At 44.2% G+C, this 57671-nt stretch carries 33 protein-coding genes (1 of these 33 running past the window's edge); 17 read left to right on the top strand and 16 right to left on the bottom strand.

Features of this window, described 5'->3' with window-relative positions:
• From CXF62_RS14995 to CXF62_RS07190, 7 genes are all read left to right on the top strand, one after another.
• Nucleotides 1–531, top strand: the 3' end of a protein-coding gene (locus CXF62_RS14995) for a circularly permuted type 2 ATP-grasp protein (RefSeq protein ID WP_102093591.1). The gene continues 1740 nt to the left of window position 1, outside the view; 531 of the gene's 2271 nt are visible here — the last part of the coding sequence; its start codon lies beyond the left edge, outside the window; it ends in the stop codon at nt 529–531.
• A 73-nt stretch (nt 532–604) separates the two neighbouring features.
• Nucleotides 605–1390, top strand: coding sequence for a transglutaminase family protein (locus tag CXF62_RS07215; RefSeq protein WP_101205892.1), 786 nt, complete (start codon nt 605–607; stop codon nt 1388–1390).
• A 42-nt stretch (nt 1391–1432) separates the two neighbouring features.
• Nucleotides 1433–2173 (top strand): proteasome-type protease, encoded by a 741-nt coding sequence (locus CXF62_RS07210; protein ID WP_057760236.1) that lies wholly within the window; start codon nt 1433–1435, stop codon nt 2171–2173.
• Nucleotides 2174–2781: 608 nt separating this feature from the next.
• A complete protein-coding gene (locus tag CXF62_RS07205) occupies nt 2782–6183 on the top strand; it encodes a BRCT domain-containing protein (protein WP_102093589.1) in 3402 nt (1133 codons plus the stop codon).
• Nucleotides 6184–6285: 102 nt separating this feature from the next.
• A complete protein-coding gene (locus CXF62_RS07200; RefSeq protein ID WP_102093588.1) occupies nt 6286–13956 on the top strand; it encodes a HEAT repeat domain-containing protein in 7671 nt (2556 codons plus the stop codon).
• Complete coding sequence (locus CXF62_RS07195; RefSeq protein ID WP_102093587.1) at nt 13953–16229, top strand: hypothetical protein; 2277 nt, start codon at nt 13953–13955, stop codon at nt 16227–16229. The genes CXF62_RS07200 and CXF62_RS07195 overlap by 4 nt, the downstream gene beginning before the upstream one ends.
• 3 nt (nt 16230–16232) lie before the next feature.
• A complete protein-coding gene (locus CXF62_RS07190; RefSeq protein ID WP_102093585.1) occupies nt 16233–17672 on the top strand; it encodes a reverse transcriptase family protein in 1440 nt (479 codons plus the stop codon).
• Between the two features lie 93 nt (nt 17673–17765).
• On the opposite strand, the gene uvrA is transcribed toward CXF62_RS07190, so the two are convergent.
• From uvrA to yghU, 5 genes are all read right to left on the bottom strand, one after another.
• A complete protein-coding gene (gene uvrA, locus CXF62_RS07185) occupies nt 17766–20333 on the bottom strand; it encodes an excinuclease ABC subunit UvrA (protein ID WP_102093583.1) in 2568 nt (855 codons plus the stop codon).
• Between the two features lie 237 nt (nt 20334–20570).
• Nucleotides 20571–21815: a DUF819 family protein gene (locus CXF62_RS07180; RefSeq protein WP_102093581.1), complete on the bottom strand. Its 1245-nt coding sequence runs from the start codon at nt 21813–21815 to the stop codon at nt 20571–20573.
• Nucleotides 21816–22093: 278 nt separating this feature from the next.
• Nucleotides 22094–23761: a DEAD/DEAH box helicase CsdA gene (locus tag CXF62_RS07175; RefSeq protein WP_101205896.1), complete on the bottom strand. Its 1668-nt coding sequence runs from the start codon at nt 23759–23761 to the stop codon at nt 22094–22096.
• Nucleotides 23762–24346: 585 nt separating this feature from the next.
• Nucleotides 24347–25639 carry a DUF1176 domain-containing protein gene (locus CXF62_RS07170; RefSeq protein WP_228153188.1) on the bottom strand — a complete coding sequence of 431 codons (1293 nt, stop codon included), beginning with the start codon at nt 25637–25639 and terminating at the stop codon, nt 24347–24349.
• A gap of 264 nt (nt 25640–25903) precedes the next feature.
• Nucleotides 25904–26725 carry a glutathione-dependent disulfide-bond oxidoreductase gene (yghU, locus tag CXF62_RS07165; RefSeq protein WP_102093580.1) on the bottom strand — a complete coding sequence of 274 codons (822 nt, stop codon included), beginning with the start codon at nt 26723–26725 and terminating at the stop codon, nt 25904–25906.
• A 342-nt stretch (nt 26726–27067) separates the two neighbouring features.
• Here yghU and CXF62_RS07160 point away from each other — a divergent pair, with 342 nt between their 5' ends.
• Nucleotides 27068–28444: a DHA2 family efflux MFS transporter permease subunit gene (locus CXF62_RS07160; RefSeq protein WP_102093578.1), complete on the top strand. Its 1377-nt coding sequence runs from the start codon at nt 27068–27070 to the stop codon at nt 28442–28444.
• Between the two features lie 183 nt (nt 28445–28627).
• On the opposite strand, the gene bfr (CXF62_RS07155) is transcribed toward CXF62_RS07160, so the two are convergent.
• The 3 genes from bfr (CXF62_RS07155) to CXF62_RS07145 all read right to left on the bottom strand — a co-directional run bounded on the left by bfr (CXF62_RS07155) (nt 28628) and on the right by CXF62_RS07145 (nt 30238).
• A complete protein-coding gene (gene bfr / locus CXF62_RS07155; RefSeq protein ID WP_057760255.1) occupies nt 28628–29107 on the bottom strand; it encodes a bacterioferritin in 480 nt (159 codons plus the stop codon).
• Nucleotides 29108–29175: 68 nt separating this feature from the next.
• Complete coding sequence (gene bfr / locus CXF62_RS07150) at nt 29176–29664, bottom strand: bacterioferritin (protein ID WP_057760257.1); 489 nt, start codon at nt 29662–29664, stop codon at nt 29176–29178.
• Nucleotides 29665–30046: 382 nt separating this feature from the next.
• Nucleotides 30047–30238 carry a (2Fe-2S)-binding protein gene (locus CXF62_RS07145; protein WP_102093577.1) on the bottom strand — a complete coding sequence of 64 codons (192 nt, stop codon included), beginning with the start codon at nt 30236–30238 and terminating at the stop codon, nt 30047–30049.
• Nucleotides 30239–30627: 389 nt separating this feature from the next.
• On the opposite strand from CXF62_RS07145, the gene CXF62_RS07140 reads away from it, so the two are divergent.
• Complete coding sequence (locus CXF62_RS07140; RefSeq protein WP_102093575.1) at nt 30628–30957, top strand: ArsR/SmtB family transcription factor; 330 nt, start codon at nt 30628–30630, stop codon at nt 30955–30957.
• 165 nt (nt 30958–31122) lie between these two features.
• Here CXF62_RS07140 and CXF62_RS07135 read toward each other — a convergent pair whose 3' ends face one another.
• From CXF62_RS07135 to CXF62_RS07115, 5 genes are all read right to left on the bottom strand, one after another.
• Nucleotides 31123–31845, bottom strand: a complete 723-nt coding sequence (locus tag CXF62_RS07135) for a sulfate/molybdate ABC transporter ATP-binding protein (protein WP_082624600.1) — start codon at nt 31843–31845, stop codon at nt 31123–31125.
• 96 nt (nt 31846–31941) lie between these two features.
• Nucleotides 31942–32892 (bottom strand): sulfate ABC transporter permease subunit CysW, encoded by a 951-nt coding sequence (gene cysW, locus CXF62_RS07130; protein WP_102093573.1) that lies wholly within the window; start codon nt 32890–32892, stop codon nt 31942–31944.
• Between the two features lies 1 nt (nt 32893).
• The gene (gene cysT, locus CXF62_RS07125; RefSeq protein WP_102093572.1) at nt 32894–33778 is read right to left on the bottom strand and encodes a sulfate ABC transporter permease subunit CysT; all 885 of its coding nucleotides are present in this window, start codon (nt 33776–33778) and stop codon (nt 32894–32896) included.
• Between the two features lie 223 nt (nt 33779–34001).
• A complete protein-coding gene (locus CXF62_RS07120) occupies nt 34002–35093 on the bottom strand; it encodes a sulfate ABC transporter substrate-binding protein (protein WP_102093604.1) in 1092 nt (363 codons plus the stop codon).
• A gap of 268 nt (nt 35094–35361) precedes the next feature.
• Nucleotides 35362–36489 (bottom strand): sulfate ABC transporter substrate-binding protein, encoded by a 1128-nt coding sequence (locus CXF62_RS07115; protein WP_102093570.1) that lies wholly within the window; start codon nt 36487–36489, stop codon nt 35362–35364.
• 360 nt (nt 36490–36849) lie between these two features.
• Between CXF62_RS07115 and CXF62_RS07110 the strand changes: the two genes are divergently transcribed.
• Nucleotides 36850–37437, top strand: coding sequence for a hypothetical protein (locus CXF62_RS07110; RefSeq protein WP_102093568.1), 588 nt, complete (start codon nt 36850–36852; stop codon nt 37435–37437).
• 136 nt (nt 37438–37573) lie between these two features.
• Here the strand turns inward: CXF62_RS07110 and sat are convergent, their stop codons facing one another.
• Nucleotides 37574–38836, bottom strand: coding sequence for a sulfate adenylyltransferase (gene sat, locus CXF62_RS07105; RefSeq protein WP_102093566.1), 1263 nt, complete (start codon nt 38834–38836; stop codon nt 37574–37576).
• 343 nt (nt 38837–39179) lie between these two features.
• Here sat and CXF62_RS07100 point away from each other — a divergent pair, with 343 nt between their 5' ends.
• The 3 genes from CXF62_RS07100 to CXF62_RS07090 are packed head-to-tail and all read left to right on the top strand — an operon-like array spanning nt 39180 to nt 42145.
• Complete coding sequence (locus CXF62_RS07100; RefSeq protein WP_102093565.1) at nt 39180–40865, top strand: nitrite/sulfite reductase; 1686 nt, start codon at nt 39180–39182, stop codon at nt 40863–40865.
• Nucleotides 40858–41448: a DUF934 domain-containing protein gene (locus tag CXF62_RS07095; RefSeq protein WP_102093563.1), complete on the top strand. Its 591-nt coding sequence runs from the start codon at nt 40858–40860 to the stop codon at nt 41446–41448. The genes CXF62_RS07100 and CXF62_RS07095 overlap by 8 nt, the downstream gene beginning before the upstream one ends.
• 58 nt (nt 41449–41506) lie before the next feature.
• Nucleotides 41507–42145, top strand: coding sequence for a phosphoadenosine phosphosulfate reductase domain-containing protein (locus CXF62_RS07090; protein ID WP_058025150.1), 639 nt, complete (start codon nt 41507–41509; stop codon nt 42143–42145).
• Between the two features lie 73 nt (nt 42146–42218).
• On the opposite strand, the gene CXF62_RS07085 is transcribed toward CXF62_RS07090, so the two are convergent.
• A complete protein-coding gene (locus tag CXF62_RS07085; protein WP_102093561.1) occupies nt 42219–43187 on the bottom strand; it encodes a WG repeat-containing protein in 969 nt (322 codons plus the stop codon).
• Between the two features lie 246 nt (nt 43188–43433).
• On the opposite strand from CXF62_RS07085, the gene cysG reads away from it, so the two are divergent.
• The 3 genes from cysG (at nt 43434) to CXF62_RS07070 (ending at nt 50797) form a co-directional block, all read left to right on the top strand.
• On the top strand, nt 43434–45074 hold the full coding sequence (cysG, locus tag CXF62_RS07080) for a siroheme synthase CysG (RefSeq protein WP_102093560.1): 1641 nt from the start codon (nt 43434–43436) through the stop codon (nt 45072–45074).
• A gap of 153 nt (nt 45075–45227) precedes the next feature.
• Nucleotides 45228–46838: an exonuclease SbcCD subunit D C-terminal domain-containing protein gene (locus tag CXF62_RS07075; protein WP_102093558.1), complete on the top strand. Its 1611-nt coding sequence runs from the start codon at nt 45228–45230 to the stop codon at nt 46836–46838.
• 83 nt (nt 46839–46921) lie between these two features.
• On the top strand, nt 46922–50797 hold the full coding sequence (locus CXF62_RS07070) for an SbcC/MukB-like Walker B domain-containing protein (protein WP_102093557.1): 3876 nt from the start codon (nt 46922–46924) through the stop codon (nt 50795–50797).
• Nucleotides 50798–50921: 124 nt separating this feature from the next.
• On the opposite strand, the gene CXF62_RS07065 is transcribed toward CXF62_RS07070, so the two are convergent.
• Nucleotides 50922–55769 carry an NAD-glutamate dehydrogenase gene (locus tag CXF62_RS07065; RefSeq protein ID WP_102093555.1) on the bottom strand — a complete coding sequence of 1616 codons (4848 nt, stop codon included), beginning with the start codon at nt 55767–55769 and terminating at the stop codon, nt 50922–50924.
• Between the two features lie 458 nt (nt 55770–56227).
• Here CXF62_RS07065 and purD point away from each other — a divergent pair, with 458 nt between their 5' ends.
• A complete protein-coding gene (gene purD / locus CXF62_RS07060) occupies nt 56228–57544 on the top strand; it encodes a phosphoribosylamine--glycine ligase (protein WP_102093602.1) in 1317 nt (438 codons plus the stop codon).
• Nucleotides 57545–57671: the final 127 nt, after the last annotated feature.

The raw sequence follows: 57671 nt of genomic DNA, 5'->3' as shown, positions 1-57671 counted from the left end.
GATCTCAAAAAATCACAGATCAAGCATTTAATCAGTCATTTAGGGTTTGCCGTTGATGGTGAAGCGTCACTTACCACCATGAAAGCACAAATGATGTCTGACTTGGAACAAAACATCATACCCAATATTGTGCAATCGATTGAGGACAATGTCCAAGAGGCCAAAGGCGTCATTGGTAAAGATACTGCTGAGTTATACAACTTGATCAAGCGTTTATCGAGTGCTGGCACGTATCGAGCGGCGACCTTGCAGCTACACGCGTGTAACGCTGCGATGAAACAAGAAAATCCGACAGTGACTTGTTTTTGGCAATTAGGACGTCACTTTGAGCAGCTTGAGCGTGCCGTCTTGTTGGGAGAGGATTCAACAGAGGTCAGTTTTGAATTCAGACACTGGATTAATGAGTTACCGGAAAATACGCGCTGGCGTGAGCTTATCCGCTTGACCAACCAGATGATTAGGTCAAAGAAATTTAGTGATTTTGCGCTGATTAGCAAAGAGTTCAATCTCATATTGAGTCAAGGTGTATAGAAGGTGTCTAGCCAAAAACCAATAATAATGGCTCATGAGACATATGAAATAAACAGAAAAAGGAGAAGATATTATGAAACTTCAAATCAGTCACCAAACCAACTATTATTACGATGAGCTGGCGCAGCGCAGTGTACAGTACATACGCATGACCCCCATGCAAATGCCGCACCAAACCATTCATAAATGGGATGTCATGCTCCCTAAAGTGGCGACCAACCAAAAGGACGGCTTTGGTAATGCATGGCTCACGCTCAGTCGTAACGAGGCACATAACAACTTACAAATGCAGGCGTCGGGTATCGTTGAGATCAACACCGAAACCGAACGTTTAGAGGATATGGATCATGTCCCCTACCTGCTATTTACCGTACAAACCCCGTTGACCAAATGCTCACAAGAGATGCGAGAATTTGCAGCACCATATCTGAAAACCCCTACTCATGACAGCTTAAAGGCGATGGCGAATGCCCTTATTATGAAAATGCCTTTTGTTAAAGACGTCACACATGTGGGCACAACTGCTGCTGAGGCATTTGCGACAAGTGCCGGTGTGTGCCAAGACCATACACATGTATTTTTAGGTATCTTGCGCGATCAACAAATTCCAGCGCGTTATGTGTCCGGTTATCTGTATGACGATACCGAAAATCACATGGCCAGTCACGCATGGGCTGAGGTTTGGCTGGATGGTTACTGGTATACTTTTGATATCTCAAATCAGGCGTTTACCCCAAACTCACATGTGTATGTGGCTATTGGGCGAGATTATCTAGATACGGCGCCTGTTCGCGGCGTGCGTATGGGCGGCGGTTACGAAAATCTTTACAGTTTGGTATTAGTCAAAAAGCTATCATAGCGTTTGCTATTTTTTATTACGTTTATTCATCAAGGGTATTTTATGACTTATTGTGCTGCCATTCGTCTAAAAGACGGTATGGTCTTTGCCAGTGACACGCGCACCAATGCCGGTGTTGATCACATATCGACATTCAGAAAGTTGTATCAATACGGCGTTGAAGGCGAGCGCTTTATGGTGCTACAGACAGCTGGCAGCTTAGCGACATCGCAGGCAGTGTTCAATAAACTACAAAGCGACATTGACCAGCGTGCTGAGAGTAACCTCAACACAGTAGCGACGTTGTTTGATGCTGCGCAAATGGTTGGTGAATGTATGCGTGAAAAGATGAACCATGCAAAAGCAGTCGCTAACTCTAGTCGCGATGGCGCCTTTACCAGCTCGTTTATGCTTGGCGGTCAAATCAAAGGACAGCCACCTGAGCTATACCTGATTTATCCTGAAGGCAATTGCATCAAAGCCACAGAAGATACGCCCTTTTTTCAATTAGGTGAAAGCAAATATGGCAAACCTATTTTGGATCGTTCTGTCAGCTATAACACGGATGTAAGACACGCAGCCCGCGCATTAATGCTATCATTTGATTCCACGATTCACTCAAATCTATCAGTCGGTATGCCGATAGATTTTGTACTTTATGACAATGACAGCCTAGCTCTGCCCAACGGCCGACGTATTGATGAGCGTGACGAGTACTTTAACACCATCCGTCATCAATGGTCAGATGCGTTACGTCGCACGTTAGTTGAATTGCCTAAATGTCCTGATGGTTATTGGGGATAAATAGTTCCGTATAAAATCATATTTTCTGCACTAAAAAGCCCTTTGTCTATCACAAAGGGCTTTTTTATTATCAACTAATAATCAGGCAATAAAAAACCGGAATAGCGCTGAATAAACAGCCCTAATCCGGTTTTGCTTTAAAGGCCTTGAATGTCATCATAGCGATGTCACACTCAATTGTTGTGTAATCTACCTCATGACCTGGTACATGGAAGACTCACTGGACTGCACCTAGATAACGGCCCTAGTGCATTAGCTCAATCACGATTGCGTGATTGCGCCAGCGAGCTAATGACACTAGGGCCGTTATCTAGGTATTAGCAGGACTGAAACAGTCTTCCTTGGGTAAAATGTAATGGCTTGACTCGTGGACGACGCAACGTCGCCCCTCACCGTAAACGGTGAAACGCTAAATCTCACAACTCGTTAAGTTTGCCTCATCACAGTTATTATTGTCAATATATAATTGCAAATAAAATCATGCGCGACGCTATATGTCGCAGTCCATATATTTCCTTACAAAAGTCCTTGATATTTTCTGTGAAACGCGCTTTTATAATGCTACAAAATTACGCGCACCGACAAAATAAAAATTAAGGCAAATTTCTATGAGTCTGTCCTTCGCACAAATTCAGCAAGCTTGGCAAGCCCAAGATCCTAGCTTGGTTGATAAGTTATGTTTATTAGCAACACAAGTTGATGATATTCCTGAGTCGCCCATCCCTGAGCATGAGCTTACTTTTGATCGGTTTTTAGATAAGATATTTAGTCATCAATTTCGGGAGCAACATCCCGAAGTACAGTTTGCAGAGCGCGTGGCAATGATTGCCAAATTGGAAGCAGACGAAGGCGTTTACCCTCTCCCAGATCGCTATAAGATCCATATAACACTGACCGCACTGTGGGAAGATGGCAGCGCGTACTCTAGAGCCATCTTAAAACAAGCCATTACGGCTTTGCCAGTCAGCTATGGTGCGTGGAAGGGTTTAAAGCGTATTTATAAGCAAGCTGAATTTTCTCAAGATTATGAGATATTTGGACAAATAGCCGCCAAGATTGATTTACAGCGTTTCAATCAAACCGCCAACTCTGCGGTCAGTCTCGCCACCAAAACCTATATGAGCCTTAGAGCATGGCGTTATCTGCGGCAGTTGGGTCAGCAAATGCCGATTGGCTATATTGATGCTGCCGTCTGTGTACTCGCCAGCTATGACGAAACCATGACGGCAGGTAGCCTTGCACAAACGAACAGCTGGGTACTCAATCACATCTGTTTCCATAACAGCCTTGATTATGGCGTCAATCGATTCAGCAGTCGCTCACCTCGCAAGCTCTTTGATGCCAAAGGTCGCGCGTTCTCTGAGGCGTGGCAACGAGACCCTGAACCACTTATCCAGCTATTGGCTATTGCCAAAAATGAGGCTGTCAGACAGTTCGCAACCGATAGCCTAAAGCACGATTTCAAAACCCAACTACGTGATGTGAGTGGTGAGACGCTACAATATCTATCTGCTGGACAAGCGCACAGTAAAGCGCGTGATGAGATGATTGTTTGGCTATTAGAAAATTCACCGCATTTTGAAAAGTCTAAATTTAAAACATTGGGCTTGCATCAAGTGGTGCTACAACTACTCCATTCACACTATCCTGCCGCCTATCAATATGCGATTGGCTATGCCAAAAGCTACGCTCAGGACTTATCACTCACTGAGCTGATGTTGCTTGCCATGTCAGATTATGAACCTGTTAGAGCATTTGCCATCAATAGTATCCTGAGTCGTGACCCTGTTGCTGATATTGGTGTCAACGGTTGGGGTCAGCTGTTAGATACAGAGCATCACTATCAAACGGCGAGTAAACAACTTAGCAAACACTTTACAAGGCGTGATTTGACCCCTGAGTGGTTTTTTGAACGATTGACTAGCGGTAGAACACACAGCGTAAAATTTGCAATAAAAAAACTGCCTGAGCTTTATAGTGCCAAAGAGCTAGGGACTGAATACTTTATTCGTGTTGCCCAGCAGCTAGACATACCAGAGCAACAAGACTTCTCTGCTTATAACGATAGCGACTGCATGGACTTTGCGTTGGATCAGCTCAGACGTTTGGATTTGAGCCAAGTAAACGCGGCAGTATGGCAAATGCTGCTATTACATCCACTGTCGCAATCCACTATTACCGATTGGTTTGATGAAGATGTACTGTCAGCGGCGACGCTTGATATGAGTTATTGGCATGCACTTGCCTATGAGCCTGACTGGCAGGTAAGTGAATATATTGAACAATTAAAATCTGCTGACACTCTTATTAAAAACTGGCAAAAGCACTTGGCCTTTGATGAGTATTTAGCAGAAAACGTGCGAGATTGGCTGTCTGATGTGCGTCGGTTTGCGCCGATAGATTTAGGTTTCGACTGGCTTATGAATCTTGCGCATAGCGAACAAGCACTCTACCGTGAATTTGCTATTGAGCGCATTAACAAAGGGTTCTTGCCTGCCGACTTTGTCGCATATCTTGACAGTAATGAAGACGCCTCTACTGACAACGCTTCCAGTAATAGCATTGACAATAAAGGTTCTGATAGCAGTGCCGCTACTGAAGTAGATTTAACCGGCCAACGCTATTTATTCACAGGCAAGATGCAAAGTATGACTCGTGGCGAGGCCGAAAAAGTTGTGAAAGCGGCTAATGGTGCCATCAGTGGTGCTGTCAACGGTAAGTTAGATTACTTAGTCATCGGTGATGATGGTTCACCGTTATACGGTAATGGCCGTAAAGGTAGCAAGCAAGTTAAAGCCGAAAGCTTAATCGCTGATGGTGCGCCGCTAAAGATTATTTCCGAAACCGCTTTTTTACAGATGCTAAGCGGTCAATCACGAGAGGTGTCTGAAGACGATACTTTTGCAGGTGCCAATGCACTGTGGCATATGGCAACAGATGATGCTACTGCACCTATCAGTGAGCTTGCGATCAGCTACCTCAGTCATCATCATGAACAGATTTGCATGGCATTGACAGACAGACCAGTCGATCCTGATGCGATTATCCCTTCTTCATTCTTTAATGCGGAGCGCGTCATTCCTTTATTGCAACACCGTAACAGCCAGCTGCGAGACTTTGGCTTATTACTGAGTAAGTATGAGATGGCGACGTGGCAAACAACGCCAGCCCTATGGCTGATGATGGCAGAATCTCCCTATACGGATATCACTCAACTGCTAAAGCGTGCGCTATTGGATAAGCCATCCGTTGCCAATCGACGTTACCACGTTCAGTCAGCACAGTTGAATGCTGGCATGTTGAATGCGTTGATTGAAAGCAAAGCGCGAGTCGCTCGCCAAATCGGTATCACCTTGCTGCAGCGTCATGCTAATTTCCAAGATGTGCAGTCTTTATATCGATTGACCCAAAGTACAGACCATGAAGTACGTTATGCTGCCGTGACCATGCTATGGAAACACTACAAGACGCGTCACGTGTCTCCAAACTGGCAACCAGCCAGTAGCGATAGTAAAGATAAAGATGCTGCACGAGATAAAGACAACAGCGCACAACCAGTCATAACAGAGCAGTCAGATAAACGTTTGGCAAGCTTGCCTGCAGAAGCTGATCAGCTACTAATGCTGCTACGCCGTGGTCTCTTTGAGCTACCACCTGGTCGTCTAGGCGGTTCGCAAGAGCCAAGTACTAGTGACAGTAATAAGCACAAAAATCAACGTTACTCAGATAAAAACTCAGCATCACCACAGTCATCAGATACATCTGAGTCAGATAGCAATATCACACTAAAACCCATATCTGCGAGTCGTGCCAAACTGGCGTTGATTGAGACCTTTCGTGATGTGGCGTTGGCTGACAGCACCTTTGCGGCGCTCATTATGCCCACACTGTTCACCTTTACGCACTCGGCAGGCAAGATGGAGCGTCATGCGTGTTTGGTTGCCGTCACACGGCTATTGCATCGCTATCCTGAGCTATGTAAAAATCTGCAGCCAGTGGCATCGGCTTAACGGCTTTGGCAAACAGATATAGATAAATAGCTACTAGCAAGCTTTTATATTCGAAAAAAATACTCAAAAAAAATATGACGTCACCTCAACTGAGATAACACCATGAAAACAATAACACTCCCCTATTGGGGTCAAATTATTGGCTTAGTCAGTAAGGCCAACAGCACCCAAGCGGCAACTCAAAAGACAACCAAGCAAGATGGGCGCAGTCTTTTTATTACTCGCCAGCAGCGAGCATCTGCTACGGTCTTATACGTCCTTGATCAACAAGGTGAGCAATTCAGCTTATCGACAACAGCGCTGCCTTGTGCGATGCAAGCGATCACCAAAATAGATGACAGCACTATTGTGATGATTGGTGATGATGGTCATCTTTATCAAACGGATTGGCAAGCAAAGAAAGTTAAGAAGACCAGTGCTACATCCTTGTTCGATGCACCTAAAAATAATAACGATGATATAGGCCGTGCCGTAGCAATGGCACAACTACAAGATGCCTTGGCTATCTTATATCCAAAATACATTGTCGTATGGCCTTATCAGGACAGTCAAGCCAGCAGTACTGTCATCGTTGAGCCTTACTCGTCTTCTATAGCAGCATCAAGTAAGGAGTCTGCATTAACAGCGCTAGCAACCTCAAGTGATGGTTCGTGGTTAGTCGTGGCAGATAAAACGGGAGATGTTAGTAGCTATCAATGGACCTCAGATGGTGTCCAGCTCACTCTAAGTAGCCGCAAACAGCTCCACCAAGGTAAAGTGAACGCGCTTTGTTTTGAGCCAGTCGGGCAGCACTTCTTCTCAGCAGGCGCAGATAAGTGCTTATACCGTACTCATGTCCAAGGCGATCTGCACCCTGTTGATAGAGCCAAGTCTAGCCAACACAGCGAAATGATCACGGCGCTTTGTGTCTCAGACACACGGTTGTTCACTGCCGCTGATGACAAGAGTGTTAAATCATGGGCATTTGATAAAGGTCAGCCAAACAGCTGTAAAGAGGATCTAACCAAGGCTCGACAGATCGTCTTATCTTCTTATGCTGAACAACCAACGCTCATCGTCGTCAGTGCCGATCAGAGCTTACGTTTCATACCTATTGACCATACTAAAAGTACGTCACAGAATAGTACGGCACAAAACAGTAAGTTGCTCCCAGTCACTTATATCATCAAAGACGGCTATCAGAGAATCAGCCAGTTACTGACAGATACGTCAAATAATAATGATGTGTCGTTTAAAGAAGGTCTAGCGCTGCTACAGGCGCAAGCAGATAACCAAACGTTAGAGCTGGTTAAAAAATTACTTGCTGATAGCGACACGCTCACGGCTAACCAAGCATTGCAATTGGTACAGTGGGTTGCGACTACTAATCTTGATAAAACTGCACAGGTTTTAGAGCAGCAACTAAGCTCAGCGCACAGTGCAAAAGTACGCCTTGCTGCTTTTCATGCCTTGGCCGACCGCGCAAGTACGGCGAAGCGACCGCTGCATTATCTAGAAGAAGCCTTTAAAAACCGTTACTACGAAGAAGTGGTGGCTTCTGCGTTACAAGGTTACTTAAAGGTTGCGATGAAGGATGCCACTAGTCAGCGCCGCATCTTGCCTATTTTAAGAGAGGCGTTGTCACACAGTTTTGCAAATATTCGTAAGCAAGCATTGGCCTCGCTTGAGACACTATTGCCTGACAACAGCCCTCAAGCAGATTTGATGGCATTAGACTGCAATCAGTCAGACATTGTCCAATCAGGACTGATTCGTCTGTATCAGCGCGGTATGCTAAACCATCTTGAAGTCTCGCGTCAGTTGATGCTGCTACAGAATCATCGTAATACAGAGATTAGGCAAACGGCGTTTTACGTCTCATTGTTGTCTCAGCCTAAGTTGATAGAGGCATTGAAACAGCAAGGTGACACGCAAACATTACGTACCCTGACTGATTTTGATGACTTTCGCTTACTGCGCGGCACGCTACTAGATAATGCTAGCAACGCAGCGGCAAATGATAAGAGTGTTAAACAATCAGAATCCGATGAGGCGATCCGTTTAACCTTATCTACGCAAGATTTTATCTCGCAAGCAGATAGTACCCAAGCATCTAAAAGTAAGGCTAAAACGGCCAAATCCAAGAAGCCTGTTGCTGAATCTATAAAGCTAAGCAATGACACGTTAGAGCCATTATTACAAAGCTTAAGCAATAGTCACGAAGATATCAGTTTCCGAGCGGCTTATACGCTGGCTTGCCTACAAGACAAACGAGCGTTTGGCACCCTGATTAGTCTAATGAGCCATGATGACAGTGCCATCATCCGTGCTGGTGTCGCCACAGCGCTTGGTCATTTAAATATAGAAGACGCCAAAGCAGTCCTACCGACATTACTAGATGATAAGGACGCTGGCGTGCGCCAAGTCGCCATGCAAGCCTATGGCAAATTGGCAGACAATGCATTGTCTTGGGCAGCGACAGGTTTTGCTTCTAAACATCAAGATATTCACGAGCAGTCTTTAGCACTGTTTTTAAAGCATGTTGCAGCAGATAGCTCAAATAGTGGTGACAAAAGCACTCAGATGTCGTCAGAGATGACAGACATACTGCTACAGGCATTGAACAACCCTTTTACCAGTATTCGGTTAGAAGTGGTTAAAGTTCTATTAAACCGCCAATTTAAGCAGTCATCTGACAATATTTCTAAAAATGTTTCTGACAGTGCTATCGTTGACATTATTGAGCTATTGCAGCAAAGCCTTTTTGAAGATGTGCACCAAGTGGCGATAGAAGAATGGCAACGACTGTTGCTAGCGATGAACTCGAAGCATAAAACGAATAAAACTGAAGAAACTGATAGTCAAAAGACCAATCAAGCTGTCCTGACCCTATTCTTTTCAGATACGTTTGCCGCTATTCGCAAACAAGCCTTTGACATCGCACTTAAGCAAAGCAAGCATTTAGGGTTTGCTGACGTCATGTTGAGCGCGCTTGCCAGCCCTTATGCTGATACCAAGCAACTGGCCCTTACGACAGTGCAAGCCAGAGCGAATACGACTCAGCTGACACAGTTGATGCCAGCTATCGTGGCTATGTTCGCTGATGACAGTATTGAGCTACGTAAACAAGCTTTGACGGTCGCTTTGGCGCTGACAGACTTACAGCCTACTATTTTAGCGGATTACAGTAGCCTAGATGATAGTAGCACCGATGATCAACCGAATCATCACGAAGCATTGATTACCGCGGCCCTCAACAGTCCTTATCCTGATATTCAGCTAACAGTCGCTCAACTGCTGGCCAGCCAATCTCGTTTATATGCTGACGAAGAACAGGCAAAGCGAAGTGATGAGCAAGCGTACCAAGTCTTTAAGCATTACTTAGATCTACCAATACCCTCTCAGGACAAAAAAAGTGAAACATATACTCAGTGGTACAGTCATGTAGGCCAAGCATTATTTGGTTTATCAAAGCTAGCTTATCCCTCAACATACAACGCGCTTAACTGGTACGATAAATATTTAAACCACCCTGACGCCGATTTTAAATCACTTGCTCCAACACTCACGCTCATGGTGACTGTAAACGATATTGATCTGCTGCTCAAATGGCAAAAAGATGAGAGCCCCATTATTTGCCATTGTGCCAATTTTGGTTTGGCTATCCTAGGTGATACGCGTGGGCAGGCTTTGTTGACTCATGATATTTATGGCAATATCGACAATAGCAATCTGGTAGCATCAAAAATGCCTGTTTATTGGCTTCAAGCGCAGCACGGTTTAGGTATTACACATGCACGACAATTACAGCCTTTGTTTGAGTCAGAGTCCTATGCAGTAGCAGCCAGACTGTTATTGATATTTAATGATTTACAGAATGGCTTGCAAGGTGGCAGGCAAGCTCCTGAAAAGACCGCTACCAGCACTGTCAGGCCCAATCGACTGATAGAAACATTAAGCTTTGCTGATAATGACACGGCAGTAGTCTACGCCAACATACTCGCTCGTTACCCAAATAACGTACAACACCCTAATAACCAGCAAGCACTATCGTCAACGTGGCAGTACCTAAGTGATTACTTGTCACGTCAATTAGGCAGTGTTTTATCGTCTCACTCTGAAGTCATCACGATGATGATGGATGCTATACCAAACGCGGCAGATAAAGGTGGTGTTAAAGGACAGTCGAATAATACGGCCTCTATCCGAGCAAGTATTCTAACGACGGTGAGTACCGAAAACTTACAACAGCTCGCCAACCTCAGTCGACATCAGCAGCCATTGGTACGCGCCCAAACTATCGATATTATCTGTAACTTATCTGAATTACTCGCTCATGATTATTATGACGATGAGGACGATGTTTTTGAGACATTACAAAAATGGCAACGCAGTTTGCAGGCATTGTTAAGTGCTCACCCAGTTACGGCCACCGTTAATATGGCAGGCGATAGCTCTCCTACTGACAAACAAGACAGTTCTGAGGTGCATTATCCATACCAGTCCCTTGCTTTTGGCGCTTGGATTGGCGTCATACGCGCAGGCGATGATTATTATGCTAATAGCAGCACCACAGACCAAGCCATTCGAGGGCTAATGTGGCTTGCTACTCAATCATCGCAGCTTAACACCAATAACAACACTAATAACGATGAGGATTGGCGAGACAGTACCAGTCGCGTGTTGTTGCCACTACTCAACCACAGTAGTTTTGACACTCGTGAGCTGGCTTGGGCATGCTTGTATAAGCTGGACATGCCAGCCAAAAAACTGGCTGACTATGCCATGAGCACGCCCTACCGCGATATGGTCAAACGCGGCTTGGATCTATTGCTAGGTACCGCAAATAACAATGCCGTACAGCAGCAAAGCAAACCATCGGATACAGCGACTGTCAGTGGTAGCGCTGATCAACAACTCATTGATTTGTTAAAAACCAATAATCACACCTTAGCAGAAGAGACCTATCAGCTGTTAAAAGGCCGACTAGGCCATCTGCCAGCCAGCTTGCTTGGGCTACAGACTTATTGTCAGTCGTTACTGCCTCAGATCGTTGCTGAATGGAAACAAGTCATCGTCACGCCCTTTGCAAACAGTCAATCGCCGTCAGTGCAGTGCCAAGAAAAGCTGACGTTTTTGCTGCATGCTGTGAAGAGTGATGATTGGAATGCAAAATATCAAGCACTGAGTCAACTGATCGAGTTTCATGACGTACTCTTTGCGGACAGCACGCTATTTGATAGCTTGTTTGATTTTGCTGAAGACGCTCAGTCCAGTAATGAGAGATATCGTAGCTGGAAATTACTTACTGAGGCACTCACGTCGTACCAATTCATCAATAAGAACACTTTAGAAGGTCATTTAAAGAGTAGCTTTGATATTGCGACTGCTGAACAGGTCGCCAATGAAGCGCACTTACGATTATTAGCCTTACTTGATGACCCACATATCAACAAACCTAAACAGTTTATTTATAGTGATATCGCTGACCTGCGTAATACGCATCTGGTCGCACCATTACTACAGCGTTTAGAGAACCTGTTTGAGCACACGCCGCAAAAGCATAAAGAGGAGCGTAAATACTTATTTGACACTTTAGTGAAAATCAGCGGTTACGATCAAAACATCGATGACTACCTAGACGAGCGTGAAGACACGCGCTGGTTACAACGTCAGCACCCTAGAGACTCGCAAGTCTTGCTGTCACTGTTTACTACGCTTATGAATCATAGTGATTATGCGCTTGCCGCGCAGCTATTACCGTCACTTGCATGGGTGCAATCGGATGACAGTGATTTATCCTCGCGCATTGATAGCGCTTTAGCATTAACCTACGAGCAGATGCCAGCTAACCATACCTTTAAATTGGTCGAGGCACTGGCATATCGAGCCAAAAGACGACATAGCAGCATTGCCTCATTACAAAACGCCCTGCGTAATAAAGACGCTGATGTGCAATTTGCCGCGGCTGAAGGACTGGCTAAGTGCGGTCACGCTGATGGAGTCAACATCTTGATGGCCACGATAGATTACAACCCTGATGCTGAGTTCCGCAGCTGCAGTGTGTTAGCCATTGGCGAGCTACTAGGCAGCAGTGACCATCAAAACCAAAATCAAAATGCTGACTCGCCTAATGCTAGCTCACCTGCGGACAATGCCGATAAAAACTTACAGGTTCATACCTTATACAAAGCCTATGATAAGTTAATCAAACTGGCCGAGGACGACGAGCACTACTTACAAGACGTGGCCAGTGAAGCCTTAGGTCGCCTTGCACAAGGTGGTGACTTTGAGCATAGTTCGCATATTTTTGAGCTATTAAAATCGCACTTGTCAGACCCCGCAGTCCATTTCACCAATCCCGCCATTGTCCATTGGTTAAATGGACTGCGCTGGCTCAACACAACGCCTGCTTGGGAACAAATCCGCAGCTATATCCGCACTCATATCGATAAAGCCATATTCTTCCGTCCACAAAGGCATGCGGTATGGCTACTGCAGATGAATGGTAACGATGCCAATAAAGCATTAATTTTAGATATTTTAAAAACGAGCAACCTAGATCGTGCTGTGCTCATGGTAGCTTATACTGCGGCACAGAAAACCTGGGGTAGTCTCGCGTCGCAGATTTATCCTTATGATTGGGCAGCCATCCAAAGCCATAATGATGACTTTGTAGAAGAGACGGAGCGCTTGAGCCTAAAGCGTATTATTGATAATAGCAGCATCGATGAGCTGGCAACATTCATCACGCAGCATGGTGAGCACTTGCCAGCCGATACCCTGATGGCACTGCAAAATGCCATTATGGCCAAGCAAGATATGCCAACATCACAGCTTACCGCGTTAATTACCAGTAGTAATCCCCTGACACAGCATATTGGACTGTGTTATCTGACCCAATATCCAACTAACTATTTAGACAAAGAAATGGTTGCGACGTTGCAGCAGCGTTTTGACACTGCAAGCGAGCAATGGCACACGCTTATCGACACCATCAACCGCAGCCCAACGACCATCAATAATAGTCAGTGGATTGGCATGGTTGAGCAAGTGGGTACCACCATCAGACAACTGGTGTGGCTAATCATGCGTCATATATCCATTACAACTGCCAAAGGTGCTGTCGATAAAGCGGCTACTAAGCAAATCGAGGCAATGCTTGATTGGCTCAATGATTCTCGTCAACCATTGACCATCACTTCTATTCCACTGCTTTCTACGACTGTTAGTGGTTGGTGGCAGCAAGCGCTATTGGCACTACTGGCCAGACCAGTCGCTGAAGATAAGGTGTTATCAAATATAGTGCCAACATTGAGCAGCGTATCAACTACGGTTCAACCGCCGCTCACTTATGATAACCAAACCTTACTATCAACGCTACTAACTCGTATTGAACAAAGCGGTACATCTACCCAAAAATCCATAATAACGGTAGTAAAGAATGCGCTGAAGCATAAGGGCTCGTCTACCGAGATACCAATCAATCAACAGCTGCTACAATGGATCAGAGCAAAAGACGCTGATGCACTTTATTATTGTGCAAGTAATGACAACATGGAGATGACGGTTCGTATCCGTGCTATCGAAGCGCTTGGGCAGCTATATAACCCAAATATTGAACAATGGCTGACGACGCTCATGACACATGAAAACTCAGACATTCAGAAGCTTGCTTATAAAGTACTACGCCGCTGGCAACGTGCCATGATACGAGCACAGCAAAAGCGTCCGTTGGCATATAGTCAGGACAGCAGTCAAAAAAGCAATCAGGGTGAAGGAGACAGTCAATGACTATAGACAATCAATTAGACCAAGCATCAGAAACAGAGTCAGAAATAGTAGCAAACACTGATGGCCTGATGATGCAGTTAGACTACGCCGCACCTAGCCAAATCAGTCAAGTTAACGAATCGTCAGACTCACTGTCGGAGGCGCAAACAAGCGAACACACTCAGCATGTGGCACTATTTGCTCAGCTGAATCGATCGGAGGTTAACTTCCACGGTAAGGTCAAGTCTCCCCTTGTCTTTCGTGACAGTTTGCTAGCCCTATTTGATGTGGTCAGTAGTGATTATCGCTATGTGCCAAAAGACCGCTCAGCGTACACGGTATTTATGCAGATGCGCCGTGCCAGCAGCAATAAAAACCTATTTACTGCGCAGCGTGATTATTTCACGTGGTTGTTCGACAATGACCCACTGGCTTTTTGTATTTTGGACCCGATTATTCAGGTGCATGAGCAAGGTGTTAGCTTTGAGGTATTTAGCCGTGATGAAGGCTGCTATGCTCAATTGACATTGACCAATGAGATTTTTGAGCAAAATGCCGAAGCTACCCTTGGCACCACCAGTATTGATTACAGTGCGGCTTTGTTTAACGGTATTGAGAAAATACGAGATCATCAACAAACGATATTAGACATTGGTCATGAAGCGGTCGGCTTACAATTACTCGAAACCATGCCAGAGACCGCTGAAGCAGATACTGATAGTACAGTAACTACGCCCACCGTAAAAAAACAGATCATAGAAAAGCGCATCAATGTGCCCAAAAGCTGGATCAGAGCACTGCTGCAAGTACAGTCTGCAGGTCAATTGCCACAAGACACCATCCATCTTGATCCAATCGCACTGTACAACGTGCTGTTTGAGCTGCGTATGCATGCTGACATTAAAGGCAAACGCCGTGGATTATTGATTGAGCTTAGACCTCAGCAGCTGCCAGTGATTATATTAGAGCCTTTTGATATTACTGTCACCAGCCAAGTTAGCCAACAGCAAAAACCCTATCAAGGTCAACAAGCAAAGCTCATTCGCTTATGGGGTCGCCGTCGTCTCAGCCTATTAAAACGTCTGTTGCCGCATACTGACAGCGTTTCGGTATCGCTACTGGGTCAAGGCATGCCAAGCTATTGGACACTAAAAGGCAAAGGCTTTCATTTTACCTTTGCTATGACAGGCTTTAGCCAAGCCAACTGGTCACAGTCATTAAACTTTGACTTGTTACTGCCAAAGCGCCCACTGCAAAATACATTAGCTGCTATTGAAGGGTTATCAGACAGTAGTAAAGCAACCTTAGATGATAGTAATAATGATAATAACGATGAGCATAATGGCTTGTCTGTATTAATTAAGACACTGGAAAATACCCCTAGTACGCTAGAAGATTTGGTAAAGTCGCTATCAGCAGATGCTTCATTAACGTCTGTGCCTGTTTCTCACTCACAAGTACAGCAGTGGTTACTGTCAGGTACTCAGCAAGGCTTAATTCGCTATGAGATGGCGACGCAGCTGTATCACTACAGACCTTTGAGCCAAGTGCCGCTTGATATGGCACAGTTCGCTTATCACCACGAAGCAGAAAAGCAGGCTTTTGATTTGATTAGCCGTACGGATGCCGTGCAGAAATTTTCCGTCGAGACTGTCGCTGTCAAAGGTATTACCATTCGTGCAGATATTCATGTCGAAGAAGACAGACGAACCTATTACAGCCAGCTGCAATTAGGCGATGAAGGGCTAGTCACCAAGGCAGAATGTAGCTGTCCGCAGTACTTGCAGCACCGACTCACACAAGGCGTGTGCGCGCATCTTATTGCATTACGTCTGAGTTATAACAATTACGACAGTAACACTGCCAAAAATGACAGCTGGCATGACACCCGTATATTGAGTCAGCGTGTTCCTGTTCGTCACCCTATTAGCCACTCTATTCGCCATTCCACTAAAGTTGCCACTCAGTATAAAAACGAGGCAATCATAGCACCTTCAGATCTGGTGATGGACTTATCTGCGTTGTCACAGCTAGCAAAACCATCATTAGATAATAAGACAGACAATATAAAAGAGAGTATCAAAGACAAAGTGATTGCTACAACAGACGAGACTTGTATTACTTATATCTATCTGACCATCGCACATAAAAAAATAACGATCGAGCAGACCACGGGTGATGACAGTACACATCAGCATTTCGTGTTTAACCAACCTGCTCAAGCCAAAGCCGCATTTTTACAACATATTGCCAGATTTGAAGCCAAAGGCTTTATCGAAAACCAAGGGATGTAAGGTATGACCACACACACAGCCAACAATAACGATTACATCAGCCCTGAGCCAGCACCCACTCCTTTTGAGCGTCAGTGGCAGCAACTATGGCAAGATATTGAGCTGGCGGGCGGACGTTACCAATATGTTCAGCAGCAGCTAGTAAGTCAAGGCTTTATGGTCGATCGTCAACCTGTCGACAATATGAGCCCGAAAGAACGGGATCGCTATAAAAAAGCTTTGAAAAAAGAGGCGGCTGAAGAAAAAAGTCTCAAAAAAGCTGCTTGGCAAGCATACAAAGCGCATCACATGGTTTATCTTGGTCGTCATATATATTGGACGGACGATACCAGTATCGATAAGTGGGACGTAAAAGACGCGGCCAATCGGCTGATTGAAAACAAACTGCCATTGCTGCATAAACATAATGAGTTAGCAGAAGCGGTTAACCTTTCCATTCCGCAGTTAAAAGGATTGTGCTATCAAAGAGAAGTTGCCACCAATCTGTCTTATTCGCATTTTACTATTGCCAAACGCAATGGGACAGCACGTCAAATATGGTCGCCGATACCACGTTTGAAGTTTGTACAACGCTGGATTTTGCATAATATTTTGAATAACTTAACGACGCATGGTGCCGCCCATGGCTTTGTACGCGGAAAATCCATCGTGACCAACGCGGCAGTACATAGCAATAGTGAGCTCCTTATTAAGCTTGATGTCAAAGATTTCTTTCCTAGCGTGAGCTGGCGCCGTGTCAAAGGGGTCTTTCGTCATGCTGGCTACCCAGAGCAAATTTCGACATTACTGGCATTACTCTGTACGGAGTCCCCTAGGCAAGTGGTACAGCAAGATGGCGTTACCTACTATGTGGCATTAGGTGATAGAGCCTTGCCACAAGGCGCGCCTACCAGCCCTGCATTAACGAACATTGTTTGCTTAAATCTGGACCGCCGCTTGACAGGGTTAGCAGAAAAATTGGGGCTACGTTATAGTCGTTACGCCGACGACTTGACCTTTAGTGTTCCTGCTATTGAAGACGTCAAACCCAAATCGAAGGCTAAAACAACGATTAAAGCCACGACCAGCACCGCAAAGAAACAAGCCGATGCGCAGCACAACAGGCTAATCGGACAACTGCTCGGCTCAGTCCATAAGATATTACGCGAAGAAGGTTTTGCATTGAATAATGATAAGACACATGTGATTCGTAAAGGCAATCAGCATAACGTTACTGGCATGGTGGTCAATGGACAAGGCGTACCCAGGGTATCTCGTCAAATCAAAAAAATGTTGCGGGCGGCGGTACATAATTTAGAGGCAGGCGGGCAATTGCGTGCTGATGAGACTTTAAATACGTTGTCAGGATATGCCGCTTGGATAGCCTCGGCAGAGCCAGAGTTGGGACATAGTTATCTAGATAGAATTGAGCGTTTGCAAGTACAGCAAGAGACACCTGCATAGATATTTCTTTATATTTATAAAAAATGAGTATTAGAAAATCCTATTTCTAATACTCATTCAAGTAAAGCATGTTAGCTCGGAACTATATTTTAATTAAATCGATAAGAACGCTGCAGTACGACTGTCTTTTGATTGGGCAACGTCATATGGCGTACCTTGTGCGACAATAATCCCACCCGCATCGCCCGCCCCTGGCCCAATATCTATAATCCAGTCACTATTGCTCGCCACCTGCATATCATGTTCAACCATGATGACGGTATTGCCCGCATCGACAAGACCGTTCAGCTGCGTCATAAGCATAGACACGTCAGCAGGGTGTAGGCCAGTGGTTGGTTCATCCAATATGTATAGTGTGTCGCCTCGCTGCGTGCGTTGCAGCTCGGTGGCAAGTTTAATACGCTGTGCTTCGCCACCTGATAATTCAGTGGCAGGCTGACCCAAACGTAAGTAACCAAGTCCAACTTGTAGCAACGCTTCTAATGCACGCAAAATAGGCGCTTCATCGACGAAAAATTCATGGGCTGCTTCAACCGTTAAGTTTAATACTTCAGCGATGTTTTTGTCTCGATAAGTGATTGCCAGCGTTTCCTCGTCATAGCGTTGCCCATGACATACCTGACAAGGCGCGTAGACGCTTGGTAGAAACAACAGCTCAACACTGACAAACCCTAACCCTTCACAATTTGGGCAGCGGCCTTTGGTCGTGTTAAATGAGAACCTGCCAGCATCATAGCCATGAGATTTTGCTTGCTTAGTCGCCGCAAAAATCTTCCGCACATCATCAAACAGACCCGTATAGGTTGCCAAGTTAGAGCGCGGTGTACGACCAATTGCTTTTTGATTAATATTAATGAGACGTCGGACATGCTCCATGCCAGCGACGATTTCACCGCCAGTTACTGACTCAAGCTCCTGCTCAAGTAAGTCCGCCTCACCGACAGGCGATTCTGTGACTGTTTTTTGCCCCAAGGCTTCATTGATAAGCTCTACCAACGCTTGACTGACGAGACTTGATTTGCCTGAGCCCGAGACCCCTGTGACACTGGTCATTACCCCAAGCGGAAACTCAACGTCTAATCCTGTTATGTTATTTCGCTCAATATTGGCAAGCTTAAGCCAGGCTGCTGGCTGCCTTGTATTAGATTTTGACTGTGCGTTAGATGTCGCATCGGCAAAGAGATATTGACCAGTATGCGACTGTTCAATCTCACGAAGTCCATCTATAGGGCCACTATAGACAATCTCGCCACCATGCGTGCCTGCCTTTGGCCCGACATCGACTACCCAATCAGCATGTCTGATGACACTAACATCATGCTCAACAACAAATACTGAATTCCCAGCTGCGATTAGCTCATCCAATGCACCTAGTAATGCTTGAGTATCAGCGGGATGCAGACCTGCTGATGGCTCATCAAGAACATACACCACGCCAAACAGCTGCGAGCGAATTTGAGTGGCCAAACGCAGTCGCTGTAATTCACCAGGAGAGAGTGTCGGTGTGGTACGTTCAAGCGAGAGATATCCTAACCCTAACCTTGTCAGCGCTTCAACACGAGAGAGAATATCACTGGCGATACGTTGGGCAACGATGGCTTTTTCGCGGTTTGGCGTGTCATCAGTTACCTTAGTCCGCGCTGTTTTTTCCAGTTTTTCCGCCATTTCAGTCAGTGTTAGCTGTGATAGCTCTCCGATATCGAGTCCTGCAAACTTAACCGATAGCGATTCTTTCTTTAGTTTTTTACCATGACATTCTGGACACTCAGATATCTGCATAAACTGCGAGACGCGTTTTTTAGTACGCGGGCTCTGAGTGGTAGCAAAAGAGTGCAAAATGAAGTTTTTGGCACTGGTAAAAGTACCCATATAGTTTGGCTTTTCGCCTTTTTCTATCGCATCGCGCGTTTGCTCAATGTTGTATTCAGGATAGACAGGTACTGTTGGCGTATCATCTGTAAACAAAATCCAGTCGCGTGTTTTTTTAGGTAGTGTGTGCCATGGTTTATCAATATCATAGCCCAATGTGGTCAATATACGACTGAGGTTTTGACCTTGCCACGCTGGTGGCCACGCTGCAATCGCACGCTCACGGATGGTCTTGGTATTGTCTGGCACCAGCAACTCTTCAGTGACCTCAAATACGCGGCCAATACCTGAACAAGTTGGGCAAGCACCATCTGGCGTATTGGGAGAGAATGCATCGGCATATAGTATTCCTTGATCTGCCGGATATTCTCCTGCTCGTGAGTACAGCATGCGCAGGCCATTGGATATCGTCGTAACGCTACCCACAGACGAGCGCACTGAAGGCGTACCTCGCTTCTGCTGTAAAGCGACTGCTGGTGGTAACCCTTCTATAGAATCAACGTCTGGCTCATCGACCTGATCAATGAGTCGTCTGGCATAAGGCGATACAGAATCAAGATAACGGCGTTGTGACTCGGCAAATAGTGTACCGAATGCTAATGACGACTTGCCTGAGCCTGAGATACCAGTAAAGACCACCAAGGCATTACGAGGTAAGTCAACATCAACGTTCTTCAAATTGTGTACGCGCGCACCTCTGACCTGAATATTATCTTGGTCAGGGTTATAAAGGGTATTTCTCACTGTGCTTGTTTTACTTGTTTTTTCTTCTAATTTTTCTGAATTTGCCATAGCGTTATTGTTCCTATCGAATCGTTGTTTATTCCTAACGTGCTTAGTTTTCTTTACTTGATTAGTTGTCTTTATTTAATTAGCAGAAAGGTTAACACGTACTCATGTGTGGCCATGGCTAGGCTTACATATCAATAGCATAGATAGACAAAACGATAACTCAAGTCACCCAATCATTAATAATAAAAAACCCGCATCAAGGCGGGTTTTGTTCAGCAAGAACTGAAAATTTAGACATTAAGACACAACCAAGCGCATCAATTGGGTGCTGATATAACCACCAAATGTCCCTACTGCGTAACCTAAAATACCCAAGAACACGCCAACAGGCGCTAGCGATGGATGAAAAGCTGTGGCGACAATCGGTGCAGAAGAAGCACCGCCCGTATTGGCATTAGAGCCAACTGCCAAAAAGAAGAACGGTGCTCGAATGATTCTAGCAACGGCAAATATGATAACGACATGGATGCTCATCCATAGTAAACCGATAAGCAATAGTCGCCACTGTGAGACGATTCCAGCCAGATTGATTTGCATACCAATCGCGGCGATTAATACAAAGATAAATACGGTGCCGATTTTTGATGCACCCACATGGTCAAGCCGACGAATCTTAGTAAATGAAAAGATGACGCCTATTAAAGTGATAATCACCACCATCCAAAAGAACGAGCTGGCAAAGCTATATTGAACGGCCCAACTATAAGGGGCAAAGAAATCTGCAATCTGGCCACCGACAAAGTGCGCCACTCCGACCATCGCAAAGCATAAGCCAAACATCACCATCAAATCATTGATAGTGGCTGGGCGGGCATGATCACGCTCATAGCTCTCGACTGCTTTGACTACTTTATCAATACTACTCGTATCAGCTCGCAAAAAGCGGTCTATCTTATCGCTATGTTTTGCCATTACTAAGATAGCTAACAGCCACAGCGAGGCATTGGTGGTATCGACCAAAATCATCATACCAAACAAATCATCACTGACCCCAAACAGCTCCTTCATCGCTGCTTGGTTGGCCGCGCCGCCAATCCAACTACCTGCTACAGCAGAAAACCCACGCCATAAAGTATCATCGGTAAACATGGCAGGCGATACCCATTTAGCGACTCCCAAACTGATTGGACCACTGATGACGATAGCGATACTGGCAGCAAAAAACATAGCGATCGCTTTCCAGCCTAAGCCCAGTATTTTAGGCACATCCATGGATAAGGTCATCAATAGCAAACTTGCTGGCAGTAAGTAAGTGGCAGTAAAGCCATATATCTGCGAACCAACACCATCGGCAAACACGCCCAAACTGTTTAAAGTGGCTGGTATAAAGCAGCAAAGCACAATACCAGGTAGTACGGCATAAAACCGACGCCAAAACTTACCCGGCAAGCCTTGGGTATAAAAAACCAGACCAATAATGGCCATGATAATGCCAAAGGCTAATGGCAAATTATCAATTGCTAAATTTGAGGTGGCAGGCATCAAGGCGCTCCAAGAGTTACAACGGGCAAAAGTAAATCAGTATAGACAAGGCAAAAAACTCCTGCAAGCAGCCATCAAATATTAGCTAGGATTTGCCGAGTAGTATTTGACAGGATAAATGGCAAGGTGACGGCTAGACACGTAACGTCATACGCCCGTTATTGAGCAATATAAAACAGGTAAACGCAAAAAAAACCAGATAACAAGTATCTGGCCTTTTTAGTGCTATCTTTAGACGATTAATGAATCAACGATTTTAATCGTCAAATATAGCTGTATTACGAGTTGTTACCACGGTTGCCGCCGTTTGGACGACCTTGGCCACGGCTGTCAGAACGACCAGCTGGACGACCTTGGCTACCGCTTGGACGACCGCGACCAGTTGCAGCGCGCTCACCACGTGGAACGCCATTGCTATCACCGCGGCTTGGGCCACCAGTGCGCTTGCCTTGATACGGCTTGCCACCTGAACGCTCATTCGGTTTGCCTGACGTGTCACGTGGCTTACCTTGATAACCGCTGTCATTGCTAGCGCGTTGACCAGTGTTGCTATCGCTTGAACGACCACGACCTTGACCACCACCGCTAGATTTACCAGCATAGCCACCGCCTGAACGACCACGGCCTTGACCGCCACCGCCGTTAGAACGACCACGACCACGGCCACGACCATTACCTTTGTTTTCGCTAGGTACGTAAGTTTTCTTAGGCTCCATACCTTCGATAACACATACTTCCATTTTGCGATCTAAATAACGGTTGATAGCGTTAAGCTGTGGACGATCATCCATGCTACATAGGCTGATAGCAACACCAGTACGACCAGCACGACCACAACGACCGATACGATGGACGTAATCTTCAGTCTGACGCGGCAAGTCATAGTTGATAACGTGCGAGATAGCTGGGATATCTAGACCACGAGCAGCAACGTCAGTCGCTACTAGGATTTTTACTTTACCATTACGCAAGTCTTGAACGATACGGTTACGCTTGCTCTGTGGCAAGTCACCATGTAGGAAGCTTGCTTTATGGCCTGCTTCTTGTAACTGTTTAGCCAGTTTTTCAGTGCTACGTTTGGTAGCAGCAAAGATAATGATTTGTTCCATATCTTGTTGGCAAACGATTTTGTCAAGTAAACGGTTTTTGTGATCAAAATCATCACAGTAGTACACTTTTTCTTCGATGTGTGCAGATTCTACTTTGATTGATACGCGCTCAGGGTTCTTAGTGAAACTGGCAGCGATTTTACCTACTGGGCCATCCCAAGTTGCTGAACACATGATCGTTTGACGATCGATTGGCGCTGCACGAAGGATGTCACTGATGTCATCAGCAAAACCCATGTCTAGCATACGGTCAGCTTCGTCAAGTACCAATACTTCTAGGTTTGACAAATCAACGCGACCTGCATTGATATGGTCAAGTAGACGACCAGGCGTTGCAACGATTACTTGAACGCCCTTTTTCAAAGCAGTGATCTGACCGTTGTATGGTGCGCCGCCAACTAGTGGTACACAAAATAGACCGCGCATATCTTTAGAATAAGTGCGAACGCTGTCATGTACTTGCTGAGCAAGTTCACGCGTTGGCGTTAGGATAAGTGCTTTGGTTAGTTTGTCAAAGCTAGTCGCACGGCTCAAACGGTCAAGTACAGGGATAACGAAAGCCGCTGTTTTACCACTACCCGTTTGCGCTGACAATAAAAGGTCACGACCGGCTAGAGCAAAAGGAATGGCTTGTTCTTGAATAGGGGTTGGATTGGTATAGCCACTGCGATCAAGGGCAGTAAGAATTGGCTTAGCAATGCCAAGATCAGTAAAAGTGATTTTGTTTTCTTCAGTGGCGTCAGTAGCAGCCGCTTGAGTATTGTTATCAGTATTTGGAGTGTCAGTGCTTTCGATGATGCCGTTTTCAGCGGCGATTGCAGATAAGATGTCAGTCATAAGAATCCTTGGTAAGTATAAGTTGCTGTAAATTCAGCAAACTTGATGCATACCACTGATAACCGTTCACCACGCTGCTCTTATTAGCATTACCGAGCAATATAAAATTGTCGATAATTAGAAACCAAGCCAATAGAGCTTAGCGTCTTTATAATAAATGCGTTCGTGCTGTCTGACGTATTTTGGTGGTAGTGCCGAGTGTCTTATCCTTGCTTGATATACGCTCATTATCAATGCTTTGTCCAAAGCAGATAAAGGCAAACAGCAACCAATCTAGACCCTAGTTATAGGCCAGTAGATAAGATATGAGTCAAAAATAACTGATATTTTTAAAGGTTATTTAAGTACACAAAATCATCGGCAACAATTACTTATGGTCATCCTAGACCCAAAATCGCAGGCGATGTTATCAATCTCATAATTCACGAAAGCCTAAGCTAACGAGGCGACGCAGTATAGCACAATAAAAAAATATATGTACCTATTTCTTCAATTACTGAGTAAATAAGCACTAACAGTGTTGATAATAAACAAGTTTAGTTGTTTTATTTAATAACTAAAGCAAATGAGCTACTCACTATTTATCTATCGTACTACTTTGACTTCTGTTACATAAGTAGGTAGCTGCCATGCCCCGCCCGCCTCGATTAAGCGGCAAAGTCCAGTGGTGCTTTCATGGCTTTTTTCAAATGCACGGCCCGTCCATAGCCAATCGGTTTTGCTCATGCAATCACCGATGCCGCGACCTTTTTGTACAGAGGTAAGCTTGCCTTTATCGTAGCCAGTAGCATTGGTCGTAACCAACGTTGGCTTATAAGGTTTACTATCATTGAGCACCCAAACCCCTGCTCCAGCGTTATAAGCGCCTGTCCAGCACTCATGCTGTGCCAACAGCTGAGAGCCATTTAGACGACTGATACGCCAAGGTGATTTGTCTGAAAGATTGGGACAAACGCTGTCTGCATCTTTCATTGTGCCTTTTACCAACGCTGCCAACTGAGAGGACCTCATTACAAACTTTTTGTCATTACCATCGTCCGCTTTGGCGCTTGGAACGATGAACTGCAGTACTGGCGCGGCTTTGGGAGGTAATATACCGCCACTAGATTTAGCAGCATCGTCATTTTTGATAAAAGCACTGGATGTACCAACGCGACCTTGGAACTCATCGGCTTTTAGCATAGCAGCACTGGCACCTTTGTCAGAGAGCTGCCAACGTGAATTGCGCAAGGCCAACGTAATCTTGCTAGATTTGGTCAAAGCTTCTAACAATGCAGTTACCTGCGCTTGAGTAAGCTCAGCGTTACCTGCAGCGGCTGAATATGGCTTCGTCTCACCATAATCCTTATCATTAATAAACAACGAGATGCGATGACGATTACCAAGCTGCATTAAGGCTTTAGACGAGCTGTCCTTTGCTCCGCCAAGCTTTACTTTACCATCCACGCCAGCATTTGCACCTGCACGGCGTACGAGCAATATAGAAACCGGAAACTCACTGTTATTCTCTGCTTGATACCCTGCCAGCCGGCACGTACGCGTATTATCACAAGCGACTTGCCAGTCTTGACTAGTAAACTCAGTCGATGTATTGGCCATACTGGTGGTACTGAATAAAGCGGTACTAAGCGCTGCAAGTACAGGCAGTAATATTTTATTTTTTATCATATAGGTGGATTGTTCTTTTATTTTTTTAGGTATGTTTTCTGAATAATACTCTACAGTGATGTTTTTGGGATTTTTATTAGACTGGGCACTGTTTTTATAGCTATTGTCATCATACTTATTATCGTCATAGATAATGCCTGACCTACTAACACCAGTTAAATCAGCGCCTCTTGATAGCGACATATCGTTTATATAATTATTGTCTTTCATAATCATCACCTTTCAGTAGAAGAAGTATAAACACCTGTCTATTGTAATGGTGCCCGGCTATCTTAACGCACTAGTGTTTCTATCTGTTGTACTAATGTATCATTGTGTAAAGACAAAAGAAAGACCTAGCATACATTATATTCATTTTTATGAATATAAGTAAAAAGGCTGATAAGCTATTTGCTTATCAGCCTTGCTGCTGTGTTTAAGGTTTATTTATGCTTAAAATGTACTGTTAGATCTAAACTGTATTGAGTACTTAGTTTAGTCGATTGGTTTTAGCTCTAGCGCTACTGCACGTTTAACCGCAGGACGTTCAGCGATTTTCTTAGCCCAACGCTGCAAGTGTTTATAGTCTTCTACTTGTAAAAATTCTGCCGCGTCATAGAGCTTACCTAGTGCCAACTGACCATACCAAGACCAGACAATCATATCCGCAATGTTGTAATCAGATTCATCATTGCCGCACAGGTACTCATTATCTTTTAAATGCGTATCTAATACATCGAGCTGACGCTTGGTTTCCATCGTATAGCGGTTGATTGGGTACTCTAGAGGTTCAGGCGCATACGCATAAAAGTGTCCAAAGCCGCCACCTAAGAAAGGCGCGCTACCCATTTGCCACATAATCCAAGACAAACAATCTGCTCGCGCTTTGCCAGTAGCCAGTGGTAGGAACTTATCAAACTTTTCTGCTAGATACATTAAGATAGCACCCGACTCAAAGAGTGCTATCGGCCCCTCTGCTGTATCAGTAGAATGATCGACCAAGGCTGGAATCTTTGAATTAGGGTTTATCTCTACGAACCCTGAGCCAAACTGCTCACCTTTAGAAATATCGATTTTATAGGCATCATATGCTGCTCCGTCAATGCCAAGCTCTGCCAGCTCTTCTAATAGTATGTTTACCTTGACACCATTTGGCGTATTTAACGAGTACAGCTGTAACGGAGCATTGCCAACAGGCAGCTCTTTATCATAGCGAGCTCCAGACGTTGGACTATTAATACTAGCAAACTTGCCGCCGTTGTCTTTATCTTGTGTCCAAACTTTTGGTGGTACGTATTTATTATTATCTTGACTCATAATTTATCCTCGGTTTGTATTTATGACTGCCGTGAAGGTTTACTATAACGAGAACTCGTAACGACTTTAAAGTCCTCTCTTGTAATCAATGTTGTGTTTCTACTGCCAAAGTAAATAGAGAGGAGCTATTAGCACGCATCGAATTTCTTGTCATATTTCGCCTCTTTGCCTTTTTATTAGCTACCCTTCGCATCGTTGCTCTTATATAAGTTATCTTATATCAGTTACTTTGAGTCACTTTTATTATGAGCTAGGCTTTCTTATACTACTCAGCTTGCATAGTGATCTGCTCGCAAATCCGCTATTTTCTTACTTCATAACGAGACGTTCAATGGGATTCACATGGTAACGCTCACCCCAACTCAAGAGAAATACCTGCCTTATGTACTAGCGGTAGCGTTATTTATGCAAATTTTAGACGCTACTATTTTGAATACCTCATTGCCACAAATGGCGCAGGCACTGGGTGAGTCACCACTAAAAATGCAATGGGCCGTCATCAGCTATGCATTAACCTTAGCGATTTTTATCCCTATTAGTGGTTTTTTAGCGGATAAATATGGCACACGCCGCGTATTTTTATCGGCGGTCATCATTTTTTGTGTTGGCTCATTACTGTGCGCGGCCTCACCCACACTAGATTTTTTGATTGGCTCACGCATCGTTCAAGGTATTGGTGGCGCGATGATGACGCCTGTCGCTCGTTTGATATTGGTTAAGTCTTATCCGCGCAATAAGCTGCTCACTGTGATGAATTTTGCTGTAATACCTGCATTGGTTGCACCATTAGTCGGTCCAGTATTGGGCGGCTATATCGTGCAATATGCCAGCTGGCATTGGATATTTTTGATCAATATACCGATGGGTGTGGCAGGTTTTATCATGGGCAAAAAACTGGTTCCAGCGCTATTTGAAGATACCAAGCGCCTTGACTGGACAGGGTTTGTATTGTTTGCCGCCGCTGCTTGCGGATTCACTCTCGCTGTCGAGTTTGGTTCACAGACTGGTCGCGGGGTTTATGGGCTATTACTCGGGTTAGGCGCAAGTCTATTGATCGGTGCGTACATCTGGCATGCCAAACGGCGAGCAGCTCCCCTGTTTCCACTCAGCTTGTTTGATATTCGTACCTTTCGAATCGGTATTACAGGCAATTTGTTTACGCGGCTTGGTATCAGTGCCGTGCCATTTTTGCTGCCCTTGTTACTCCAAGTGGTGTTTGAGTACTCACCTTCGCAGGCAGGTTGGTTGCTTGCCCCGATTGCGGTGGGTGCTATAGGTATCAAACCTTGGGTTAGCAAGATTATTCAGCGGTTTAGCTACCGTAAAGTACTGGTCTATAATACCTTGTTTATGGGTTCGCTTATCATTGTGCTAGCGCAGTTTAATGATGCCTCGCAGTGGCTATGGTTTATACCCATCCTGACCATCATGGGTGCCTGTAACTCCATGCAGTTCAGTGCGATGAATACGATTACTATTGGCGATTTACAGGGCACACAGACTAGTAGCGGTAATAGCTTAATGGCGGTCAATCAGCAGTTGGCGATTAGCTTTGGTATTGCGTTCGGTGCTGCTGTGTTGAATCTATTACGTGAGCGTCTACAGATGGATACGTTAGTAGCGTTCCAAACCACTTATTGGATATTGGGCATTTTGACCATTCTCTCGGGGCTGTATTTTTTACGTCTAAAACCTGAGGATGGCCGCGGTTTATACTAGGGTGTGTCTTCAATCGAGATAAGCTTTCTATTGAGTGAGATTTTACGTACGGCAAGTCTCTATTCTATATATCCGAAACGTTAAAAATAGCTTATCTATAGACAGAAAAAAGCCAGCATGCGATTGGATTATCAATCTCATACTGGCTTTTTTTATTATGACTTACATTAATAGCAAATACTATTATGCGTCATCATCACTCATTTGCGATTGGATGTAGCGTTCTACACCAATACTTTCTATCAAGTCTTGCTGCGTTTCTAACCAGTCTTCATACTCTTCATTGCCATCTTTTAGCGTGACTAATAGCTGGCGGGAGACATAGTCAGACTTTGTTTCACATAAGGTGACGGCATCAGTAATAATATCAAATTTTTGTCTCTCAAGACGTAAATTGCACTCAATGATTTCTGGTACATCTTCACCGACCAAGACCTTGCCCAGTTCCTGCAAGTTTGGCAAACCGCCTAGCAATAAAATACGAGCGATTAGGTCGTCTGACCATTTCATCTCAGCAATAGATTGCTTATATAATGAGTCATTAAGCGCCTCTAGACCCCAATGACGTGCAATACGTGCATGCAAAAAATACTGGTTGATGGCAATCAATGACTGCCCAAGTACTTTGTTTAACGCGCGAATAACTTCTTTATCCCCTGTCATTACCTTTCTCCCTTAATCTCTGTTATTTATGCTAAATACTGTGAATGCTACTTATATGTAGGATGATATCAGACAATATTAGGAGTGACTTCAGCCATTTGGCTTTGTAGGTAATTCGGTAGACCAATCATGTCGATGAGACGGAGCTGCTGCTCAAGCCAATGCGCATGATCTTCTTCGGTATCTTTCAACTGCTCAACCAACATCTCACGCGTGACATAGTCATGCTCTGCTTCGCAAAGTGCGATGCCTTCTTTTAGATGCTTTTGTACTTGGTACTCTAAATCTAGGTCAAACTGCAACATCTCAGGGACAGTCGCACCAATATGGATAGCATCGACCGACATCTTTGGCGTGCCACTCAACATCAAGATACGGCGAATGATATTCTGTGCGTGTAGCGTTTCGTCTTCCATTTCATGATGGATACGATCGTACAACTTGCCATAGTGCCACTCAGCATACATCTCTGAATGGATAAAATATTGGTCACGGGCAGCAAGCTCACCACCTAGTAAGAAATTCAAATAATCAATGACTTTCTGGCTACCTATCATAACGCGTACTCCCCTATTTATTTTTACCGATCACCATACATCCACAATTTATTATATAAGGATAGCATAATTGGCAAACTGACCAGTAAAAATCAAAATCAATAAAATGGCTTCTAATCTCAGGTAAATATAGTAGCATACAGGCGCAGTATAGGGTGTAACGTTATGAACTAAGAATAAGATGCTAATTGAGAATCATAATTAGCTACAACTGGCATGAAACTATTTCATATAGTTCGTGTTGGTGTATGACTGAAGTTATATGGACGCTTGCACACTGCTCCTTATGTATAATAAATAGAGCTAGATGCAAAATACTGAATATAATTTATCGTGTTAGATTTTATTGCACTAAATAATGAGAATGTGTGATTAACAGTGTTTAAACGGCGTATGCTAGATTATCGAGTTTTGCATGATGTTCGTTTAGGTAGTCATTGACCATCGGCTCACAGCAGCCACAGCACGTTGCCACGTCGAGCGTATCTTTTAGACCATCGAGCGTATCAACACCTGCAGCAATAGCTGCTTTGATTTGCTTTTCTTTTACGTTGTTACAGATACATACGTACATGGATTGGCTCCTCGAAATACCACTATTCGATAATGACGGCATACGACACTTATATAGAAAACCTTTGTGATAAGTGTCGTTGATAAACGGATAATTTACTGTTTTCTAGCAATTAAAAATTAGTTGTTGAAATCACGTTTATCCCTTGCAGTATAATAACGATAATTATTATCATTTTCAATCACATTCGATATATTTATTCGTTGAGACAGTATCCTTGTATTACAGGCATTTCATTTATGTAAGCGGATATAAGTGTGCGTGTAACCGAATATTGTCAAAGGTAGTGAATTGACGATGAACTGTAAATTTGCTTATTTTTTAATCGATTTTGTAGATAACTGCTGTTATATTGAACCCCTATTAACGAAGCCCATTGGAATTCTCCTATGTCTGATAATAATTTTACGATACGACCTATCGATTTATTCAAAGTCCTATCTGATCCGACACGTCTAAAAATATTTCAAATTCTTTTTAAAAAAGAAGCACGTTGCGTGGGTGATTTGGTAGATATGCTTGACCAGCCACAACCAACAATATCACGCCACCTAAACCATTTGAAAAAATTGGGTATTTTGAGCTGTGTGCGTGATGGTACTTGGATGTGGTATGAGGTCGCTGATGATTTACCAGATTGGTGTCAAGATATCTTAGACATCACCTACGAGCAAATCACTCCTAGCGGCACTAGTAGAGATGCATCGGATCTTGCTTAGATACTATTGTCCGCTTAGATTTTTAGCTCTTTGACTGCGCTTTATAAAAAGCGCTTGAGACCATAAATCTGCGGCAATGCTCCAGACCAAAAAAGACCTACTTTCGTAGGTCTTTTTTTTGCTCAACTATTGATAATTTGACTTAAATTGCGCTAGGTCAAATACTTATACAAGATCTAAGAAATCGCTGATAAAGGCGTTGGCTGGCTGGTGTATCAACTCCTCTGACGTGCCTACCTGCTCTACTCGGCCCTGATTCATCACAACGATCTCATCTGATACCGCACGTGCTTCTTCTTGATCATGCGTTACCATGATACTGGTGATACCAAGCTCGTGGTGGATGTTCTTTAACCATGTACGCAGTTCTTTACGGACTTTGGCATCTAGTGCACCAAACGGCTCATCTAGTAGCAACAGCTTCGGTTTGACAGCAAGTGCACGTGCTAGCGCTATGCGCTGGCGCTGACCACCTGATAGCTGATGCGGATAAGCATTGGCAACTTGTGGTAGCTGCACGAGGTCTAAGAGCTCTGCCACACGCTTATTAATATCAGCTTTGCTCGGGCGTTCGTTTTTTGGCAACAAGGTCAATCCAAACGCCACATTGTCCGCGATGTTCTTATGGCGAAACAGCGCATAATGCTGAAACATAAAGCCAATATGGCGCTTTTGGACTGGGGTATTGGTCACATCTAGCTCATCAAACAATACCTGTCCAGAGTCAGCATATTCCAGACCCGCGATAATACGTAGCAAGGTAGTCTTACCGCAGCCTGATGGACCTAGTAACGTCGTCAATTTGCCAGTCGGCACCGTGATATTGATATTGTCTAAAGCCGTAAAATTGCCGAATTTTTTATTAACGTTGCGAATCTCAATGCTCATAATCGTATCTCTTATTATATCTTTTGTCGTATCGTGGCAAGTAGCTGAGTAGCGACTGCATCCGTAGTATTAACATCATTTATCAGATAATGGCAGTTATACCTTGCCAGTACTGTCCGCACTCGTCGATTCAGTAGCGGCAGTGGCATTAGCACTCACTGGCAGTTCAGGTGCGCTGGCGAGCCGCTCAGACTTGGCAAATTTACGCTCTTGTATCTTGGTCATGACTTGCTGAATCAGTAGCGTCACTAAGGCCAATGCAGCCAATATGCTCGATAAGGCAAACGCAGCGGTAAAGTTATAATCGTTATAGGCAATCTCAACCAATAGCGGCATGGTGTTGGTCTCGCCGCGAATGTGACCAGATACCACGCTGACCGCACCAAACTCACCCATCGCGCGGGCATTGGTCAGAATCAAACCATATAGCAGCGCCCATTTGATATTAGGCAGTGTCACATGCCAAAACGTCTGCCAACCAGTCGCGCCTAATGTTAACGCTGCTTGCTCTTCAGAGTCGCCTTGAGTCTGCATCAATGGAATCAGCTCACGTGCAACAAAAGGAAAGGTCACAAACAACGTTGCCAAAATAATACCAGGCACCGCATATATGACCTGAAAACCCATACTCTCAAGCCAACCGCCGATAGTAGAGTTCAGTCCAAACAGCAGCACAAACATCAAACCTGCAACCACTGGCGATACCGAAAATGGCAAATCTAGCAAAGTGGTGACCAGCTGCTTACCTTTAAACTGATAGCGCGTGACCAACCATGCAATTGCAATGCCCATTACCATATTAATCGGTAAAACAATTCCTGCCGTAATAAGCGTCAGCTTGATGGCTTGCAAAGCTTCAGGGTCTACTAATGAAGCAATATACAACTGCCAACCATTTTTAAAGGCTTCATAAAACACAGCCAGTAATGGAATAACCAACATGACAATCATGAATAGCACTGCAATGGCAATAAAGGTGCGACGTATCCATGGCGTATCTTTAGTCGCAGCGTTGCTTTGGTAGTCATAGCTATTAGATATTTGCATATTAGCGAGCTCCTACACGGCGCGACAGTTTCCACTGCATGATATTAATGGTCAGCAGGATGACAAATGATATGAGTAGCATAAATAATGCAACCGCAGAAGCACCTTGAATATCAAACTGCTCAAGTTTACTGATAATGATAAGCGGTAAAATCTCAGACTGCATCGGAATATTGCCCGCGATAAAGATAACCGAGCCATACTCGCCAGTGGCGCGGGCAAACATCATACCTGCACCCATCAGCAAGGCTGGCAATAACTCCGGCAAAATCACTTTACGAAAAGTCGTCAAACGATTGGCACCCAATACGGCTGCGGCTTCTTCAAACTCTACTGACAGCTCAGCAAGTACAGGCTGTACCGCACGGACAATAAAGGGGAAACTAACCACAACTAAAGCCAGCCAAATACCTATTGGCGTAAAAGCGACCTGAATATCGAACTTGGCAAACCATTGACCGATCAAGCCATTAGGCGCATATAAAGTGGCAAGCGAGATACCTGTAACGGCCGTTGGTAAGGCAAATGGCAAATCAACTAAGGCATTAATCAGTGACTTACCCCAAAAATCATAGCGGACAAGTACCCATGCGACCAACGTCCCAAATACCATATTGGTCAGCATCGCCAAAAACGACATCCATAAGCTCAGCTTAATAGCGGCAGTGACTTGTGGCTGGGTAATGGTTTCCCAAAAGCCCGTCCAACCCATCTGCGTTGTGGTATAGGCCATCATGGCAAACGGTAGTACCACCAATAACGACAAGCTAAAGACAGTAATACCCATGCTCAGACCGAACCCGGGTAGCACATTGCGCTGACGCAAACGGGTCAGCCAACCTTTTTTATTGCCGGGCTTACTGGCAGAAGAAGATGTTGCACTCATAGTGATGTCCTATTGCCTAACTGATGGTACTTAGCGAGGGTGCTCACTGTAAGACCATTATTACCATTGTTATCAAAATTATTATTGGTCGGCTTATGATATAAAGGACATAGTGCGTACGACCATGTCCTTTATGGGGTGCTTCATGACTGACTGTACGAATAATTGAGTTAATCCGTTCCAGCGGTTAGCGCAGTAGCTGCTCTAAGTACTTAGCAAGTGATTACTGAGGCGCGTTAATTGCCAATTGGTCAAACACACCGCCATCGCTGAAGTAAGTGCTCATGATCTCATCCCACGTACCAAAGGCATCATTCGGGCGGAAAGTCTCAACTGGCGGTAATTTGTCACCGTTTTTGTCAAGAACGCTCTTAACGCTAGGACGTAGATATAGATTGGCCGCTAGCTGCTGAGCAGGCTCACTCCATAAGTAATCAAGGTACGCTTTGGCAGCGTCTGTAGTGCCTTTTTTATCTGTTACCGTCTTCACAACTGCTACAGGGCTTTCTGATTTAATTGAGTATTTTGGATAAACGATGTCTACTTGACCTGCGCCAAAATCAGTCGCTGCAAGGTTGGCTTCGTTTTCAAAAGTAACCAATACATCACCAATACCGCGCTGTACGAAAGTCGTTGTCGCGGCACGTCCGCCGTTTTCATAGACTTTGACATTTTTTAGCATGTCTTTTACGTAGCCTTTAGCTTTTGTTTCATCTTTATTAAAAGCATGTAGACCATAACCGTATGCACCTAAGAACGCGTAACGACCGTTACCCGTCACCTTTGGATTGGCCATGACAATCTCAACACCGTCTTTGGTCAAGTCTTCCCAGTCTTTGATATTTTTTGGATTATCTTTACGTACCAAAAATACGATCGTGCTGGTAAATGGCACTGCGTTGTCTGGGAATTTGCTTTCCCAATCTGACTCAACCAAGCCTTTTTTCTCAAGCAGCTCAATATCAGACCCTTGGTTCATGGTGGCAACATCGGCTTGTAGACCGTTGGCAACAGACAATGCTTGCTTACTTGAGCCGCCGTGTGACTGTTTGATTAGAATATTGCTGTCTGGATTTTCAGCTTTGTAGTGCTCAACAAACAACGGGTTATAGTCTTTGTAGAAATCACGTGCCACATCGTATGAGACATTAAGTAGCTCGATATTTTGCCCTTCTGTCGTTGCTGAACCATCAGCTGCGGCCTCAGTAGTCTCACTGTTGCTACAGCCAGCTAGACCAAGAGTCAAAGCAACGCCAGCAATACTCAAGGCACTAAGAGTTTTACTTTTCTGTTGATAACGAGCTACGTCTGTCATAAATACCTCAAAGATGTCTGTTGTGTAATGCAAGTATGCTAACAGCGCCATCTTATTATGTTTAATGATGAATATGCGTATGTTATTGCCAAAAGGGAATAACCAGTAAACAAAGCTAGACATATCAATAAGTTGTTAAAAGAATCTATATGTATAACTGACTGTTTGTTTATTGATGGTTTTAATACTGGCATGTGCCCTATCTACCTTGTCCGCGTTTTATTGAAAGCAGCTAAGATAGATAGCTATATAAACTGAGAATTAACGACTACTTCGTGGTTGCCAGCTGATCAAAACGGCCACCATCTACAAAGAAAGCATCCATAATCTCTGCCCATGAGCCAAACACAGCCACAGGTTCAAACGTTTCAATATCAGGCAAGGTGTCTTTATGAGCAGCTAGGATTTTCTCATCACTTGGACGCATGTACATTTTTGCCATGAGCTCTTGGGCAGGTTTGTCCCATAAACCTTTCAGATAAGCACTGGCTGCTTCCGTCTTACCAGATTTTTCAGTCACTGCCGTTACGACTGCTACTGGGTTGGCAATCACAATCGAATAGCTCGGGTATACGATATCAACGTTACCCTTTGCAAATTGCTGGGCAGTTAAATGTGCTTCGTTTTCGGTCGTGAGCAGCACATCACCTAGGCCACGCTGAGTAAAGCTGGTCGTTGCAGCGCGCGCCCCATTGTCATAAGTGACCACGTTTGCCAGCAGCTTTTTGATAAAGTCATTGGTTTTTACAGGGTTTTCATTACTGCTTTCTTTGAATTGGTGCAAACCATAACCATAGGCACCCAAGAAGGCATAACGCGCCGTGCCACTGGTTTTCGGGTTCGGGATGACCACATCGACATCATTACGTGCCAAATCTGACCAATCTTTGATATTTTTTGGATTACCGGCGCGAACCAGTAGCACCATAGTGCTGGTGTACGGCACGGCATTATTTGGTAGTGCTTGTTGCCAGTCAGCAGCGACCAAGCCTTTCTCCACCAACAGATTCATATCGCTCTCTTGGTTAAAGGTCACCACATCCGCTTGCAAACCGTTGGCAACAGAAAGCGCCTGCTTACTAGAGCCGCCATGTGACTGATTGATATTTACTTTGCTATTTGGGTGAGTCTTCTGATAGTCGGTACTGAATAAAATGTTGTAGTCTTTATAAAAGTCGCGCGACACATCATAGGAAACGTTGAGTAGATTGACATCTTGCGTCTCGCCACTGGCATTATTTGGCGCGTCATCTTGCGTCGCTTCTGTTGGACTGCAGCCTGTTATTATCATCGCTGCTGCGAGCATGCCACTGGTGGCAAGTACACGTGCTTTTACAGGCTTATTATTAGTTGATTGAATGCTAGCAATGCTGATTTGTTGAAATTTTTTTTGCATGATGCTCTCGATAAAAGTATTAGAAGCGTTTTGTCAAAATCTTGACCATCATCACAGGGCCTACAATCTTTTGAGTTCGGTTGTCGGGATGATGCAAGCTATGCTAGCAGCATAAATAGCAAACGCTTAGTGACGAATTAGCTTATCGACTAGTGAAGTTGGCATAAGTGATAGGAGCAATCGTTTTGCATCGTTAAGAATAAAATGGGTTGAGTAGTTGCTGACAGGTTTATTAAGTAGACTATGATTTGGGTAGGCTGTACCATTATTTTTACGTCATAAAGTTTGCTGTATCAATGATACTTTCATTATTACGATACTATGCAAACCTTACCCTCCTACTTGACCAAAGGCCCTTATATGAATACTTCATACCATCAATTTCGTTCTATTGTAGGGCTGATAATGATGACCTCTACCCTAGCTGCTTTAACAGGCTGTAATAGCATGTCGCCTACTTCGAATAGCGCTAACCACAGCACGGTTAAATCAGTTGCCAGTACAACATCTGCTTTGTCAGCTATTGAAAGTAATGATTTTGGTGATAATGTCTCAGCAGACAGATTTCCAATAGATAAAGTTTCAACAAACAAGGTTTCAGCGGATTACGCTACTGCCGACTACGACAAACGAGCACAAGGCTATGATTGGGTTGGCGTGATGGTACGAGCAGATGGTGATCGACAGATTGACATTAAAGTTCGCTCACGCAGCGATATCAAAAAACCTACTTGTCACTTCGATGGTAAGGCAACACTCATGGGGCAAGATACTGCTCACGGTACGATTTTCCAGGCAAAGGTAAATGGCAGCACTGCTTTTTTCCAATTTAAAGACGACTCCCTCATCATCGACAGCCCAGATAAGTATGCACTGAACTATTTTTGCTCAGGTGGCGGCTCGCTTGCTGGAGAATATAAAAAGCTGGCAACAAATTTGGAGATTTAATAGACAGCGCTAACATGAGTTAAGGCGTGTTTTTCATTTCAAAAGTAGTGATAAAAACAAAAAGGTGCCAGACAATAAGTCTGACACCTTTTTTACGACTGGCTTAGTACAAGTTTTTTATACTGATGATCTGCCCTTATACCGCAGATGCACCCGTTAATTTAACCTCAGCACGCTCTTCTTTTGCGATACCAGCATAGTAGTCACGCAAAATTTGTAGTACTTCTGGACGGCTAAAGTTTTCTGGTACATCTTCGTCTTCTGATAGTGCTTTACGCAGCTTAGTACCTGACACTTTAACGTGCTCAGACGCGTCATGTGGGCAAGTCTTATCAGAAGCCATCGCATTACAAGCATTACACCAGAACGTCCAGCCAATTTTGAGCGGTTGGGTGATAAGATCATCTTTACCAACGTGTTCAAAAATAGTTTGCGCATCAAACGCACCGTAGTAATCGCCGACACCCGCATGGTCACGACCGACAATCAGATGGCTACAGCCATAGTTTTGACGGAATAGCGCATGTAATAATGCCTCACGTGGGCCAGCATAGCGCATATCCAACGGATAGCCTGCTTGTATAACGGTATCTTGTCTAAAGTAGTTGTCGATCAAGGTTTTGATGGCTTCTTGACGAACTTCTGCTGGGATGTCGCCAGGTTTCAATGCGCCTAATAATGAATGAATCAGTACACCATCACAGATTTCAATCGCAATCTTGGCCAGATACTCATGTGAGCGGTGCATTGGGTTGCGCGTCTGGAATGCCGCCACTGTTTTCCAGCCTTTAGCATCCAAAATTGCGCGTGTTTCTGCTGGCGTTTTGTAGATTTCTGGATATAGTGCTGGGAACTCACCTTCGCTTAATACTTCAACGCTACCGGCAATATTGATGGCTTCTTGGCTCAATACTTGCTGTACGCCCGGATGCTCTGAATCCGTGGTCGTGAATACTTGCTGACACTCATGTTCTTTATCGATGGTATAAGTCTCTTCTACCGTCAAGATACCCATGACTTCGCCATCTTGAGCGACCAAGGCTACTTTGTCGCCTTGACTCAAATTATCCGCAGTTTCTTTTGGCGCAGACAAAGTGATAGGAATTGGCCAAAACAAGCCAGCGTTTTCACCGCTTTGCAGACGCATGTTGTCTACCACGCCCTGCCAGTCCGCTTGATTCATAAAACCATTTAACGGAGTAAAACCACCAATACCGAACATGATTAAATCACCACGCTCACGTGAGCTTAGAGTGATGGTCGGCAATGTGCTGGCAAGCTCTAATGCTTGATCACGTGCTGCACCGTTTAATAATAGTGGCTTAAGCTCTGCACTACCATGTGGTGGAACCAGCTTTGATTTGAATTGTGATTGGGTTTGGCTTTGAGTTTGAGACATATAGTTATTAAAACCTCTTATAAAAAGAATGGTTGGAAGAGATGAGCAAAAATGCAAAAGCGATTAAATGTACAAAACTGAGAAGAAAGCCGTCGCTAGATAATAAGTAGCGTACTAGCGACTGGGCATTAAATTTGATACGCATAGGCTACCTAACTTTCGTTATGAAAATTTATGCTGTGTTTGGATATGGATATGTCTGAAAGGAATTTATGTTTCTGGCTACAAGCTTATATGATGTATAGCTGAATTATTTACATTGCGAACGGCAATAAAACCTATTACACACGCAAATCATTTTCGTCGCTGATTTTAAGATTAAAAACAAAACTGAGATTACGTCATGTATCAATATAATTACGCTGACCAGACTTTGGTAGAGGAACGAGTTGCCCAATTTCGCGACCAAACCGAGCGGTTTTTGGCAGGTGAGCTTGCCGAGGAGCAGTACTTACCACTGCGATTGCAAAACGGCTTGTATATCCAGCGTTATGCGCCTATGCTCCGTATCGCCATTCCTTACGGCTTGCTTGCCAGCTATCAGCTACGCAAATTGGCCGAGATTACCCGTAAGTATGATAAAGGCTATGGGCACATGACCACCCGTACCAATATTCAGCTGAACTGGCCAAAACTAGAAGAAGTGCCAGACATTTTGGCTGAGCTTGCGACAGTACAGATGCATGCCATCCAAACCTCAGGTAACTGTATCCGTAATACGACAACGGATCCTTATGCGGGTATCCATAAAGAAGAAATTGCTGACCCACGCCCTTATTGTGAGATTATCCGTCAGTGGTCAACCTTCCACCCTGAGTTTGCCTTTTTACCACGTAAATTTAAAATTGCAGTCATCGGTACCGAAGCGGATCGAGCTGCGACGCAAGTCCATGATGTGGGTCTGCACGTCGTTACCAATGACGCAGGCGAGCTTGGCTTTGAAGTGATCGTTGGTGGTGGCCTCGGGCGTACCCCTATTATCGGCAAAACGATTCGCAAGTTCTTACCGCGCGAGCATTTACTCAGTTATCTTGATGCGGTTTTGCGCGTTTATAACTTGCATGGTCGCCGTGATAACAAGTACAAAGCCCGTATTAAAATTTTGGTTGATAGCTTAGGCGGCGATCAGTTTGGCAAATTGGTGGAGGCTGAGTGGGAAGCACATACTAAAGATGGCCCGCTTACCTTGACTGAAGAGAATTTTGACACCGCTGCTAGCTACTTTAGCATGCCTGATTATCAGTCATTTGATGCGCTCGCAGTACAATCAGAGTTACAAGCACAATTGGCAGACAATAAAGATTTCGCTGATTGGTATAAGCAAAACACCGTGGCACATAAGGTGGACGGTTACCGTGCGGTAGTGATCTCTTTAAAAGCCGGACTGGTGGACGGTCGTTATGTGCCATCAGGTGACTTGAGTGATGCGCAAATGGATGCGCTTGCCGATTTGTCTGATCGTTATAGCTTTGGTGAATTGCGCGGTACGTATCAGCAAAATCTGGTATTCGCTGATGTGCAAACCAATGAGCTTTATGAATTGTGGCAGCAGCTATCAGATTTGCATTTAGCACGCGCCAATATCAATACCTTAACCGACATGATTGTCTGCCCAGGTTGGGATTATTGCTCACTGGCCAATGCGACTACGCACAATATCGCTGAGCAAATCGAAAAGCAGTTTGATGATTTAGATTACTTGTATGATCTTGGTGATATTCGCCTAAACATGTCAGGCTGCATGAATGCTTGCGCCCATCATCACACAGGTGATATCGGCATCTTGGGTGTGGACAAAAAAGGCGAGCACTGGTATCAGATTAGCCTTGGCGGTAACTCTAGTAATGACGCCAAATTGGGCAAAATCTTAGGAAAAGCGGTGCCAGCGGATGATGTGGCCAGCACGCTACAAACCATTTTAGATGTGTATCTCGATATACGCGGCACTAACGAACAAGATGTTGAGGGTTTTGGTGACGTGATTGACCGCGTTGGTATCGCCCCCTTTAAGGAGAAGGTCTATGGCTAATCATCATGTGCTTGATAGCCATGGCGCAGACATCAGTGGCGAAGATACTTGGCAAGCGCTAGCGACAGCGCAGCTGCCTGACGGTATCGCGTTATCAAACCTGACCTTGCTTGAGCTGTTACACAAACAAGAAAAAGTTGATGTACTTGTCCCATTAGCAGATTTATTAAATGCTGATGGAAAACTGGCAAACGGTTTGCTAGAGCAAGTATTGGATATCCTCAAGCAGCACAGCAGCCGATTGGGTGTGTGGATCACATCCAACACCGATGCTGATGATCTGACTGATGTAAAAGAATTTTTATTGACGCAAGACTTGATCGTCATTCATGTCCCAAGTTTTGTGGATGGTCGCGGTTTTAGTTTTGCACAGACCCTGCGTCAGCTTGGTTATGAAGGTGATATTCGCATGGCAGGCGCGTTTGGTCGTGATCAAATCGCTTATTTGCTGCGCGCTGGTGCGACCAGCTTTGTACTCAATGAGCATGATGCTAAATCTGATATTAGCCAAGCCTTCACTGCCCTAGCCAGTAGCTATGATGGTCGAGACGCTTCAGCATTACCGATGTTCTCAAAAAACTGATTTTATTATTCACTATCAAATCGCTATTTTTATATTAACAATTATTAAGGAATGTATTATGAGCCAATTACACCCAAACCTAGATATCGACCAAGCAAACCAAGATTTGCAAGGTAAATCACCTGAGCAAATCGTTGAGTGGGCATTGACGCAAGCCAAAAACCCAATCATCACCACCAACTTCCGTCCTTATGAGTCAGCGATCTTGCATTTGGTTGCCAAGCAGCGCCCTGACATCACGGTATTGTGGGTAGATTCAGGCTATAACACCGATGCGACCTATCAATTTGCCAACAAATTGATTCGTGATCTTGATCTCAACGTTGTGACTTATATCCCAAAACAAACCGCTGCACACCGTGATTCAACCATGAATGGTATCCCAGGCATTGACAACCCGCAACATGGCGAGTTCACTGAACAAGTGAAACTTGAGCCATTCCGCCGCGCCCTTGCTGAGCTAAAGCCTGACGTATGGTTTAACGCGATTCGTAAAGACCAAACAGAATTCCGTCAAGGGCTTGATGTACTTAGCTTATCAAAAGATGGCGTATTGAAAGTAGCGCCATTGTTTGAAAAAACCGATGCAGATTTGGATGTATACTTAGATGAGCACAACTTGCCAAACGAGCATGACTACTTTGATCCAACTAAAGTAGAAGAAAGCCGTGAGTGCGGTCTGCACACGCAGTTGTAATTTTAGTGTTTTCTGAATGAAAAAAGCCCTTTCTTTAATTTAAGAGAGGGCTTTTTTCAGTTTTTCATTGGACTTAAAACTTTTTTTCTACACGTTTACCTTGTCTATTAATGTAGAACCATTCACCATCTTTTTTGACATAGGCGGTACCATCTTTAAAAGGATCAATAAATGGAATGTCATCATAGTCTAATTCAATTGCTACATCACCATTTTTGTCAATAAATCCATGCTTACCGTTATCATAGACAAGTGCTAATCCGTTAATGAAGGGGAAGACCATTGCATAGTCTAGCTCTTTGACTACTTGATTCGACCTATTAATGATCATAAACTTATCATCATTATTAACGACGGCTAAACCACCTGAAAACCAAGTCACACTATAATATTCAATGGGTATCACGATATTATTTAGCCTATCTATAAATCCGAACTTTTCATTTTTTTCAACCGCTGCTAGGCCTTCTGTAAAGGAAATAGTAGAATCATATTCATAAGGAATAACTAACTTATTATTAATATCAATGTATCCATACTTCCCTTCGTTCTCAACTGCAGATAAACCCTCATTAAAACCCATTAAATCATCGTACATTATCGGAATAATTATCTGTCCCTGTTTATCAATGACTCCTCTTCTATTATCTACCACAACCACAGCTAAACCATCTTCAAATGGATAAGTAAGGCTGTATTTGAGAGGTATAACAACTTCACCCTGCATATTAATGTATCCGGATAAGTTGTCCTTATGAACACTTGCTAGACCTTCTACAAAAGCAATTGGAAAGTCATACTGTGTTGGTATTTTTATCACACCTTGCTTATCGATGAATCCATACTTACTACCTTTTATTACGGGCGCGAGTTCACCATCAAACTCACAGTGTTCATCAAATACAACCCCATTTGGTAACTTATAACCTTCAGCCAACGCGCATTCTGCTAGTACATCTGAACTAACTAGCAACCCTAAAATCAGTCCGAAAAAGACAGTACTTGATTTTTTTAGTCTATTAAACGTATTGTTTTGACTCATTATGATGCCTTCATAATTGTTCTGAATTAAAAAATATAAAATTATGCCCTTCTAAACCTCTAGTACGCCTATCATGTCTTATAAAACCTATTCCCTTTCTCACAAAAAACCATCATTAACATGACAAAAACGAATATACTAATGCCAATTCACTAGGTGAGAGTGTGCCTGTGATACCTCATAATGGCGACATTCCTTATATCTTTTCTACCTTTTATAATAAACAATTAAATATATGGTGACATTATGAACACCTTCCCGCTATTTTTTAAATTAGAAGACCGTAAAGTGCTTATCGTGGGCGGCGGCGAAGTGGCACTGCGTAAAGCGGACTTGCTCAGCCGTGCAGGCGCCTGTATCACTATACTTGCACCCGATATCAGCCACGAGCTACAAGCCTTACTCACTGACAGCAAACATGAATTTATCTATGAGAACTATAATAAAACCTATATGTCAGGCGCACGGGTAATCATTGCCGCGACTGACGATGAGACGCTGAACCACCAAATTCATGCAGATGCGACTGAGCTAAACATTCCAGTCAATGTGGTCGATACCCCGCATTTATGTGACTTTATCTTTCCAGCCATTATCGATCGCAATCCCATTGTGATTGGTATCTCATCAAATGGTAAAGCGCCAGTATTGGCACGTCTATTACGGGCACGCCTTGAGACATTAATCCCGCAAGGCTATGGAAAATTAGCCAAGCTGGCAGGTGAATTCCGCAGTGAGGTAAAAGCCAAGATACCAACGCTTACTGGCCGTCGTCAGTTTTGGGAGCGCGCATTTGAAGGCCAAGTCAGTCAGCTAATGTTCGCCGGTAATGAAACTGAAGCGACTGCACAACTGCAAGCTGATTTGGATAGTACTGCCGCTGCTATCAGTAAGAAAAGCGACGATACAGATGCGGTAAAAGAGACAGACACGATTGCTTCTACTCTATCTGATGAATCAGAAAAAGAGTTACCAGCCGTTGGCGAAGTTTATATCGTAGGCGCAGGCCCGGGTGATCCAGAGCTGTTGACCTTTAAAGCACTTCGTTTGATGCAACAAGCAGATGTGGTATTTTATGATGCGTTAGTCTCACCGCAGGTGTTGGACTTATGTCGCCGTGATGCTGATAAAATATTCGTCGGTAAAAAACGCAGTAACCATACTGTCGCACAGCTTGGCATCAATGAGTTATTGGTCAATAGCGCCAAAGAAGGTCGGCGTGTGGTTCGATTAAAAGGTGGCGATCCATTTATCTTTGGTCGTGGCGGTGAAGAAATTGAAAGCCTGCGCGCTCATGGTGTGCCGTATCAGGTCGTACCAGGGATCACCGCTGCCAATGCCGCTGCTAGCTATGCTGGCATACCCTTAACTCACCGTGACCACTCACAGTCCGTACGTTTTGTGACAGGATTCTTGAAGGCAGGCACGCCCAATAGCAACTTTAAAAACTTCTTGAACACCGATGAGACGGTGGTATTTTATATGGGTCTGCATTCGCTGGCGCGCTTGACTGAAGGCTTGGTTGACGCTGGTCGTAGCGCTGATACGCCAATTGCCATTGTCTCTAATGCCAGTATGCCCAATCAGCAAGTACTGACAGGTACGCTTGCAACGATTGTTGCCAAACAAGAGGACGCCGAGTTACCGACGCCTGCCCTGCTTATTATGGGCGACGTGGTCAGCTTGCATCATGATTTGGCTTGGTACAATTTACAGAATCAGCAGCACAACCAAAGCAGCGATGACATAGCTAAAAACTGGTTACGTGAAGGCTCAAGAGGTGAAGCAATCAAACAGCCCATAGATCAACAAGCTCATGCGCTATCGATGATTGCAAATCTTGCGACAAATTCAGGGGACGATCTAGAGCAGCTCATCATTGATTAATCTTCTGTGTCTTATTATTACCTGTACCGCAAAGCGACCCTGTCAATTATCTATTGGTAGGGTTTTCTTTTGGCAACAGCGCAAATCTCAACGATTCTTGCTAGAATGAAAGCTACCTAATTAATGTTCTGACGTTTAATGATAAGCCAAACTATGCCCCTATCTATTGCTTCTAAATATATCTCTGTTAGACCTTTGACCATACTGCATACCTCAGACTGGCACTTGGGGCGACGCCTATATGGGCGTCTTCGTTACGAAGAATTTGAGTCATTCCTGCATTGGTTACAAGACACCATCAGCGCACAAAAAGTAGATATATTGATTGTTGCGGGTGATATCTTCGACACCATGACCCCAAGCAATAAAGCCCAATCGCTATATTATGAATTTTTGGGTAAGGTCTCACGATCGTGTTGTCAGCATGTGGTTATTGTCGCAGGGAATCACGACTCACCAACATTTTTAGATGCACCCAGTCAGATGCTTAAGTTCTTAAACGTTCATGTGATTGGCACGGCTTGTGATGATTTGAATGATGAAGTATTAGTCTTGGGTGATGACGACAACAATCCTCATTGCATTATCGCCGCTGTGCCTTATCTGCGCGATCGGGATGTGCGTAGCAGTAGCGCTGGCGAGTCCGCAGATAGCAAAGACGCCAATGTTATCGCTGGTATTTGCGAGCATTATGACAATGTTGCAGACATTGCGAAGGCTAAGCAAGCCGACTTAAGCAAAACGCATCAGCGATATATTCCTATCGTTGCCACAGGACATCTATTCGCGTCTGGTGGTAAAACAACCGAAGATGATGGTGTACGCGAGCTCTATGTCGGCTCACTAGGTAAAATCTCTGCCGATATGTTCAATGATGGCTTTGATTATGTGGCACTTGGGCATTTGCACGTGCCGCAGCGTGTTGGCGGTCGTGAGAGTATTCGCTATTCAGGCTCACCTATCGCGATGGGTTTTGGGGAAGCTAAACAGCAAAAGCAAGTATTGCTGATACAGTTTGGTGCTGCAGAACATTTTAATAATGGCAACTCAGAGCTGAACGTCGCACCTGATAGTATTACTCCTTATGCCATCAATACAGCTGCTGATATTGAAGTCGTCAAAGTTCAAAAAACAGTAGAAAAACTGACAGAAAAATCCGCTAAAAAAGTGTCTAGTCAGGAACTGCCTTTCATGGATGACTTGTTTGGCTTTGATGAGCCTGCAGAAGATGAAGCAGTGGCACAATCTAATGCCATAGAAAATACTCCTGTTCAGCCTGAGCAATATAAAAGCATTCGAGAAACTTCTACTGACGCCGTGAATAGCAATAAAATTCTACATCGCGATGACGCTAATCAGATGCAAGTAGTATCCCTACCCATTCCAAAGTTCCAACAATTGGCGCAAATATCTGGTGACCTAACCACAATTGAACAAACCATTCAAGCGCTTACACAATCGGACTCTATTTGGCTAGAGATTGTCTATACAGGTGACGAAATCGTCAGTGATTTGCGTGAGCAAGTGCAAGCAATGGTAGAAGGGTTGCCATGTGAAGTGCTTAAGATAAAAAACACTCGTACTTATAATAAAGTCCTCAATCAGCAGCAAACATCTGAGAACTTGCAGGACTTAAATGAGATGGAAGTGTTTGAGCGCTGCTTGACGATAAATGATGTGGCTGATTCTCAAAAAGACTCATTGCGCGATGCCTATGGTCAGATACTTTATAACTTACGTCATGAAGACAAACAGGCAGAATGATATAAGTGACATATCATGACCACACTTCCTTATCTCTCTCAATTTTTCGCAGTTGCGGCTATTACTAATATTAAGACTTATCCATGCGCCTAATCGAACTCAGACTAAAAAACCTCAACTCCCTAAAAGGCGAATGGCATATTGATTTTGCTGATACTGCCTTTACCAATGAAGGTATCTTTGCTATCACTGGGCAAACAGGTGCTGGCAAGACCACCATATTGGATGCTATTTGCTTAGCGCTATATGGTGAGACGCCAAGGATTAATAGTATCAGTAAGAGCAGTAATGAGGTGATGACGCGGCAGACGGCAGAGTGTTTCGCTGAAGTAGTGATTGACTTAAATGGTGAGCAGTATCGCTGCCGCTGGGGGCAACGCCGTGCTTACAATAAAGCAGATGGCAATCTGCAAGATGCGACTCATGAAATCGCTAAGATAAACGTTGATGACTCGTCAAAAGAGGATGAGCTGTTAGAGAGTACCTTAAAGCATACCAAAAACAAGATCATTGAACTGACTCGGATGGATTTTCAACAGTTCACTCGCTCTATATTGCTAGCTCAGGGCAGTTTTTCAGCATTTCTAAAGGCAAAGGCTGATGAACGCGCAGATATTTTAGAGAAAATCACTGGCACTGATATTTACGCTACCATCTCAACACAGGTTCATGATAAGAAACGTACCGAGGAAGAAATTCTTAATAAGCTGCAATACGGTTTAGACGGTTTAATGCTTTTAAATACCGATGAAGAAAGTCAGTTAAAATCGGACTTGCAGTCATATCAAAGTGCTCAAAGTGAACAGCAGCAGACCATTCAAGATTTGGCCGAAAAGATAAAGTGGCTAGATAGCGTCACAGAATCAAAAGAAAAACTGAATACTTATCAAAATGATCTAGCGCAGGCTCAGCAGGCTCAGCAAGACTTCATCCCTAGTGCCAAACGCTTAATCGCTGCTAATAAAGCGTTGGAGATTGACAGTCAGTTCAGCCAACTTGTGCATAGTCGCGATAATTTAAAACGCTTGCAAGAAGAACAGCAGCAGATCAGCAGCATCCTACCGCAAAAACAAGACGACCTAGAGCAAGCAACCATACATCTAGAAACAGCAAAAACTCATGCGCAAGCTACCCATGAAACTTTGCAAACGGCTCTACCCAATATTGCGCAGGCGCGTAGACTAGATATAGACATTACGCAGAATAAGAATGTCCTAAAAGACATTGAGCAAAGACAGCAAACTCTAATGAGCAGCACTCAACATTTAAGTAAAGAGATAGACAACCATAAACAGCAGGCTGCGCAGAATAAAATCCAGCTCACACGTGTCGAAGGCTATCTTAATGACGCCCATGAATTAAACACTATCGATAGTGATATAGCGAATTTTAAGAGTCATTGCGGCCGACTAAAAGCCCTATTGCAAGAGAATACCGCCCTATCAGATGATAAAACAAGCCAGCAGCAACAGATCCACCAGTATCGCGCCAAACTTGACGTCTTAAATCAACAGAAAAAGACAAAAGACACCACCATGTTGTCTATACAGGATAAATTGGCCGCTTTACAACAAGAGCAAGCAGCATTAACCCAAGTGCAGTCATTGGCTGATATGCGAGATGAGCAAGAGCAGATTGATGATATCAACCGTCAACTTGACCAAGTGAGCGTTAAGGCAAAACAGCAAGATGAGCTTAGCGTACAAGTAGAGAAAATAGTTGCGACCTTGCCAGTAATGAGTAACGACCTCACAAAGCTGGCAGGCTTAATCGCTGATAATGAATCGGCTATCAGCGCTGCCAAAGAAAAGCGTCAAGACAAACAAGCCCAGCTGCATTTACTACAAAAAGTCGCCAAGTTAGAAGACTATATCGCTGACCTAAAAGATGGTCATCCCTGCCCGCTTTGTGGATCGCTAGAGCATCCTTATAGTGCAGACCACCCACATTTGATACAAGAAACGGAAGCAACGCAAACTCAGCGGCAAATAGCAGAGCTGGATACGACTATATCCAATTTAGAAGATACTCTATCTAAACATCGTATTAATCAAGCAACTGTACGACAGCAGTTTGCGCAAGCGGAAGAGCAACAAACCCTGCTAAATCACCAAATACAAAAGTTAAAGATAGATATCGACCAGTTGGTCAGTTCAGTACTAAATAAAGGCTATTCTCAATTTATTGCTGAAACATTAAAACCATTGATGCAGATTGAGACGCATGTAGATGCGCTGTCATTATTAGACAGTAGCAAAATCGAGCTAGGTAAGCGTAGAGAATCTCTTAAAAATACGTTAACTCAATATGAAACGCTTAGCGAGTCGCTCTCTACGATGCGTAATGACATCGAAGCGTTAGACAAGGAGCAGCGTGAGCTAACCAGCACTATTAACGAGATTGAGAGCAATAGTGAAAAAACAACATGGGCTATAGAAAACTTAGACAAGAAATCTGCTGATAATTTTTCTGAATTGACTGTGCTCAAAACCGATATATTAGCTCCGTTAAATAAATATTCCGCTGACAAACATCAGTCAGATGCAAAAATGGCGATACGTTCTTCACTGCAATCATTACAACCGTTGATAACCAGTGTTGAAGGCCAAGCCATACTAAGTGAAACGGAATATCAGTCGCATATCAACACCCTGCGCCAATGTCACAGTGCCTTTTTACAAATCAAGAAACAGTTTAACGACTATAGAGAGGATCAACAAAACCTAAAAACATCACTCGGTCGATTAGAAACACAAATCGAGACTAAGCAGTCTCAGCTCGACAAAGAAAAAAATGAGCTTGTTGAAGTTTCTCAACTCGCGGCTGAAAAAGCGGATACGCTTACGCAATTAAAAACAAACAGAGATGACGTCTTAGCTGATAAAGATCCTGAAGCAGAAGAAAATCGTTTACGTGATGCGTTAGATCAAGCTAAAACCACGCAGACCTCTACGCAAAGACAGCTAGACAATGCTGGGCAGATACTTAGTCAGTTGTTTAATACACAGCGACATTTGATTGAACAATTAACCACGGTGACTAATACACTCAGTAGCCAAGAAGATACCTTTAATTCAGCGCTTGCCGCCTCTGATTTCGCTAATGAAATAGATTTTACTAATGCACGCCTGCCAATTGATGAGCGTAACGCACTTAGACAGCAGCAACAGCATATCGATTACGCGCTAAAGCAAGCGCACTCTTTATTAGAAGAAACACAAAAAACACTTGCAGATAAACAGGCCAATCCGCTGACAGTAGACGATAGAGAAACGCTTACCCAACAGCAATCACAAGCGCAAGATGAATTTAACAAACGGATTGAATCAATCGGTGCAATCAGTCAGCGTCTAAAGGACAATGAAGATAAGAAAAACACCCAACAGGCGCAGATTAATGCCATCACCGCCCAAAAAGATAAACTGCAAGTTTGGCAACAACTGCACAAATTGATTGGCTCATCTGATGGTAAAAAGTTCCGTACTTTTGCTCAAGGACTTACCTTTGATCTCATGGTCACTCACGCCAATACGCAGCTGCAAAAAATGAGCGATCGCTATTTGCTGGCTCGTGATGATAATAGTCCACTTGAGCTAAATGTGATTGATAACTATCAAGGTGGTGAAATTCGCAGTACTAAAAACCTCTCAGGCGGCGAAGGTTTTATTATTAGCCTAGCGTTAGCATTAGGACTCTCACAGATGGCCAGTCAAAATATTCGGGTAGATTCGCTATTTTTGGATGAAGGATTTGGTACATTGGATGAGGAATCCTTAGATATTGCGCTTGATACGCTGACCAATTTACAGCAAGAAGGTAAATTAATCGGGGTGATATCCCATGTTCAGGCCCTAAAAGATCGCATTTTAACCCAAATCAAGGTCGAAAAGCTCTCGGGCGGATTTAGTCGAATCAGTGGTCAAGGATGTCATAAGATTGTCAGTGAAAAAGCATCATAAGTTAGGTTAATCACTTTACTACTTAATACTTTTAATTAAACCATTTCTTTTAGACAATAAAAAACCACCGAACATTAAGAACGGTGGTTTTTTTGTGCGACAGTTTGGGAGTGATATTACTTCATTACTTAGTAACTAAACCACTAAGCTCACTCATCAATACTGACAACGTTGAAAGACCGATTTGACCTTCTTCATCGTTGCTATGTAGCTCATCCAACTTATTCATCTCTGTGGTGACTGCTGCAAGCTGATCGACGTGTCTTGCTCTCCATTCACTAAATGCTTGCTTAGCATCTGGTTTTGAGAGTACCGCATCCATCAATAAGCGCAAGCTGCGTGACAGCTCGTTCACTAACGCATGACGTGCACGGCGATCCCAATAATCTTGCTGTGGTAGGCTGGCAATATTTTCCATCATCCAGTCTAACTGCAATACTTGATAAGCTTCAAAGTATAATGTTGCAATCTCATCAACAGGACGCTCGTATTGCTCAGCAAGCAACGCAGCATCAAGCGCATCGACATGGTACGGTAGCATCGCAAATAGCGTAGCGTCATTATCAGACAGCTCTTTTTGCATCAAGCGCTTGGTATCTTCTTGCAAATATTGTGCAAACTGCTGCTCGATAAAGCCACTTGGCTTCGTCAGTTTTTCCACACTTTCACTAAAGCGGCTAATCATATCAGCGACTTGCAGATTTTGACCGAAGGCATTGATAAACCAAACCACACCGCGCTCAAGTGAGTCACGTAGACGTAGCTCAAGGTTCAGCAGTAACGTCGCCTCAACTTGATTGTCTAGAGCTTCCAGTGCTTTCCAAGCGCGCGATACGTTGAATACATCACGGCTAATCGCATAACCACGTACGATAGTGGCTAGTGATTGATCGGTTTCCTCAAAGAGACGGAATAGCGCTTCAATACCTAAGCGATTGACCACACTGTTGGTCAAGTAAGTACTGATGATCTCGCGATGCAAACGGTGCTCAGTCATCTCATCAAAGAAGCGTGACGCAAGCTCATCTGGGAAGTACTTACGTAGCTCATTGATAAAGTACGGATCATCTGGTAAGTCAGACAATAATAGATTGTCATAGACCCACATTTTGCCATAGGCCAAGACCACTGCCAGCTCAGGATTGGTCAGACCAGTATCCACTTTTTGACGCTTCGCAATCTCTTCATCTGATGGTAGATACTCAATCGCACGATCCAGACGCCCTTCACTCTCTAGCATCTGAATAAAGCGCTGATGATCACTCAGATTAGCTGCTGCGCGGATATGGCTCAGCTCGATCGCTTGTGGTTGCAAGTAGTTTTGACGTAGTACCAATTCTGCTACGGTGTCAGTCATACTCTCAAGCAGCTCATTACGTTGCTTCAGCGTCATATCGCCTTGCTCGACCACTTTGCCAAGTAGGATTTTGATATTGACTTCATGATCCGAACAGTTAACACCGCCTGAGTTGTCGATTGCATCTGTATAGATACGTCCGCCCGTTTGAGCGTACTCGATACGACCTTGCTGAGTTAGACCTAAGTTACCACCTTCACCAACGACGGCTGCACGTAGCTCATTACCATCGATACGTAGCGAATCATTCGCACGGTCGCCCACGTCAGCATGCGTTTCGTTTGCACTTTTGACATAAGTACCGATACCACCATTCCAGATCAGATCGACAGGTGCTCGTAGTAACGCACTGATCAAATCGTTTGGTGCAAGGCTGTCTTCACTGATATCGAAGAGCGACTTCATCTCAGGACTGATAGCGATAGTTTTGTCTTGGCGTGAGAATATACCACCACCTTGACTGATTAATGATGCTTCATAATCTGCCCATGATGAGCGTGGCAATTCAAACAAGCGTGCACGCTCAGCGTATGAGGCGGCCGTATCTGGATTAGGATCAATAAAGATATGTAAATGGTTGAAGGCAGCAACTAGTTTAGTATGCGTTGATAGCAACATGCCATTACCGAATACATCACCACTCATGTCACCAATACCGACAACCGTAAAGTCATCACGGTTTTGGATGTCCATACCGCGCATACGGAAGTGACGTTTGACCGACTCCCAACCACCGCGCGCTGTGATACCCATTGCTTTATGGTCATAACCTACTGAGCCACCTGATGCAAAGGCATCATCCAGCCAGAAGTTGTATTCTGCTGCTAGCGCGTTGGCGATATCAGAGAAAGTAGCTGTACCTTTGTCTGCTGCGACAACCAAGTACGGGTCGTCCTCATCATGGCGTACCGTGTTGGCTGGCGGGACAATGTTACCATCTACAATATTGTCTGTGACATCAAGCATGCCGCGTAAGAATGTTTGATAGCAAGCGATACCTTCTGCTTGGAACGCCTCACGACCATCAGCCATGCTCTTAGTTTTTACAATAAATCCGCCTTTAGAACCTACAGGGACGATCACTGCGTTTTTGACCATCTGCGCTTTGACAAGGCCAAGCACTTCAGTACGGAAATCTTCCATACGATCTGACCAGCGCAGACCACCACGAGCGACTTTGCCGCCACGTAAATGTACAGCTTCGACGCGCGGTGAATACACAAATATTTCAAACATGGGCTTTGGCTTGGGCAGATTTGGAATGTCTGCTGCCAAGAACTTAAACGACAAACGATCTTTGCGCTCACCTTCATCATCCGTTTGATAGAAGTTGGTACGAACCATGGCATTAATCAGATCCAAGTACCAGCGTAGGATACGATCTTCATCTAGGCTATCCACATCTGCGAGTGCGGCTGTGATCTGCTCTTGGAATTTGGTCGTTTTTTCTTGGCGCGTCTCATCACTATATTCAGGATTCATGCGCGCATCAAATAGACTGCCCAAGGCCACACTGATATCACTGTTTTTAACGACAGTTTGCTGAATATAAGCACTGGAGAATGGCGCACGAGCTTGTAGCATATAGCGAGACAGCGCACGTAATACGACCACATCATAAGTGTCGAGCTTGGTCGTTAGTACCAACTCATTGAATGAATCGCTTTCAACACGTCCAGCCCAGATCTGCTTGAGGCTGTCTTCAAACTGACCACGTACGACTTGCATATTGACCGTATCGACATGCTCTAGCGTCAGCTCGTACTCTTGCATCCAAATAGGCTGCTCTGGCAAATCAAACTCATAAGTTTGTGCTGAGATAACCGATACACCAAAATTTTCAAGTATCGGCAATACTTTGGACAAAATAACAGGTTGTTCACGGCCATACAGCTTTAGATGCAATTGATTGTTTGCATCGCCAGTTGAGCGGTACAAATGCCAAAGCATCGGATTCTCTGCGGTCAGTCCCGCCAGACGCTTCGTATCTTCGACTGCGGTACGCGCATCAAAACGCTCTTGGTACGCAGCAGGAATATAGTCTAAAAAGCGACGAGTCAAAGCGTTGGCTTGTTGTTCGCCCACATTATCGAGTAGCATTTTTTGATAATTGTCATCCCATGATTGCATGAGTGCAGACAATTTGGCTTCAAGTGTGGCGATATTGACGTCATTTACTTGACCAGGCACGGTACGTACGTGAACGTGTACGCGGGCATGAGCCGATTCATTGAATTCAGTAGTAAACCCTGAAGACATACCGTTATAGGCGTCTTTTAAGACGTTTTGTACTTTGATACGTAGCTCGGTGTTGAACTTATCACGCGGGATATAGACCAAGCACGAAACAAAACGCTGATAATGGTCAATACGGCTAAATAGACGTAAGCTTTTCTTGTCTTGTAGTTGAGTAATGCCCGAAACAATTGGGTATAGCTCTTCGACGCTGGCTTGGAACAAATCATCACGTGGCAAAGTATTAATCACATGCATCATCTTGTGATGGGCATGACCGTCACGTGGCAAGTCTGCCATCGCCATAATCTTATTGGCTTTTTCTCGCAATAGCGGTATTTGCTGTACAGTCAGCTGATAGGCTTGTGACGTAAGCAAACCGATAAAGCGGTATTCACCAATTAGGTTGCCATTGTCATCGAACTTATGAATGCCCAAAAAGTCCATATATACTGAACGGTGTACAGGTGATACACGGCTTGATTTAGACAGCATCAACACGCGCGGCTCAGTCAATAATTGCTTTAGGCCTCTAGGTAATTGGCTAAAGCTTTCTGATAGCTTGTCTTTTTCAGAACCACGTAATAGACCAAGACCACTGTTACCGATTGCGAATAAATCTAAATCGGTCGGCTCAGAAGTCACTTCGATAGACTGACCACCTTCCAAGCGGTATTCACGATACCCTAAGAATATGAAGTGATCGTCTAAGATCCAATCTAAAAATGCTTGGATTTCTTGTTGTGAGTAGAATACTTCTGGTAGCGGCTTAGTTGAAAGCTCCGTTTTGATGTCATTCAACTGGGCACGCATCTGTTTCCAGTCACCAACGACTGTATCAAGCGTGTCAATTTTTGACATAAGCATCTGTTGAAGTGCTTCCAAGTCTTCGTTGTCTTGGTAAGCAATTTCACAATGAATCAATGACATATGTGAAGTGGCACTTTCATGTGCGCCTTCGATATGGGTGATATCACCATTTTCATCACGCTCAACACTGATGATGATGTTATAAGTACGATGAACATCGATACCTTCTGCTTCTAGGCTCATCAAAATCGTATCAACTAAGAATGGTCTATCATAAGCTGCGATTTGAATGACAGTGTGCGAGCTGTGAAAGTGCTGCTCTTCTGCTGCTGGGTTTAGTACTGTCAGCTGCGGCTTGCTGCCGTCGTAAGCTTTGAGTAGTGTAAAGTGATGTAGCGCCATGCCCGCCAAGTCAGCATTACTAATCGCCTCTGCAGTTTCTTGATGCAGCGGCTGATAATAGCTATGAATAAAATGATCAAATAGCGATTTGTCTTTTTGTACATAACTGGTAGCAATATCGCTTATCTGGCTAATGCGCTCTTTTGCGATACTGAGGGAGTTTGGCATTTCCTGCGTCCTTTTTTTATAGATTTGGTTTAACATTTATTTATTTAAGTTTATCGGTTTAGATTGACTACTGTTACTGCATATTCATCATTGGTGCAACGGTGCAGTATTTCCATTCACGCGACTTATTTTATTTTTATAACAGTTAGAAATTTTCTCCTTTTTTGCTCTTATTTTTTATTAATATGTAGCCATCAGAATTTAATACTACCAATATAGTGAAGTGTAACGCACATAAGGCGCGAGCTAAAGTGTACAACATCATTTCATGAATCAGCGATGTGTCGATAACCTTTACTAATGAGACAATGCATTTTTAGACATCGATATGGATGATTCGGTGCTGGCAGGCGGATACTCATGGTAATTGAAGGCGTTTTTTTGTTAGAATATGCCAACATATTTAAGAGCGTACGACTCGCTCACTATTAACTTTAATGCTAAGGGCAAAAGGTATGATGAATATTTTGGTGGTTGGCTCAGGTGGTCGCGAACACGCATTGGCATGGCAATGTGCAAAAGATGACAATGTAAAAAATGTCTACATCGCTCCTGGCAATGCTGGCACCGCCCTTGAGCCTAAATGCCAAAACGTTACGCTAGAGTCTACCGACGCTGACGCAGGCGAGCATAGTGCTGTTATCGCGTTTTGTCAAAATAATGATATCGACATGGTAATTGTTGGCCCAGAAGCGCCTTTGGTCACGGGTATTGTTGATGCTTGTCGTGAAGCAGGTATCAAAGCATGGGGCCCAACAGCATACTGTGCACAGTTAGAAGGCTCAAAAACTTTTGCTAAAGAGTTCATGGAGCAAAACAACATTCCAACCGCTGCTTATCAAGGTTTTACAGACGCAGTCGCTGCAAAAGCCTATGTCGATGAGCAAGGCGCGCCTATCGTTATTAAAGCAGATGGTCTTGCTGCAGGTAAAGGCGTTATCGTTGCTGAAACGATCGAACAAGCATATGAAGCTATCGACGATATGCTAGCGGACAACAAGTTCGGTGATGCTGGCAGCCGCGTGGTTATCGAGCAGTTCTTACAGGGTGAAGAAGCCAGCTTTATCTGCATGGTTGATGGTGATAACATCTTGCCAATGGCAACCAGCCAAGATCACAAACGTGCTTTTGAAGGTGATACTGGTCCAAACACTGGCGGTATGGGTGCCTACTCCCCTGCTCCAGTTGTTACCAGCGATGTTCATAACAAAGTCATGCAGCAAGTGATTCAACCAGTAGTTGATGCCATGAAAAACGCAGGCCATCCTTATACTGGCTTCTTATACGCAGGTCTTATGATTGATAAGGCAGGCGACCCTTATGTCATCGAGTTTAATTGCCGCTTTGGTGATCCAGAGACGCAGCCTATCTTGATGCGCTTGCAGTCATCAATGGTAGACTTGGTCGCCCAAGGATTAGACGGTCAATTGCCTAGCGAAGCCAAATGGGACAACCGCCCTGCCTTAGGTATCGTTGTCGCATCAAAAGGCTACCCTGAAACTTCATCTAAAGGTGATGTGATTGCTGGCTTGCCAGAACTAGATCCTAACAACGACGAAGCTGTGAAAGTTTTTCATGCTGGCACGGCATTTTCTAACGATAATGATAAAGAAATCGTCACAAACGGCGGGCGCGTCTTATGTGTAACTGCGTTAGCAGATAGCATTTCTGATGCTCAGCAAGCCGCATTAGCAGTAACCGCTGCTATTAGCTTCGATGGTGCGCAGTACCGCCGTGATATTGGTCACCACGCCATCACTCGCGAAAACGCTTAGCAGCTAATGCATATCAAAAGACATATTGAGTAGCGTCTTGGGCAATATTTTAGAGAATGCGAAGGTTTCGCTCAATGTGTTTGATTAATAATATTTCTATACTTTATAGCTCTACATCATTATTTGA

The sequence above is a fragment of the Psychrobacter sp. MES7-P7E genome, from assembly GCF_002863645.1.
Lineage (GTDB): Bacteria > Pseudomonadota > Gammaproteobacteria > Pseudomonadales > Moraxellaceae > Psychrobacter.
The sequence above is the reverse complement of the archived record's forward strand: the minus strand, read 5'-3'. Positions and strand labels throughout refer to the sequence as shown.

Coding starts and splice junctions, on each gene's coding strand:
- CXF62_RS07145 (WP_102093577.1), bottom strand. CDS start 30,238: ATGTACGTATGTATCTGTAACAACGTAAAAGAAAAGCAAATCAAAGCA.
- CXF62_RS07205 (WP_102093589.1), top strand. CDS start 2,782: ATGAGTCTGTCCTTCGCACAAATTCAGCAAGCTTGGCAAGCCCAAGAT.
- CXF62_RS07135 (WP_082624600.1), bottom strand. CDS start 31,845: ATGAGCATTGAGATTCGCAACGTTAATAAAAAATTCGGCAATTTTACG.
- CXF62_RS07210 (WP_057760236.1), top strand. CDS start 1,433: ATGACTTATTGTGCTGCCATTCGTCTAAAAGACGGTATGGTCTTTGCC.
- CXF62_RS07175 (WP_101205896.1), bottom strand. CDS start 23,761: ATGACTGACATCTTATCTGCAATCGCCGCTGAAAACGGCATCATCGAA.
- CXF62_RS07115 (WP_102093570.1), bottom strand. CDS start 36,489: ATGCAAAAAAAATTTCAACAAATCAGCATTGCTAGCATTCAATCAACT.
- cysG (WP_102093560.1), top strand. CDS start 43,434: ATGAACACCTTCCCGCTATTTTTTAAATTAGAAGACCGTAAAGTGCTT.
- CXF62_RS07095 (WP_102093563.1), top strand. CDS start 40,858: ATGGCTAATCATCATGTGCTTGATAGCCATGGCGCAGACATCAGTGGC.
- purD (WP_102093602.1), top strand. CDS start 56,228: ATGAATATTTTGGTGGTTGGCTCAGGTGGTCGCGAACACGCATTGGCA.
- sat (WP_102093566.1), bottom strand. CDS start 38,836: ATGTCTCAAACTCAAAGCCAAACCCAATCACAATTCAAATCAAAGCTG.
- CXF62_RS07190 (WP_102093585.1), top strand. CDS start 16,233: ATGACCACACACACAGCCAACAATAACGATTACATCAGCCCTGAGCCA.
- uvrA (WP_102093583.1), bottom strand. CDS start 20,333: ATGGCAAATTCAGAAAAATTAGAAGAAAAAACAAGTAAAACAAGCACA.
- CXF62_RS07110 (WP_102093568.1), top strand. CDS start 36,850: ATGAATACTTCATACCATCAATTTCGTTCTATTGTAGGGCTGATAATG.
- CXF62_RS07120 (WP_102093604.1), bottom strand. CDS start 35,093: ATGACAGACGTAGCTCGTTATCAACAGAAAAGTAAAACTCTTAGTGCC.
- CXF62_RS07140 (WP_102093575.1), top strand. CDS start 30,628: ATGTCTGATAATAATTTTACGATACGACCTATCGATTTATTCAAAGTC.
- cysW (WP_102093573.1), bottom strand. CDS start 32,892: ATGCAAATATCTAATAGCTATGACTACCAAAGCAACGCTGCGACTAAA.
- CXF62_RS07085 (WP_102093561.1), bottom strand. CDS start 43,187: ATGAGTCAAAACAATACGTTTAATAGACTAAAAAAATCAAGTACTGTC.
- bfr (WP_057760257.1), bottom strand. CDS start 29,664: ATGATAGGTAGCCAGAAAGTCATTGATTATTTGAATTTCTTACTAGGT.
- CXF62_RS07200 (WP_102093588.1), top strand. CDS start 6,286: ATGAAAACAATAACACTCCCCTATTGGGGTCAAATTATTGGCTTAGTC.
- CXF62_RS07195 (WP_102093587.1), top strand. CDS start 13,953: ATGACTATAGACAATCAATTAGACCAAGCATCAGAAACAGAGTCAGAA.
- CXF62_RS07160 (WP_102093578.1), top strand. CDS start 27,068: ATGGTAACGCTCACCCCAACTCAAGAGAAATACCTGCCTTATGTACTA.
- CXF62_RS07090 (WP_058025150.1), top strand. CDS start 41,507: ATGAGCCAATTACACCCAAACCTAGATATCGACCAAGCAAACCAAGAT.
- CXF62_RS07065 (WP_102093555.1), bottom strand. CDS start 55,769: ATGCCAAACTCCCTCAGTATCGCAAAAGAGCGCATTAGCCAGATAAGC.
- CXF62_RS07075 (WP_102093558.1), top strand. CDS start 45,228: ATGCCCCTATCTATTGCTTCTAAATATATCTCTGTTAGACCTTTGACC.
- bfr (WP_057760255.1), bottom strand. CDS start 29,107: ATGACAGGGGATAAAGAAGTTATTCGCGCGTTAAACAAAGTACTTGGG.
- CXF62_RS07100 (WP_102093565.1), top strand. CDS start 39,180: ATGTATCAATATAATTACGCTGACCAGACTTTGGTAGAGGAACGAGTT.
- CXF62_RS07170 (WP_228153188.1), bottom strand. CDS start 25,639: ATGAAAGACAATAATTATATAAACGATATGTCGCTATCAAGAGGCGCT.
- CXF62_RS07215 (WP_101205892.1), top strand. CDS start 605: ATGAAACTTCAAATCAGTCACCAAACCAACTATTATTACGATGAGCTG.
- CXF62_RS07180 (WP_102093581.1), bottom strand. CDS start 21,815: ATGCCTGCCACCTCAAATTTAGCAATTGATAATTTGCCATTAGCCTTT.
- cysT (WP_102093572.1), bottom strand. CDS start 33,778: ATGAGTGCAACATCTTCTTCTGCCAGTAAGCCCGGCAATAAAAAAGGT.
- yghU (WP_102093580.1), bottom strand. CDS start 26,725: ATGAGTCAAGATAATAATAAATACGTACCACCAAAAGTTTGGACACAA.
- CXF62_RS07070 (WP_102093557.1), top strand. CDS start 46,922: ATGCGCCTAATCGAACTCAGACTAAAAAACCTCAACTCCCTAAAAGGC.